The sequence below is a fragment of the Limimaricola soesokkakensis genome (assembly GCF_900172345.1).
Taxonomy (GTDB): Bacteria; Pseudomonadota; Alphaproteobacteria; order Rhodobacterales; family Rhodobacteraceae; genus Limimaricola; species Limimaricola soesokkakensis.
This window is the reverse complement of the sequence record NZ_FWFY01000008.1, coordinates 1-56,150: the sequence shown is the minus strand read 5'-3', so window position 1 is coordinate 56,150 and position 56,150 is coordinate 1. Positions and strand designations below refer to the sequence as shown.

General features: G+C 63.6%; 50 protein-coding genes and 6 pseudogenes (1 of these 56 running past the window's edge). 29 read left to right on the top strand and 27 right to left on the bottom strand.

Annotation, left to right across the window (positions count from 1 at the left end; genetic code table 11):
- The 4 genes in view from LOS8367_RS12945 to LOS8367_RS12930 are tightly spaced (at most 1 nt apart) and all read right to left on the bottom strand, a layout consistent with a single transcriptional unit that may run on beyond the window.
- Positions 1–6 carry the beginning of a hypothetical protein gene (locus LOS8367_RS12945; protein WP_085896944.1) on the bottom strand. It extends 288 nt beyond the left edge of the window, so the window shows 6 of its 294 coding nt (coding positions 1–6); it begins with the start codon at positions 4–6; the stop codon falls past the left edge of the window.
- Between the two features lies 1 nt (position 7).
- Positions 8–739, bottom strand: a complete 732-nt coding sequence (locus LOS8367_RS12940; RefSeq protein ID WP_085896943.1) for an ABC transporter ATP-binding protein — start codon at positions 737–739, stop codon at positions 8–10.
- Entirely contained in the window at positions 724–1,494 is a 771-nt protein-coding gene (locus tag LOS8367_RS12935) for an ABC transporter permease (protein ID WP_207569264.1), read from the bottom strand. The genes LOS8367_RS12940 and LOS8367_RS12935 overlap by 16 nt, the downstream gene beginning before the upstream one ends.
- The gene (locus tag LOS8367_RS12930) at positions 1,491–2,492 is read right to left on the bottom strand and encodes an ABC transporter substrate-binding protein (protein ID WP_085896941.1); all 1,002 of its coding nucleotides are present in this window, start codon (positions 2,490–2,492) and stop codon (positions 1,491–1,493) included. The genes LOS8367_RS12935 and LOS8367_RS12930 overlap by 4 nt, the downstream gene beginning before the upstream one ends.
- A gap of 246 nt (positions 2,493–2,738) precedes the next feature.
- On the opposite strand from LOS8367_RS12930, the gene LOS8367_RS12925 reads away from it, so the two are divergent.
- A complete protein-coding gene (locus LOS8367_RS12925) occupies positions 2,739–3,449 on the top strand; it encodes a DUF1194 domain-containing protein (protein ID WP_085896940.1) in 711 nt (236 codons plus the stop codon).
- A 20-nt stretch (positions 3,450–3,469) separates the two neighbouring features.
- Here the strand turns inward: LOS8367_RS12925 and LOS8367_RS12920 are convergent, their stop codons facing one another.
- The 6 genes from LOS8367_RS12920 to LOS8367_RS12895 all read right to left on the bottom strand — a co-directional run bounded on the left by LOS8367_RS12920 (position 3,470) and on the right by LOS8367_RS12895 (position 8,889).
- The gene (locus LOS8367_RS12920) at positions 3,470–4,072 is read right to left on the bottom strand and encodes a DedA family protein (protein ID WP_085896939.1); all 603 of its coding nucleotides are present in this window, start codon (positions 4,070–4,072) and stop codon (positions 3,470–3,472) included.
- Positions 4,069–4,434: a hypothetical protein gene (locus LOS8367_RS12915; protein WP_085896938.1), complete on the bottom strand. Its 366-nt coding sequence runs from the start codon at positions 4,432–4,434 to the stop codon at positions 4,069–4,071. Before LOS8367_RS12915 ends, LOS8367_RS12920 begins: the two co-directional genes overlap by 4 nt.
- Positions 4,435–4,477: 43 nt before the next feature.
- Entirely contained in the window at positions 4,478–5,011 is a 534-nt protein-coding gene (locus LOS8367_RS19310) for an EF-hand domain-containing protein (RefSeq protein WP_085896937.1), read from the bottom strand.
- A 168-nt stretch (positions 5,012–5,179) separates the two neighbouring features.
- Entirely contained in the window at positions 5,180–6,439 is a 1,260-nt protein-coding gene (locus tag LOS8367_RS12905) for an extracellular catalytic domain type 1 short-chain-length polyhydroxyalkanoate depolymerase (RefSeq protein WP_085896936.1), read from the bottom strand.
- 32 nt (positions 6,440–6,471) lie between these two features.
- Positions 6,472–6,876 carry a ribbon-helix-helix domain-containing protein gene (locus LOS8367_RS12900; RefSeq protein WP_085896935.1) on the bottom strand — a complete coding sequence of 135 codons (405 nt, stop codon included), beginning with the start codon at positions 6,874–6,876 and terminating at the stop codon, positions 6,472–6,474.
- A gap of 534 nt (positions 6,877–7,410) precedes the next feature.
- Positions 7,411–8,889: a fused MFS/spermidine synthase gene (locus tag LOS8367_RS12895; protein WP_242665588.1), complete on the bottom strand. Its 1,479-nt coding sequence runs from the start codon at positions 8,887–8,889 to the stop codon at positions 7,411–7,413.
- Between the two features lie 190 nt (positions 8,890–9,079).
- On the opposite strand from LOS8367_RS12895, the pseudogene LOS8367_RS19400 reads away from it, so the two are divergent.
- Positions 9,080–9,445 (top strand): annotated as a pseudogene (locus LOS8367_RS19400) (class II aldolase/adducin family protein); the annotation flags it as partial.
- On the opposite strand, the gene LOS8367_RS12885 reads toward LOS8367_RS19400, so the two are convergent.
- A complete protein-coding gene (locus LOS8367_RS12885; protein WP_085896933.1) occupies positions 9,355–10,272 on the bottom strand; it encodes a hydrogen peroxide-inducible genes activator in 918 nt (305 codons plus the stop codon). The pseudogene LOS8367_RS19400 and the gene LOS8367_RS12885 sit on opposite strands and share 91 nt — an antisense overlap.
- 92 nt (positions 10,273–10,364) lie before the next feature.
- Between LOS8367_RS12885 and LOS8367_RS12880 the strand changes: the two genes are divergently transcribed.
- The gene (locus LOS8367_RS12880; RefSeq protein WP_085896932.1) at positions 10,365–11,339 is read left to right on the top strand and encodes a sodium-dependent bicarbonate transport family permease; all 975 of its coding nucleotides are present in this window, start codon (positions 10,365–10,367) and stop codon (positions 11,337–11,339) included.
- A 241-nt stretch (positions 11,340–11,580) separates the two neighbouring features.
- On the opposite strand, the gene LOS8367_RS12875 is transcribed toward LOS8367_RS12880, so the two are convergent.
- Positions 11,581–13,557 carry a PhoX family protein gene (locus tag LOS8367_RS12875; RefSeq protein ID WP_085896931.1) on the bottom strand — a complete coding sequence of 659 codons (1,977 nt, stop codon included), beginning with the start codon at positions 13,555–13,557 and terminating at the stop codon, positions 11,581–11,583.
- 469 nt (positions 13,558–14,026) lie between these two features.
- On the opposite strand from LOS8367_RS12875, the gene LOS8367_RS18850 reads away from it, so the two are divergent.
- The gene (locus tag LOS8367_RS18850) at positions 14,027–14,716 is read left to right on the top strand and encodes a hypothetical protein (RefSeq protein WP_133056331.1); all 690 of its coding nucleotides are present in this window, start codon (positions 14,027–14,029) and stop codon (positions 14,714–14,716) included.
- 61 nt (positions 14,717–14,777) lie between these two features.
- On the top strand, positions 14,778–16,571 hold the full coding sequence (locus tag LOS8367_RS12865; protein ID WP_133056330.1) for an ABC transporter ATP-binding protein: 1,794 nt from the start codon (positions 14,778–14,780) through the stop codon (positions 16,569–16,571).
- Here LOS8367_RS12865 and LOS8367_RS19300 read toward each other — a convergent pair.
- The gene (locus tag LOS8367_RS19300; protein ID WP_242665596.1) at positions 16,555–16,791 is read right to left on the bottom strand and encodes a hypothetical protein; all 237 of its coding nucleotides are present in this window, start codon (positions 16,789–16,791) and stop codon (positions 16,555–16,557) included. The genes LOS8367_RS12865 and LOS8367_RS19300 overlap by 17 nt on opposite strands.
- On the opposite strand from LOS8367_RS19300, the gene LOS8367_RS12860 reads away from it, so the two are divergent.
- The 3 genes from LOS8367_RS12860 to LOS8367_RS18845 all read left to right on the top strand — a co-directional run bounded on the left by LOS8367_RS12860 (position 16,705) and on the right by LOS8367_RS18845 (position 20,057).
- Complete coding sequence (locus LOS8367_RS12860; protein WP_242665594.1) at positions 16,705–17,769, top strand: glycosyltransferase family 4 protein; 1,065 nt, start codon at positions 16,705–16,707, stop codon at positions 17,767–17,769. The two genes, LOS8367_RS19300 and LOS8367_RS12860, sit on opposite strands and share 87 nt — an antisense overlap.
- Before the next feature lie 30 nt (positions 17,770–17,799).
- Positions 17,800–18,933: a radical SAM protein gene (locus tag LOS8367_RS12855; protein WP_085896927.1), complete on the top strand. Its 1,134-nt coding sequence runs from the start codon at positions 17,800–17,802 to the stop codon at positions 18,931–18,933.
- Positions 18,934–19,415: 482 nt separating this feature from the next.
- Entirely contained in the window at positions 19,416–20,057 is a 642-nt protein-coding gene (locus tag LOS8367_RS18845) for a PepSY domain-containing protein (protein ID WP_133056328.1), read from the top strand.
- Between the two features lie 195 nt (positions 20,058–20,252).
- Here the strand turns inward: LOS8367_RS18845 and LOS8367_RS12845 are convergent, their stop codons facing one another.
- Entirely contained in the window at positions 20,253–21,182 is a 930-nt protein-coding gene (locus LOS8367_RS12845; RefSeq protein WP_085897053.1) for a sulfotransferase family protein, read from the bottom strand.
- 84 nt (positions 21,183–21,266) lie between these two features.
- Between LOS8367_RS12845 and LOS8367_RS12840 the strand changes: the two genes are divergently transcribed.
- The 3 genes and pseudogenes from LOS8367_RS12840 to LOS8367_RS19485 all read left to right on the top strand — a co-directional run.
- Positions 21,267–25,448: a choice-of-anchor Q domain-containing protein gene (locus tag LOS8367_RS12840; protein WP_085896925.1), complete on the top strand. Its 4,182-nt coding sequence runs from the start codon at positions 21,267–21,269 to the stop codon at positions 25,446–25,448.
- A 58-nt stretch (positions 25,449–25,506) separates the two neighbouring features.
- Positions 25,507–25,752: pseudogene (locus LOS8367_RS12835) on the top strand (transposase); the annotation flags it as partial.
- Positions 25,737–25,868: pseudogene (locus LOS8367_RS19485) on the top strand (IS110 family transposase); the annotation flags it as partial. The pseudogenes LOS8367_RS12835 and LOS8367_RS19485, both read left to right, overlap by 16 nt.
- Positions 25,869–26,299: 431 nt before the next feature.
- On the opposite strand, the gene LOS8367_RS12830 reads toward LOS8367_RS19485, so the two are convergent.
- Positions 26,300–26,536: a hypothetical protein gene (locus LOS8367_RS12830; RefSeq protein ID WP_085896924.1), complete on the bottom strand. Its 237-nt coding sequence runs from the start codon at positions 26,534–26,536 to the stop codon at positions 26,300–26,302.
- Positions 26,537–26,687: 151 nt separating this feature from the next.
- Here LOS8367_RS12830 and LOS8367_RS12825 point away from each other — a divergent pair, with 151 nt between their 5' ends.
- Positions 26,688–27,422 (top strand): Crp/Fnr family transcriptional regulator, encoded by a 735-nt coding sequence (locus LOS8367_RS12825; protein WP_085896923.1) that lies wholly within the window; start codon positions 26,688–26,690, stop codon positions 27,420–27,422.
- Between the two features lie 53 nt (positions 27,423–27,475).
- On the opposite strand, the gene LOS8367_RS12820 is transcribed toward LOS8367_RS12825, so the two are convergent.
- Complete coding sequence (locus tag LOS8367_RS12820; protein WP_133056327.1) at positions 27,476–27,880, bottom strand: hypothetical protein; 405 nt, start codon at positions 27,878–27,880, stop codon at positions 27,476–27,478.
- Complete coding sequence (locus LOS8367_RS12815; protein WP_085896921.1) at positions 27,877–28,302, bottom strand: hypothetical protein; 426 nt, start codon at positions 28,300–28,302, stop codon at positions 27,877–27,879. The genes LOS8367_RS12820 and LOS8367_RS12815 overlap by 4 nt, the downstream gene beginning before the upstream one ends.
- On the opposite strand from LOS8367_RS12815, the gene LOS8367_RS18840 reads away from it, so the two are divergent.
- The 6 genes from LOS8367_RS18840 to LOS8367_RS12800 all read left to right on the top strand — a co-directional run bounded on the left by LOS8367_RS18840 (position 28,301) and on the right by LOS8367_RS12800 (position 38,823).
- On the top strand, positions 28,301–28,525 hold the full coding sequence (locus LOS8367_RS18840) for a hypothetical protein (RefSeq protein WP_133056326.1): 225 nt from the start codon (positions 28,301–28,303) through the stop codon (positions 28,523–28,525). The genes LOS8367_RS12815 and LOS8367_RS18840 overlap by 2 nt on opposite strands.
- Before the next feature lie 67 nt (positions 28,526–28,592).
- Complete coding sequence (locus tag LOS8367_RS12810; RefSeq protein WP_242665587.1) at positions 28,593–28,946, top strand: hypothetical protein; 354 nt, start codon at positions 28,593–28,595, stop codon at positions 28,944–28,946.
- Between the two features lie 231 nt (positions 28,947–29,177).
- Complete coding sequence (locus LOS8367_RS12805) at positions 29,178–29,684, top strand: hypothetical protein (RefSeq protein ID WP_085896919.1); 507 nt, start codon at positions 29,178–29,180, stop codon at positions 29,682–29,684.
- A gap of 75 nt (positions 29,685–29,759) precedes the next feature.
- A complete protein-coding gene (locus LOS8367_RS19395; RefSeq protein WP_278247970.1) occupies positions 29,760–29,894 on the top strand; it encodes a hypothetical protein in 135 nt (44 codons plus the stop codon).
- A gap of 123 nt (positions 29,895–30,017) precedes the next feature.
- Positions 30,018–30,155, top strand: a complete 138-nt coding sequence (locus tag LOS8367_RS19065) for a hypothetical protein (protein WP_165761468.1) — start codon at positions 30,018–30,020, stop codon at positions 30,153–30,155.
- 151 nt (positions 30,156–30,306) lie between these two features.
- Positions 30,307–38,823: a glycoside hydrolase family 94 protein gene (locus LOS8367_RS12800; RefSeq protein ID WP_085896918.1), complete on the top strand. Its 8,517-nt coding sequence runs from the start codon at positions 30,307–30,309 to the stop codon at positions 38,821–38,823.
- An 850-nt stretch (positions 38,824–39,673) separates the two neighbouring features.
- Here LOS8367_RS12800 and LOS8367_RS12795 read toward each other — a convergent pair.
- Entirely contained in the window at positions 39,674–41,074 is a 1,401-nt protein-coding gene (locus LOS8367_RS12795; protein ID WP_165761467.1) for an ATP-binding protein, read from the bottom strand.
- Entirely contained in the window at positions 41,071–41,790 is a 720-nt protein-coding gene (locus LOS8367_RS12790) for a response regulator (protein ID WP_085896916.1), read from the bottom strand. The genes LOS8367_RS12795 and LOS8367_RS12790 overlap by 4 nt, the downstream gene beginning before the upstream one ends.
- Positions 41,791–42,094: 304 nt before the next feature.
- Between LOS8367_RS12790 and LOS8367_RS12785 the strand changes: the two genes are divergently transcribed.
- The 3 genes from LOS8367_RS12785 (at position 42,095) to LOS8367_RS12775 (ending at position 44,114) form a co-directional block, all read left to right on the top strand.
- Positions 42,095–42,337: a hypothetical protein gene (locus LOS8367_RS12785; protein WP_085896915.1), complete on the top strand. Its 243-nt coding sequence runs from the start codon at positions 42,095–42,097 to the stop codon at positions 42,335–42,337.
- Between the two features lie 857 nt (positions 42,338–43,194).
- Positions 43,195–43,797, top strand: a complete 603-nt coding sequence (locus tag LOS8367_RS12780; protein ID WP_085896914.1) for a hypothetical protein — start codon at positions 43,195–43,197, stop codon at positions 43,795–43,797.
- Between the two features lie 95 nt (positions 43,798–43,892).
- Positions 43,893–44,114 carry a hypothetical protein gene (locus tag LOS8367_RS12775; protein ID WP_133056325.1) on the top strand — a complete coding sequence of 74 codons (222 nt, stop codon included), beginning with the start codon at positions 43,893–43,895 and terminating at the stop codon, positions 44,112–44,114.
- A gap of 450 nt (positions 44,115–44,564) precedes the next feature.
- Here the strand turns inward: LOS8367_RS12775 and LOS8367_RS12770 are convergent.
- A pseudogene (locus LOS8367_RS12770) lies at positions 44,565–44,806 on the bottom strand (transposase); the annotation flags it as partial.
- Positions 44,807–45,125: 319 nt separating this feature from the next.
- Between LOS8367_RS12770 and LOS8367_RS12765 the strand changes: the two are divergent.
- The 4 genes and pseudogenes from LOS8367_RS12765 to LOS8367_RS12750 all read left to right on the top strand — a co-directional run.
- Positions 45,126–45,704: a DUF8692 domain-containing protein gene (locus LOS8367_RS12765; protein ID WP_133056324.1), complete on the top strand. Its 579-nt coding sequence runs from the start codon at positions 45,126–45,128 to the stop codon at positions 45,702–45,704.
- On the top strand, positions 45,697–46,446 hold the full coding sequence (locus LOS8367_RS12760) for a DUF8692 domain-containing protein (protein WP_133056323.1): 750 nt from the start codon (positions 45,697–45,699) through the stop codon (positions 46,444–46,446). The genes LOS8367_RS12765 and LOS8367_RS12760 overlap by 8 nt, the downstream gene beginning before the upstream one ends.
- A 625-nt stretch (positions 46,447–47,071) precedes the next feature.
- Positions 47,072–47,719, top strand: coding sequence for a transposase (locus tag LOS8367_RS19445; RefSeq protein ID WP_306456263.1), 648 nt, complete (start codon positions 47,072–47,074; stop codon positions 47,717–47,719).
- A gap of 109 nt (positions 47,720–47,828) precedes the next feature.
- Positions 47,829–48,763, top strand: a pseudogene (locus tag LOS8367_RS12750) (IS3 family transposase); the annotation flags it as partial.
- Between the two features lie 52 nt (positions 48,764–48,815).
- Here the strand turns inward: LOS8367_RS12750 and LOS8367_RS12745 are convergent.
- On the bottom strand, positions 48,816–49,172 hold the full coding sequence (locus tag LOS8367_RS12745) for an antibiotic biosynthesis monooxygenase family protein (protein WP_085896910.1): 357 nt from the start codon (positions 49,170–49,172) through the stop codon (positions 48,816–48,818).
- Positions 49,169–49,498 carry an NIPSNAP family protein gene (locus LOS8367_RS12740; RefSeq protein WP_085896909.1) on the bottom strand — a complete coding sequence of 110 codons (330 nt, stop codon included), beginning with the start codon at positions 49,496–49,498 and terminating at the stop codon, positions 49,169–49,171. Before LOS8367_RS12740 ends, LOS8367_RS12745 begins: the two co-directional genes overlap by 4 nt.
- 78 nt (positions 49,499–49,576) lie before the next feature.
- Here LOS8367_RS12740 and LOS8367_RS12735 point away from each other — a divergent pair, with 78 nt between their 5' ends.
- Complete coding sequence (locus LOS8367_RS12735; RefSeq protein WP_085896908.1) at positions 49,577–50,260, top strand: ArsR/SmtB family transcription factor; 684 nt, start codon at positions 49,577–49,579, stop codon at positions 50,258–50,260.
- A gap of 38 nt (positions 50,261–50,298) precedes the next feature.
- On the opposite strand, the gene LOS8367_RS12730 is transcribed toward LOS8367_RS12735, so the two are convergent.
- From LOS8367_RS12730 to LOS8367_RS12720, 3 genes are all read right to left on the bottom strand, one after another.
- Positions 50,299–51,054 (bottom strand): isocitrate lyase/PEP mutase family protein, encoded by a 756-nt coding sequence (locus LOS8367_RS12730; RefSeq protein ID WP_085896907.1) that lies wholly within the window; start codon positions 51,052–51,054, stop codon positions 50,299–50,301.
- Positions 51,041–52,126, bottom strand: a complete 1,086-nt coding sequence (locus LOS8367_RS12725) for a bifunctional transcriptional activator/DNA repair enzyme AdaA (protein ID WP_085896906.1) — start codon at positions 52,124–52,126, stop codon at positions 51,041–51,043. The genes LOS8367_RS12730 and LOS8367_RS12725 overlap by 14 nt, the downstream gene beginning before the upstream one ends.
- Positions 52,127–52,340: 214 nt before the next feature.
- A complete protein-coding gene (locus LOS8367_RS12720; RefSeq protein WP_242665586.1) occupies positions 52,341–53,051 on the bottom strand; it encodes an alpha/beta fold hydrolase in 711 nt (236 codons plus the stop codon).
- 372 nt (positions 53,052–53,423) lie between these two features.
- On the opposite strand from LOS8367_RS12720, the gene LOS8367_RS12715 reads away from it, so the two are divergent.
- Positions 53,424–54,350 (top strand): DMT family transporter, encoded by a 927-nt coding sequence (locus LOS8367_RS12715; RefSeq protein WP_165761466.1) that lies wholly within the window; start codon positions 53,424–53,426, stop codon positions 54,348–54,350.
- A 795-nt stretch (positions 54,351–55,145) separates the two neighbouring features.
- On the opposite strand, the pseudogene LOS8367_RS19480 reads toward LOS8367_RS12715, so the two are convergent.
- Together LOS8367_RS19480 and LOS8367_RS19060 are read right to left on the bottom strand one after the other, a co-directional pair.
- A pseudogene (locus tag LOS8367_RS19480) lies at positions 55,146–55,220 on the bottom strand (H-NS family nucleoid-associated regulatory protein); the annotation flags it as partial.
- A gap of 105 nt (positions 55,221–55,325) precedes the next feature.
- On the bottom strand, positions 55,326–55,472 hold the full coding sequence (locus LOS8367_RS19060) for a hypothetical protein (RefSeq protein ID WP_165761465.1): 147 nt from the start codon (positions 55,470–55,472) through the stop codon (positions 55,326–55,328).
- 47 nt (positions 55,473–55,519) lie between these two features.
- Here LOS8367_RS19060 and LOS8367_RS18705 point away from each other — a divergent pair, with 47 nt between their 5' ends.
- Together LOS8367_RS18705 and LOS8367_RS12710 are read left to right on the top strand one after the other, a co-directional pair.
- A complete protein-coding gene (locus tag LOS8367_RS18705) occupies positions 55,520–55,675 on the top strand; it encodes a sugar phosphate isomerase family (protein WP_106535064.1) in 156 nt (51 codons plus the stop codon).
- A 194-nt stretch (positions 55,676–55,869) separates the two neighbouring features.
- Positions 55,870–56,150: helix-turn-helix domain-containing protein (locus tag LOS8367_RS12710; protein WP_133056322.1), on the top strand; the 281-nt coding region annotated here is incomplete at its 3' end.

The following is a 56,150-nucleotide window of genomic DNA, read 5'->3' as shown; positions in this document are numbered from 1 at the left end:
AGCCATGTCACAAGGCCTCCTGGATGTCGGTGACGAGTGGGGCGAAGCCCGGATCCTCGCGGCGGCCCTCGAGCGGCAGCGCGACGCGGCGGTCGAGGCCGATGCGGGCGGGCTGGCCCGAGAGCACGATGACGCGCTCGCTGAGCAGCGCCGCCTCGGCGATGTCATGCGTCACGAAGAGGATCGCCGCGCCCGAGGCCGACCAGATCCTGAGCAGCTCGTCCTGCAGCGCCCCGCGCGTCAGCGCGTCGACCGCCGAGAAGGGCTCGTCCATCAGCAGCACGTCGGGCCGCACTACCAGCGCCCGGGCGATGCCGCCGCGCTGGACCTGCCCGCCGGAGAGCTGGTGCGGATAGCGATCGGCGAGATGCTCCATCCGGGTCAGGCGCAGCACCTCGTCGACCCGCTCGCGCCGCTCGCTGGCGCTGAGCGACAGCCCCTCGAGACCGTATTCGACGTTGCGCCTGAGCGTGCGCCACGGCAGCAGGCGGCCGTCCTGGAACACGATGGCGCGGCGGCGCTGGCCCGGCCGCACCGGGCTGGTGAGGTCGATGGTGCCGGCATCGGGCGGCAGCAGACCGGCGATGGCGCGCAGCAGCGTCGACTTGCCGACGCCCGAGCCGCCGACCAGCGCCACGAAGCCGCCCGCCTCGATGTCGAGGTCGAAATCCTGGAGCGTCGGGCGCTCGGCTCCGGGGAAGCGCAGGCTCAGCCCGCGCGCGGTCAGGACGGGCGCCATGCGAGAAGCCTCCCCTCGATCAGCGAGAACAGCGCGTCGGAGAGCGTGTAGACCACCGAGATCGCCAGCATGTAGACCACCACCGCCTCGTAGGCGCCGACGCCGGCGGCGGCGTTCATCTCCTGGCCCATGCCGGGCACGCCCAGAAGCTCGGCCGCGATCAGCGTCATCCAGGCCTGGCCGACCCCGGTGCGCAGCCCCGACAGGATACCGGGCGAGGCGGCGGGCAGGGTCACCGAGCGGTGCCGCTTGAAATAGGCGCCTTGGCCGAAGGCGCGGGCCAGCTCGTGGTAGCGCGGATCGACGTTGCGCACGGCCGCGTAGGTGGCGAAGTAATTCACCCAGAACACGCCGATCGAAATCACGAAGGCTGCGCCCGCATGGCTCACCTTGAACCAGGCGATGGCGAAGACCACCCAGGCCAGCGGCGGGATCGGCCGCAGGATCCGCGCGAGCCAGGCATGCGTCGCGTCAAGCCGCGGCAGCGTCGCGGTGGCGAGGCCCACCGCGATGCCCAACACCGAGCCGAGGCCGAGCCCCCAGACGTAATGGACGAGCGAGGAGCCGATGGCCGGCAGCAGCCGGCCCGAGACGATCTCGTCGCGGATCGCGGCCGGCACCAGGAACGGGTCGGGCATGGTGCCGGGCGTGGTCCAGCCGAAGCTCCCGGCTGCCTTCCACAGCGCGACGAAGGCCACGAGACCGGCGGCGCCGAACGCGGCCCGCCGCATCCCGCGCGGTGCGGCGGCGCTCATCGTGCGGCTGCGCGCTCGAAGACGTCGAGGTCGAACAGCGCGTCGAGATCGACCGGCTGCGCCAGCGTACCAAGCTCGATCTGGAAGTCGTGCATGGCGCGGGTGCCCTCGGTGATGCGGTTCGGATCGGCGACGAACTGCGCCGACGACCGCGCGATCGCGGCCTCGACCACCGCCGGGTCGAGACGGCCGCCGCCGACATGCTTGGCGACCATCGGCGCGGCGGTGGCGGCGTCGCTGGCGAGCAGATCGGTCGCGGCGATATGGGCCGCGACCAGCGCCTCGACGGTTTCGGGCGACCGCTCCAGCAGCCCCTCGCGGACCGCGAGCACCGCGCCGGGCTGATCGGGGAACATCTCCGCCCCTGCGGCCACCACCTCGGCGCCCTCGACGCGGGCGAGCGTCGTCGAGACGACCGGCTCGAGGATCGCCGCGCCGTCGACCGCGCCGGTCAGCAGCGCCTGCTGCACCTGCGCCGTGCCCTGATGGATGATCTCGATCAGGTCGGGATCGATGCCGGCCTCCTCGCGCATCCAGTATTGCAGCACGGTTTCCGGCACCGAGCCGGTGGGGAAGGTCGAGATGACGGGTCTACGGCCCTCGCGCGCGGCGAAGGCCGCGAAGGCGGTGGCGGCGTCGGCGCCCTCGAAATCCGCCGCCAGCGGCGGCAGCGCGACGAGCGAGATCTGCTCGACGATGTTGGAGGCCACGACCTTGATGTCGGCGCCGCGGCCGCGCGCCACCATGGCCGGGCCGATGCCGAGATAGGCGACGTCGAGCTGACCGGCCAGCAGCGCCTGCACCATGGCCGGGCCGTTCTGGAACTCGACCAGATCGGCGTCGATCCCGGCCTCGTCGAGCGCGCCGTTCTCGAGCGCCACGAAGAGCTGCGACACCGGCAGGATCGGCATGTAGCCGATCTCGATCTCGGTATCCTGTGCCAGCACCGGCGCGGCGGCCAGTCCGGCGGCGAACAGGGTGGTGAATGCGGTCTTCATGTCGGAGCCTCGCGCTGGGTTTGTCGTCACTTAACGCGGTCATGGCGTGGGCGGGAGGTGAGGCGGCGCGAAAGGGAAACCCGTCCTTTCGGACCTGTCCGGCTGGTCCGGGCGTTCCGCGCGATGCCCGGCCATAGGAACGGCGATCCCCCGAGGCGGCGCGCGAATGGGCAAGGCACCGCTCGTTCGGGGCCCCGCGGGAAATTTGCGCGCCGGTCGGGCCGGAATCGCGCTAGGCTGGAGCGCATGAAACGATGGGTTCTCATCGCCTTGCTGGTCCTCGCGGGGCCGGCGCTCGCGCAGGAGCGGCGCGAGACCGGGCTGGAGCTTGTGCTGCTGGCCGATGCCTCGGGGTCGATCGACACCGAGGAGCTGGCGTTCCAGCGACAGGGCTATGCCATGGCGCTCACCGATCCGCGGGTCGTCGCGGCGATCGAGGACAGCACCTACGGCACCATCGCCGTCACCTACGTGGAATGGGCGACGAACACGGCGATGGTGGCGGATTGGACGATCATCGACGGGCCGGAGGCGGCGCGCGGTTTCGCCGACGCGCTGCTCGGGCCGCCGCGCCGCGCCGTGGGGCGCAACGCGATCGGCGGCGCGCTGCTCGAAGGCAAGCGGCTGATCGAGAGCAATGACATCGACGCGCCGCGCGCGGTGATAGACTTTTCGGGCGATAGCATCGGCAATTCCTCGGGGCCCTCGATCGCGGCTGCGCGCGACGAGGTGCTGGCGGCGGGGATCACGATCAACGCGCTGCCGATCCTGCGGCCCGAGGACGGGCGCCGGGCCGGAGCCGATCTCGAGGCGGAATATGCCCGCCGGATCATCGGCGGGCCCGGCGCCTTCATGGTTACAGCCGAGAGCCGCGCGACCTTCGCCGAGACGCTGCGCCGCAAGCTGGTGCTGGAGATCGCGGGACCGGATGCGGCGCGGCGGCACGCGGCGCGATAGGCCCGCACCAAGCGGCGGGGTTAGGCGGCCTGGTGCTGTGCCCGCCAGCCGCGCCGCAACCACCATGTCAGGCCACAGGCGGCCGCCATGGCAAGGATCAGCCCGACCGAATTGGCGATCAGCGTCGCGATCTCGGCGATCCTCTCGGCGAAGGCGTAGCCGAGCCAGCTATAGGCCAGGCACCATGTCACCGCGCCCGCAGCCGCCGCCGCGCTGAAGCGCGACCGGTCGAGCCGGAGCGCGCCGGAAAGGTAGCCGACATAGGGGCCGAGCGGGCTCAGCACGGTGCGGCTGAGGAACACCGCCAGCAGGCCGCGCCGTTCCAGCAGGTCCTGCGCGCCGCCCAGCACGGCGGCGGGGCCGGGTCGGCGCCCGAGCCGCGCGATCAGCGGCGCGCCGCCCGCGCGGGCGAGGTGATAGGCGATCTGGTCGCCCGCCACGAAGCCCGCCAGCGCCGCCAGCAGCAGCTGCCAGTAGACCAGGTCGCCCGCCGCCGCGAAGCCGCCGGCGGCCATCACCAGCATCGAGGACGGGATCGGCAGCGCCAGGCAGGACAGTGCCACCGAGGCCATGACCAACCAGTTGCCATAGACCGGTACCAGTGCGAGCAGGGTATCGGTCATTGCGAGGCGCCCTCCATCTCGGCGCGGGCGGCCTCGATCCGATGCCGGAACTGTTCCAGTTCGGGCCCGTCCCCGAGCACATCCGAAAGGGTCATCGGGCCTTCATGGGGCCGCGCATGCGGGTCGGCGGGCAGGAGATTGAAGACGATTGACGGCGGCAGGCCATAGCTGCGGGCGACATAGCGCGGCGTCATCCACGGCTCGATCGGCCGTTCGGCATGGGTCGGGGCGAAAAGCCGGGTGGTGGCGGTGCCGACCTGCCATCCGAAGCCGAGCCCCGCCGCGACCGCGAGGGCCAGCAGCAGGGCCGCCACGGGATGCCGTCGCGACAGGAAGCGAAACAGACGGCGTGCTCCGGTCATGATCCTCGATCCCGTCACGGTTGCTGCGGCCCCGCCCACTTGCTCAGCGGCGGCTGCGATCGGCCGGGCCGATGGCGCCGTCGCCGTCGCGGTCCAGCCGCGAGACGAGGCGGTCGATCCGGCTTTCCATCTCCGCCTCGGAGATCCGACCGTCGCCATCGGCGTCGAGCGCCTGGAACGCATCGACCATCCGCTCGCGCGTGAAGGCGTTGTAGAGCGTTTCGAACTCGGCGATCTCCAGCGCGCCGTCGCCGGAGGCGTCCGCGCTTTCGACCTGTGCGGCGCGGAAGGCGTCGATCTCGGCCCGGGTCAGCGCCCCATCCTCGTTCGTGTCGGCCTGTTCGATGATCTGCTGCAGCATCATCGGGCCGCCGCGACGGCCGTGATGGCGAGGCCCGCCCTTGCCGCCGAAGCCGGCGCGAATGCGCTTGATGACGCCGGGCCGCTCCGGGGACTGGGTCGTGGCGCTTTCGGGGGCTTCGGCGGCAGGCTGACTCTGGGCCGTGGCGATGGCGGCGCCGGCGCCGAGCAGCGCGGTCACGAGGAAGGCGGCGGGAAGCAGTGTCTTGGGGGTCATGGCGATCGGTCCTCGGGTCTGGTCCGGGCTGCGATGCCCGGGCCTTGGTCGAGAACCGTCCTGCCAGCCATGGCGGATCGGCGCCACGCGGGCTTTGTCGCCATGTATCGCAAGGCGGGCGGGGGATACATTTCGCGACAATATCCCCCGGCCGCCGGTGTCTTGCGCTCAGCCGTCCTGCAGGAAGAACCGGATCATGCCCTTTGAGGCGTCGGGCCCTGCCGGGTCGGTATAGCTGCCCTCGGGGCGGCCGCCGGACCATGCGTGGCCCGCGCCAGACACGATCCAGCTTTCGGCGCGGACCCGCCCCTGCGCGTCCTTGTGAAGCCTACGGCGATAGGGCCGGGCCGCCTCGTCCTCGGCGGGGGCGGCGTCCTCGCCCCGCGAGCCCAGTATCCTTTCGGCGTTGGAGATATCGACCGTGCGGTCGGAATCGCCGTGGATGACGATCAGCCGCGGGCCGGTGGCGGCGGCGGCGCGACCGGCGCCCTGGCCACGCATCGCGGAAAAGGCCGAGACCATGTCCTGCGCGGCACCCGCCGGCAGGCCCGAATGCACCCCGATCGCGCCGAAGATGTCGGGATGCGTCTCGCCCAGGATCGCCGCCATCGCGCCGCCCGCCGAGAGCCCCGCCACGAAGCAGCGCTCGCGCCCGAGACCGAACTCGGCGCAGAGCGCCGAAGTCAGGCCGGCCAGGATCGCCGGTTCGCCCCGCGCGGCCTGCTGGTGACCGGCCTCGAACCAGTTCCAGCACGACATCATGTTGTGGTCGCGGGTCTGTTCGGGCCAAGCCACGGCGAGGTCAGCGGCCTCGGCGGCGGCGTTCATCCCGGTGCCGCGTGCGAAATCCTCGGGCGTCTGGGTGCAGCCATGCAGCATCACCACGAGGCCCTGCACCCGCGCGGCACCGCAGGAGGGGATGTAGAGCCGGTAGTTCCGCGCGCCCTCGGGGCCGGAATGACTGCGCGACAGGAATTGCGCCCCCTCGGGCATCTCGGGCACCGTGGCGTCGCCCGGCACGACGCCGCGCCCGGCGGGGCGGAGCTGCCCCGGCAGCCCGGCGAAGGCGCCGGCCAGCGCGTTGGGCAATGCACCGGACAGCGAATTGGTCGCGGGGCCGCAATCGACGCAGCCGCTCATCTGCGCCTTCAGGCGCTCGAACAGGGAGAGGGGCTCGGCGGTGTCGGCGGCGTCGCTGCCCTGGCCTGCCTTCTCGTCGAGGATCTCGGCATCCTCGACCTGTGGATCGCGGCGCCATTTCGAGGCGCGGGGCAGGGCGGCGGGCGGGGTCGTCGCCGCCGGCTCGGGTTGGTCGGGCCGCGCGCCGCCACCAAGCGCGGCCTGGATCTCGCGGGTGGCGCCCATCGGGTCCTGCGCCCGCACGGCAGCCAGTGCCCGCCGCATCGCGGCGGTCATGTCGATACTCATCTCGCTCGTCCTTTCGCAGCCCGCTCGGGGCGTCACTTGATCCGGTCCGCCAAGGCGGATTTGAGGGCCGGGCTCGCCTGGAGCGCGCCCAGAACGGTCAGCGAGGCGATGGTCTGCCGCGCCAGATCGGGGTCGATGTCGGGGGCGAAGCGGGCAAGGCCGACAACGCGGACATGCAGCACCTCGCCCTTGTCGCGCAGCTCCTCGAGATCGGCACGCAGGAAGTCATAAAGCCCCACTTCGAGCCGGTGCCGCGCCACCGAGCGGTCGATCTCGCCCGCCTGCGCCGCAAGCTGGGTGCGGATCGCGGTGCGGATGAAGTCGGTCCGGTTGCTGAAGAAGCCTTCCTGCACCAGCAGATCGATCCGACCCAGATCGACCGGGCCGAGATTGATGGTGATCTTCTCGCTCTCCGCCGTTTTCTCGCGCTTGGCCACAAACCATCCTTATACCATCCATATGGATGGTGATATGGCGAGTCTGCTGCGCATTGCAATCCCCTTGAAGCGTCCGGGTGGTCACGACCATGCGAACGGATGGGGCGAGGGATGGATGCGGAGAGGGGGAAGGGGGATGCCTTTAAGATGCCCATTGCCTATGGAAAGGGCGACTTGCGGCGGCCTTGTCGTTGGATCCGGCAGTTCCTGCATAGTCGCCGCGATCGGCGAACGAACCTCGTGCCTCGAGCCATCGAGTTGATCCAAGTCTTGGCAAGGAGGCTGGTTTTGAGCCAGGCCACTAAAATTCTGGGCATGTCACGCTTGCGACCGCGTTGAAGCAGGATCTCCACCGGACCGGTCCGGTCTATTTCATGAGAGCTACGAAGGCTTGGACCGGCGGGTGTGGCGAGCGGTAGGGGTTTCCCGATTTCGGCGATCCAGCTTTGAAGGTAGCTTTTCTTACTGGAAAAGGCGGCGTCCAAAGTTGAGGGGTGCATGCGAACTGGAAAGGCGCATGCCGATGCTGACGGCCTAGCGATGGCCGACCCATCCCCGGTCGTCTGTGAAGGCACGACCAGGCGATATGGACACCGTCTCGTAGCCGTCCGGCAGCGCCGGCAAAGCCGCGAGGGGTGCCGCCGACGCGGCGAGCACGACGTTGGCCCGTCCGCGTGAGCTTACCGGGCCCTGAACGGCAGCGACGTGGGGATAGAGGTCTCTCAGGATCGCGTGCAGTCCGCGCACGAGCGGGCCATCGGGCGCATCGATGAGGTTCACGTAAACGGGGCCGTCGACGATTTCTCGCAGACGCTCATAGGTCTCGAGTGTCGCGAGATGAGCGGGAACCGATTCAGAGGAGAACGCGTCCATGACCGCGGCGTCGAAACGTCGATCCGTCTCGTTGATGTAGACACGGCCATCTTCGTGCACGATGCCGAGCCTGCCTGCATCCGCCGCGTCGCCGGATCCCGCGCGGGTCGCGTCGAAGCTCGTCCGCGCGATCATCCTGCCGGCCGCAGGAAGATGCGCCCTGACGACGGAGGTAACGAGCGGGTCGATTTCCACCGCGACGGCTCGGGCCGCCGGTCGCGAGGCCAGCAACTTGGTGGGCAGCGTGTAGCCGCCGCCGCCGATGAAGAGCACCGCTGGTTCCGCACCGAGATCGCGGTCCATGCGGGCCCAAAGCCATTGCGCGTAGGACAGCACCAGCTCCGGCGAGCCTTCGGTGCCGACGCTTCTTTCCGCCGCCTGCGACGTGCGGTCGGCCTGGAGATAGACCGTGTCGCCGCGGCGCAGGATGTCGATGCAGGACAGGCCGGATTCGTACTGGCAGACGGGGCCGCTCATCAGGCCCGCGGCCATGAGGAGGGCGGCGAGTGCCATGGAGACCGGCGTGACCGGCTCGGGCGGGGCCGGGGTCGTCGCGACGGCTCCGTCCTCGGCGCCGGATGCCCCGCCGCGCACGAAGGGAACGCAGAGCAGAGCCACGGCGCCGCATGCGGCGAAGGTGGCCGCCGAACCGAAATGCGGCAGAGTGACGAAGCCGGCCAGCAGGGCGCCCGCGATGGCGCCGATCGAGCCTGCCGCCAGCACGAGGCCCAGCGACGAGCCTTCCCGCCCGGGCCGGGCCTCGACGGCCATCTTCGCGAGGAAAGGGGATGGAAAGCTGACGAGCACCGAGGCGGGAAAGAACGCCACCCAGACGGTGAACAGCATCCCTCCTGTCCCGCGCGCCCCCATGGCGTAGAGCGCGGCGAGCACCGTCGGCGAAAGCGCCATCAGCACGGCCGTGGCGAGCAGCGCCCTGCGCACGTGCCGAATGGCGACCCGGCGCGGGCGCTCTGCCGCGAACCCGCCGATGGCGTTGCCGACCGAGAACCCGGCGAGCACCGTGGCGATGACGGTCGTCCATGTCACCAGGGAGGTTCCGAAGAATGGGGCGAGGACACGTCCGGCGGCGATTTCGTAAGTGAGCCCGACGACGGACAGGACGAGGATCAGGCCGATCATGGTCCAAAAGCGCATATCGGTCTCTCCGTGGTCAGGTAGACGGGGCCCGCTCGCCCGAGAGAGCGTAGTGGCCCCTTGCCTGAAGGGAAGGCGGTCGGTGTGCGCGATACTCGAACCGCGCCTCTGTGAGGTCGCAGGGTAGGGCGCTCACCGCCTCTTCTCCAGCTTCTTGACCCTCGGGCGGGCCCGGCTCCTCGTGACGTCCATCGGATCGTCTTTCCGCGCTCTCGATGCGGCCATGGCCTATGTCGAGGGTGATCGGCCCACAAAGGAATGGCCGTTACACCGGGCCTTCGACGACACCCGAAGCGGCGCGGGCGCGATCGTCCATCTGCATTCCTGCCACTCCGTGGCGCTATCGATGATGCCCGGATCCAGAAAATGGTTTGTCGGAAGAAGGGGAGTAAACGGACATTCGCTGCGCCCGACCGGAATGTCAGCCATGACGCGAGCCGAACATGCAATTCACGACGGTTCGGACACGGCCAAGTCGAGCAACCTCGCCGCGTCTCGGATGGCGCCGATCAGCTGGTCACGGCTGTCATCGGTTGGCTGATCCGCCGAGAACAAGAGGCTGATCCCCCGGTTCGCGTCTGGCATGACCAGCGGCCTGACGACGACTTCCTTTCGGTGGATCGCCTGGCGACGGGCGAACAGATCGGGCAGCACCGCGACACCGGCGCCGGTCGCAGCCATCAGCATGATGGAGTCGAGGCTCGTGCCTTCGTAGTCGTCCGACACGATGCCCCCGCTGAGCCCTGCGAGGCCATAGACGATCCGCGCCAGCCGGTGTCCCGTATCCAGCGTCAGGAGGCGCTGGCCGGTCAGATCGGCGCCGCCGACACGGTCGAGCGTGGCGATGGGGTGATCCGGGGTCACGGCCACCCAGAGGGTCTCGGTGAACAGCGGATGCTGCCGGGTGTTCGGGTGGTCCTCGGGCGTCGAGATGATGGCATCGAAGCGCCCGTTGCGGATGCCTTCGTCGAGGCTCAGGGTGTTCTCCTCGCGCACGATGACGCGCAGATCGGGCTGGTCGCGATGCAGCGAGTGCATCACCTGCGGCAGCAGGTAAGGCCCGATCGACGGCAGGACGCCGAGCCGCAACCGCCCGCCGAAGGGCAGCGTAGAGGTCATGACGCTGCGCAGGTTCTCGACCTCCGCCAAGATGCGCCGCGCCCGGTGGACGCATTCGAGCCCCTTTGCCGTCGCCTGCGTTCCGCCGCGCCCTCGCTTGAACAGCCGCACGCCGAGATCGGCCTCCACCGCTGCGATCTGGCTGGAGAGGCTCGGCTGGCTGACATGCAGCGTATCCGCGGCCAAGCTGAAGCTGCCGAGCTGATGCACCGCGACAATGTATTCCAACTGGCGAAGTGTCGGCCTCATGCATAGGTCCAAGCTATAGATGGCGCTGATAGAATGTATTTAAGCTATGCGGATTTCTGCGGCAATGGAGGCGAAACCGAAAGGAGTTCGCCGTGTCTGCCGTTCTCGACACCCTCACGGGCAACCTCATGGTGCCCACAATCCTGTTCTTCGTGCTTGGCCTGATGGCCGCCTTCGTTCGCAGCGACCTATCCATTCCCGAAGGGGCGGCGAAGTTCATGTCGCTCTACCTGCTTCTGGCCATCGGCTTCAAAGGCGGCCATAGCCTGGCGGAGCATGGTTTGCGCAGCGAGCTGCTGGTCGCCATCCTGGCCGGTCTGCTCCTGTCCTTCCTGATCCCCTTTCTGGCCTTCGTGCTGCTTCGGGCCATGGCCCGGTTGGATGCGATGAACGCCGCCGCTGTGGCCGGACATTACGGATCGATCTCGATCGTCACCTTCGTCGCCGCCACCAGTCTGCTCGAACTGTCCGGCGTCGCGTTCGACGGCTACATGGTGGCGGTCGCCGCCAGCATGGAGGTGCCGGCGATCCTCTCGGCGCTGTGGATCGCGCACCGGTATTCCGGCGACCGGGAAGCGACCAGCAGCGTTCCGGCCCGCGAACTCTTCGCCAACGGTTCGGTGCTGCTGCTCACCGGCGCATTCGTGATCGGCGCCGTCACGCAAGACAAGGGCATGCAGATGATCGCTCCCTTCGTCGTCACGCCCTTTGTCGGCATCCTCTGCCTGTTCCTGCTCGACATGGGGATCTCCGCCGGCCGGAGCCTCTCGGCCAATCGGCACATGCTGAACCCGGGACTGTTCTCCTTCGGTCTGGTCATGCCGATCACCGGCGCACTGCTGGGCTGGGCCGCCGGATCGATGATCGGGTTGCAGACCGGGAGCCTGTTCCTGCTGATGGTCCTGGCTGCTTCCGCCTCCTACATCGCGGTTCCTGCCGCGATGCGCATCGCACTGCCCAAGGCCGAGGCCGGCATTTACCTCACGCTTTCCTTGGGTGTGACGTTTCCCTTCAACATCACGGTAGGTTTGCCGCTGTATCTATGGTTGGCAGGTTTCGGCGCATGATGCCCGCGAATTGGCCGGTCAGTGCTGAAGCTGACCTTCGTCGCGGAGCGTCTTGACGGCGATCATCGGTGACCGAGGTCAGCCACCTTCAGTGGCGAGATAATTTGGCAGCGCTGAACCTGTAGCCAATCGAACTCGACTGCCTATCGGTGTCATCTCCCTGCCGGCGTGTGGGGAGGTGCGCCTCGGGCGGCGCACCTGTTTGTTACGGAAGAGTAGGCGAGTGCCAGTCGCCCGGACCCTACCCGATCCGGCCGCCACCCTGCTTCTGGATCACGACCACGGCGGGCCGGGGTGGCATGCCATCCGTGAAGTCGGGCCAGCGGGTCGAGGGGCTGTCGAAGGTCGAGCCATCGCCCGGATGCTGGACCGCGAGGAACAGGGACTGGTCATCGTTGACGAACCACGGGCCGCACATCTCCGCCCCCACCGGCACGCGGAAGAAATGCTTCGACGTGCCTCGCATCTCGCCCTCGGTTTCCATCGCCCAGAGGCCGTCAGCCCTCCCGGTGTCCTCGGCCGAGTTGCCGTCGGTCGCGATCCAGAGCCGACCCGCCGCGTCGACCGCGCAGTTGTCGGGCATGCCGAACCAGCCATGTTCGCTCGTCGCCGGGGAGAAGGTCGCGCCTACTGCCTCGACCGAGGGGTCGCCGCACTTGACGAGGATCTCCCACGGCATGGTGTCCGCCGCGAAATCGCCCTCCGGCGCGGTGATCTCGATGATGTGGCCGAAGGCGTTCTCGGCGCGCGGGTTGGCCGCGTTCTCGTCGCCCGGCTTGCGGCGCGTGTTGTTGGTCAGCATCACGTAGATCTTGCCGGTCTGCTCGTTCGGCTCGACATCCTCGGGACGGTCCATCGGCGTCGCCTCGAGGAAGTCGGCGGCCCGCCGGGTCTGGATCAACACGTCGCCTTGATCGGCAAAGCCGTTCTCGGCGGTCAGCGGTCCCTCGCCATGGATCAGCGGCAGCCAGGTCACGGTGCCGTCCGCGTCGAAACGCGCGACCGAGAGCGTGCCGCGGTCGAGGATGTCGGGGTCCGGGTTTTCCGGGTCATGCGCGGCCTCGGTGACGAAGCGATAGACGTAGTCGAACCGCTCGTCGTCACCCATGAACAGCGCGATCCGGCCATCGCCATTGACCGCCGGCATGGCGCCCTCGTGCTTCATGCGCCCCAGCGCCGTGCGCTTGACCGGCGTCGAGTTCGGATCGGCCGGGTTAACCTCGACGATCCAGCCGTGCCGGTTGGGCTCGTTCGGCTCCTTGTCGATGTTGAAGCGGTCGTCGAACTTGCCCCAGGCATACCACTTGCCCGGCACGCCGTAGCGGGCGTTGAGGATCGTTGCCGGATCGTCCGAGGTTTCGGTCGAAGGCGGCTCTTGGGCGTCGCTCCAGAAGTAGCCGTTGAAGTTCTCCTCGGCCATCAGCCAGGTGCCCCAGGGCGTGATGCCGCCGGCGCAGTTGTTGAAGGTGCCAAGCACGTCGGTCCCGGCCGGGTCGGCCCCGGTCTGCATCTTCGCGTGACCGGCCGCGGGACCGGAGATCTTCATCGGCGTTTCGGCGGTGATCCGGCGGTTGTAGGTCGAATCGCGCACCACCGACCACTTGCCGTCCTCGCCGCGCCGGATCTCGATGACGCTGCCGCCATGCGCGGCCTTCTCGATATTGACCAGTTCCTCGGTCATCTGCGCGAACTCGGCGTCGTCCTGGATGCCGAGGCCCGGGAACATCAGTTCCTCGTTGGTATATTCGTGGTGGTTCACGAGCAGCAGCCGGTCCGGATCGTCCGGCGCTTCGGGATGCGGCACCGTCCCGATGAAGTCCGAGTTGTAACCGAACTGCTGGTTCTGCGCCTCGGCGGTCTGGTTGTCGACGTCGAACTCTGGCGCGCCGGGCAGGACCGGATCGCCCCAACGGATCAGCACGTCGGCGTTGTAGCCCTCGGCAACGACCATGTCCTCGCTAACGCCGGCTTCGATCTCCGTGAAATCGAAGCTGCCCTCGCCCGCCTGCGCGTAGGCCCGGCTGGCGGCCAGCGCCATCGGGCTGACCGTGGCGGCGATGGCGGTGAACCCCAACGCGCCCTTCATCAGGTCCCGTCGCCCCATGCGGGCGGCGATCACGTCGCCGATCGTCGGGGCGCTGGACGTGTTGACGCCCTTGTCATCGGCCGCGTCGAAGCGCTGTGACCGGTTCAGTGGATCGAAAATGGTGAATTTCATGTTCTTTCCTCCCTCGCCTGGCCGCGTCGCCAGGCGAGGCCGATCTTGGCACCGAAGCTTCGAGTTGTAACCTGAGGAATGCGCCGGCGGGTTTGTCCCTCGATAACCCCGGACCGGCTCGAGCCCCGTCGCGACGGGGAAGCGCTATCGACCGTATCCGTCAGACTGATTCCTGAACCTAGGACTGACGGATACAGTTGCTGAGAAATGTGGTTCCATTCATACCCCATTTATTATCCAGCATGAAATGCGGTCGTATTAATGCGATGGTACTATTACCGCCAGCACTTAGAAGTGAGACCGGGCGAAGACAACGTTTTTTTGTTCTTGAATTTGCAGCAAAAGCAGAACTCGAAACACGAAGGCGACTAGAGCCCGATAATAAAGTAGGATGCGGATGATCAAAATTGGAGATTGACGGCTCAAGCTTTGTCGACCTATGCTTGAAAAGCACCATCGCGGGGGTCGCATGCAGATTGCAAACCTCGAACTTTCTGATATAGATGTCGCTTCTTTAAGGTTGCACAAGGTCGTGCGACGGCACATCGGCGGTCAGGATCATTCGCGCTGGGTCCTGTCTGGTCCAGATGAAGCCAATGCAAAAGGTCGCCTGTACTACAAGATCTGGAACCCGAGCTATATTCGTCGAGACAACATAATGGGCGCTCTGAATAGCGGCTTTTATGATGCCCGGACGGTCCCCGCCTTGCGCGCATTGATATTCGCTCGTGGCGTTTGTCGCGGTTATGTCATGAAGGAATGCCGCCCTCTCAAAAGCCTCGATCCTTCGTTCTTTCGGCTGGTCCTCGACAGAACGGCGGGCACCAACTATTTCGCCGTCCAGTTCGGCCATGCGCACAGCATGCTCTGTGAGGGCGAGATTAGCATGATCGATCTCGAAGGCGTCTACCCTATCAAGGAATTGGACCTGATCAGGCGCCATCACAGTGCCTTTGCCAGCGCGAGATACGCCAAATTTGTTGCGGCACTGTATCGGGACCTGGTCGGTTCCGAGGGTGGAACGCTACCCAAACCGCCGCTGGAGCGGCACCTAGCTTGGAGACAACATCCGTTACAAAAGACCTTGGTCGTGGCATCAAAGCACGTCGGACGCGTCTCGGCCCGGTGCGCTCCGAGATTAAGGCAGTTAGAGGTATAATTAGGCGGACCACAAATTTTGGACGCGGGGGGAGTTGCCTAATCCTCGGATAGGAGCGAGTTTGTTCAAATTGTTAGGCAAGATACCAGAGCTGCTCGACCAGCATGAACGACGCCGATTGTGGATGGCTCTCGCGATTGGCCTTGCAATTGGCGTAGGTGATATGATCGGGGTCATGTCTGTGATCCCTTTCCTGATAGTGGCTGCAGATCCGAGTTCAATCGAAGAGAAGCCCAGTTTCGCGAAGGTTTACGATATATTTGGGTTCTCGGACGATGCTCTATTTCTGATCGCACTAGCAGTATGCTCCTTGATAACCATTTCTGTGGTTACATCTCTTAGAATTTTTGGTCTCTTTTACATGAGGAGGTTTGCAAGAGGCCAAAGCGTGAGTTTCGCGTCCCGACTGTTTGCGCAATATATGCAAAAGTCCCTGGACCGAACTCATACCCGGCATTCCGCCAGTCTAATCTCCAACATTCAGTCAGAGGTCGAGAGAGTTGTGAACGGGGTGATGATGAACTCCGTACGCCTTTTTGCCAATGGTAGCACCGCGATCTTCCTCGTCCTGTTACTGATCGTGGTCGAGCCGGTGGCGGCAATCACCATGGGTCTACTGCTGGGGTGCGGATATGGAACGGTATTTGCCGCAGTGAGCGGCCGCATCCGTCACCTTGGTGCCGAGCGGGTTCATGCTAACGCCCAGGCGGCGAAGACCCTTGGCGAAGCCCTGGCAGGTTCTCGTGAAATCTGGCTGTACGGCATGCAGGGCTTTTATCGATCGAGATTTGAGGAGGCCTATCGGCGCAAGAACGAGGCGCAGACGATGGCGGAGCTATTGCGGGATGTTCCCAAGTCTGTCCTCGAATTATTGACATTTGGCACGATGATCCTGTTGGTGATCTGGTCTCTGAGCGAAGGAGCACAGTCGAGCGGCGCTCTCCCGCTAGTGGTCCTTTATGCCTTCGCGGCGGCCCGGCTTATACCGGCGTTGCAGCGCGTTTACGCCGCCGCCACGGCCTTGCGCACGGATCTGCCATCCCTCGATGCCCTATGGGCTGATCTTACTAAAGCAGAGCTCGAGGGATCGCTGGCAGCCGATGCGGGTACCGCGCCACGGCTGGAGAGAACACTCGAGTTGAAAGGGATCTCTTACCGGTACCCTGGCTCGAGGCAGTTCGCAATTCGAGACCTGAGCCTGACCGTCCCAGCAGGGTCCCTCGTGGGAATCGTGGGTGCGACGGGCGCGGGCAAGAGCACCATTCTTGACCTGATGGCTGGCCTGCTGACTCCGGAATCGGGGAGCATTTCGGTGGATGGCACATCAATCGACGACCGAAACAGGAGCCAGTGGCGAAAACGCGTAGCTTACGTCCCGCAGGAAATCTCACTGATCCAAGGGTCGATCAGGGAGAATATTGAGTTCGGATTTCATGATGCTCACCATGCGAAATATTGCATTTGGCGGGCGGGGGCATTTGCGGGACTTGATCCACTCATCGCGGATCTGCAAGACGGATACGACACAAAGTTGCATGAGCGGGGGATCAATCTTTCCGTTGGCCAGCGCCAGCGCATCGGCATTGCTCGCGCCGTGTATCGTGAACCGGATCTATTGGTTATGGACGAATCCACAAGCGCGCTCGATGCGCTGAGCGAAGCCGAGCTGAATGCGGCGGTTGCGTCTCTACGCGGAAAAACGACGGTCGTAATTGCCGCCCATAGGTTGAGTTCCGTTAGAAAATGTGACATGATCTTCGTAATTGCCGACGGTCATGAAATTGAAGCTGGTAGTTATAGCGAGCTGATAGCAGGTGGTTCGCATTTCCGATCTCTCGTTAATGCCGATATGTGATCTTGTTGCGATTGCAGGGAAAGTGTTTTGGACCATGACGTCTTTGCATGTGGCGCAGGTGATTGGGAATCTGAAATGCGGTGGCACGCAGGAGCTTTTGGTCCAGCTCGCCGGTCAGCAGCGCCAAGCCGGGTTGCGGCTGCGAGTAGTTGTTCTCTCTTCCCCAGCTGGCACCGGGTATTGCGATCGCTTGCGCGCGGCAGGCGTATGTGTCGCTCATCTGTCTCCTGGGCGGGGCGGCGTAGGGATGCAGATCTGGCGGCTGGCTCGCGAGCTGCGGGCCTCCAAGGTCGACCTCGTTCACACCCATTTGAGACGCGCGAACACGCTTGCCCCGATCGCGGGCGCCATCGCCGGCGTTCCGGTGATAGGCGGGCTGCATTTGCCAAGCCCCAGCCGCCGCGGCGTCGATGGTCTGCGCGACTTGACCGAGAGCATAGCGCTCCGGGCCGGTAGCCGGGGCGCGACGGCTTGCTCCGACAGCGTTGCCCGCGACAATCGTGTTCGGCTGGGATCACTGCCGATCGCGACGCTTGCCAATCCGGCCCCACCTGCCCCTCCTCTCGCCATGATCGAGACGGGCCGCGCTGCCGGTCGCGATGCCTCCGATCCGGTGGCCTTCCTCGTGGTCGGCCGCCTGGCTCCGGAGAAACGTGTTGAGATCGCGTTGTCCGCCGCTAGGCACCTGTTGGATCGCGGCATCAGGTTTCGTCTTTCGATCGCGGGCGAGGGTAGCGAAGCCTCTCGCCTACGGGCGTTCAGCCGCGATCTAGGGCTGGATTCCGTGGTTCGCTTTTTGGGCCCGCGCTCCGATATTTCCCGGCTTATGATCACGCATGACGTCTACCTGAGTGCATCGCGCGAAGAAGGCCTGTCCATCGCTCTGCTAGAGGCGATGGCTCATGCGATGCCGGTCATCGTTACCCCTGCAGGCTCCGCTGAAACGCTGGTCGACCGGCATGTCGGTTACTGCGTCGGAATGGAGGACACGGAGGCCTTGGCATCGGCCATGGATGAACTGGCTACGGATCCAGCCAAGCGTTGCAATTTGGGACGAGCCGCCCGCCTCAAGGTGGAGCAGCATCACCGTCTCGACGATTGGAGCCGAGATCTTGTCAGGCTTTACGAACGGGCGCTGGCCGGTCGCTTGCCCTCGTCCATACCGGGGGGCCTGCGCCCAGACAGAGCGATTTTTTGACAGGTGTGTTTTTTTGTGGGGGACGGTTTGATGGTCAACAGCAACAGGATCGAGAGGCAGGTAAAGAAGGCCCTGCGCGGATCACCACTTTACGCCCCGGTCAAACTGCTAAAGGAGCAGATGCGCATCGCACATTTCTCGCTGGCGCAGGTGACGGATAAGGTGGTGCGACCGGCCCCGCACGAGGTCTTCCTCAGCCTGACTGCGAACTGCAACTTGCGCTGCGGAGCCTGCAGCTACGGCCGGGATTTCATGCCAAGCCATCAGCTCCCTTGGGAGGTTGGCGCCAAGCTTATCGACGACTGCAAGGAACTCGGCATCGGGACTATCCGGCTCTATGGTGGCGAGCCGCTCCTGCACCGCGACCTCGACAAATATGTCGAGCGGATCGCACATCACGGGCTGAACATGTATGTCACGACAAATGGCCTACTGCTCGACAAGAAGATCGATCGGCTCGTCGAGGCTGGTCTCAAGCGGGTCTCGATTGGCTTTTACGGGCTGGAGGAGGATTACGACGCCTATGTCCAGAGGCCCGGGGCCTTCGAGGCCCTGAGCAGATCGCTGGCCGCGACACGGTCGAGGCATGGGGCCGACACATTACCGATGGGACTGGATTGGCTGCTAATGCGCAGCACTGGACGACCCGACAGCGTCAGGCGGACATTGCAGTTCGCGCGTGACCACGAGATGCAGGTCTACATAAACCTTATCCATTACTCCCTCCCCTATTTCGTGAGACCCGAGCACGAAAGCGAACAGCGCTTCTGGTTTGAAGAGGAGGACCGCCCGATCCTGGAGGAGGTCGCTTCGATCCTGCTCGAGGAAAAACAGCGCGACCCCGGGCTCATCCGAAATACGGAACGCGGTATCCGATCGATTCCCGATTGGTTAATCCGCAAATCCGCAATGCGGCTGCCATGCACCAGCCATGATATGCTCTGGATCGGACCAGACGGGACGGTTCAGATGTGTTTCGTCACTTTCAAGCTCGGCTCTCTACACGAGCACAGGCTATCGGAGCTGCTGTTCAACGAACGTCACCGGAGCTTTGCGCGGCATGCCTTTAACTTGAAATGCCCGAACTGCAATTGCGGCTATGACAAGCGGGTGAACTTACACCGTCCATCGCGTACTGCCTACGCGACTGGGATGAACGGCTGACCCGCAAAACCACCTGGCGCCGCGCTGTCGATTATGAGTTCTGACTTTAGAGAGGCGTTGGTGATGTGACCGCTGCCAACGGCATCGTTGTGTCAAGCTGGAAGAGCGTTGTCGCGCCATTGGGCAGGACCGGTCGGAGCCCGGCAAGGGATCGTCTCAAATTGCTTCGTCGAGCAGGGCCGGGGCGGTCCGTTCCCTGAACTCCGCCTGCATCGCCTCGGTATCGACTCGTGGACCGATGATCATGCATCCACTCCTCGGTGGTTACGATGAGCCGGAAACCCTCCGTTAAAAAATCAACTCAGATGTCCCAGAGGCGCTGACGAGGGACATGCAATTCGCATTCTTATGCCGCTCTGGCAGGTGCCCTATCTGATCCAAGCTTATTGCGTCATTTGCCCCAGGAAGGAGGTGTCGGGGGTCTCTGCGGGTTGCCACGGGCTGCTATCATGGGCGGGTGACTTTCATGAAGGGTTGGTAACATGCGCAAGGTATTCATGGCTGCGACAGCTTTCGTCGCTCTTGGAGCGACGCCCGCCCTCGCTTCGCCGAAGGGGGAGATACTCATGCAGAAGTATCGAGCCGCTGAGTATACCCGAGTCCAGATCAAGGAGGGTCCCACCCAATACAAGGTGGAGGCAGTCAAAAACGGCAGAAAGGTTGAGGTCGTCTACGATAGGAAGCTCAGGATCATAAAAAAGGAGTATGAAAAGGCGGACGCGGACGACGACCGGCCCCGCTATCGAATTCGCAGCAGGCCCAAGGATTTCGTTCGGATTCGCGATCATGCCGAGAAGCATGATGATGATCACAAGGGCGACGGGAAGTGGTCCGGCAAAGGTCACGGTAACGGCGGCGACAAAGCCGATGATGACGATGACGACGACAAGAAGAGCCGTGGCAGGGGTCGCGGCAAGGGTCGCGACAAAGCCGACTATGATAGCGACGATGACAAGAAAGGTCGTGGCCGGGGCCGAGGTCGGGGTGGTCACGAAACCGACTATGAAGACGACGATGATGATGACGACAAGAAAGGCCGGGTCCGCGGCCGGGACGGCGATGAATCCTACTACAAGCATGGCGACAAGGGCAAAAGTAGGAAAGGCAAGCGGTCGTCCGACTGACGCCGTACAAGTCATGGCCGGGTGGCGATTGCGCGGCTCGACGCCCGGTCGAACGAGCGCAAATCAGTGAGATTGGACTGTGTCCTCTGTCAGCTGGCCCGCGTCGAAGAGATCTGCCGGGGCATCATGTGGGCGTTGATGATGTGACCGCCCCCCGACGGCATCGGCGTTCTTGATAAATCGGCTTTACCCTGATCAGCGCGTCTCCGTGGTCGAATGGTTCTGCTGATCCTCGACGATGCGCCAGGACGCCGATTTCTGGGGATTGGTCCAGAATGCGAGCTTGTCGAAACGCTCGAACAGATCGGGGGGCAATATCGTTTGCCGAGGATTGAGGCGAACCGGCCCGCTTATCTTGTGCAAACCCCGGGCGCCGAGATGGCGGTCGAATTCGGGCTCATCATATTCAACCCGTTCGAAGTCATGCTCGAACCATGCCTCATCGAGGAAATCATAGATGAGACGCAGGCAAGCCTCCGGCCTGCTGGCCAGAATGGTGTAATCGATCAAGAGGATCTGTGAGGAATGTTCGCCATAATAGGCCTCTTTCATCGCTGAATAGGAAAATCCCACCACGCGGTCACGGTTTGCCAAGGCTTCCACTCGGCTGTAAACGGTGGCTCGTTCCTCTGCGGTAAAGAACAACTTCGAAGGCTCGAAGGCATTTCGTCTGACAAGGCGTTCGAAGCTGTCCATAATCCATGCGACGTTTCTCACGCAACATAGGATCTTCGCCTGCGGGAAAAGTGCATGGACAAGCGGAAGCTGTGCGCACCATATCCGGTTGGTATCGAAGATCACGCCCTGCGTGCTTGGCTCGTCGTAGTGGGCCTGTACCACCGCGCGCAAGATACGACTCCGTTTCGCATCGTCGAGAAACACCGATGTTTCGTTTTGCGGCCCCATGGCGTTCAGGAGGGTTGTCACCAGCCCTCCGACCGGTCCGGTCATCGCCGCCGTAAATCTTGGATTCTGCCGAAGAATTCCCGCCAGCAGCGTCGATCCCGATCGCGGCAGGCCGGAAATGAAATGAATTGCATCCACAGGCGCAACCTCCAGTATCTCTCGATGAAAACCATAGGCAGATTTCGCGGCCTTATGAACCTCCGTGAGAGGCCTGCGCATTATGGCCCCCTTCTGCAACCATATCGAGATCGGCGCTCGTCTTGCGCGGTGTAAAGTGGTAGAGTTCGCCATCAAGACGCTGAAATGCATGCCGCGCTTTTCAGCGCCAATCTTTTTTATTGTCGCAAGATTCCACTGCAGAAGCCGGGAGTCATGGTCATGGTTGCGTTTCGGATCGAGGCGGAAAGTTTCAACATTATTAGTGGCTTCAAGATCGAATCCTTGAGCACGTCTTCCGGCGGCCAGAATCTCAAGGCCATGAACAAGGCTGCCGAATCCCGGGCCGAGATCGTTTTTTCCGGGGCAGCGGGAGTCTACGATCTCGATATCGGCCATTACGACGAGAATGACGGTGCGGCCGGGTTGACGCTGTTCGTGAACGGTGTCGAAGCCGGTGGTTTCACGCTGGACCAGGATCTGGGCAACCACCTCGCCTCCGAAGAAACTCACCTTGTGCGTCGGATCGGAGATGTCGCGCTGCAGCCCGGAGACGTGATCGAGTTGCGGGGTGCGCGCGATGGGGGCGAACCCGTACGCCTCGATTATGTCGATTTCAGCCCTGTCCGGCCCGCGCAGGATGTGCCGAGCCTGACGGTGACCACCCTGGAAGACGTCGTCGACGGCAGCGACGGACAGACCTCGCTGCGCGAAGCGATCGGCTATATCAACGACGGCATCTTTGCGCCTGGCTCGACGATCCGGTTCGCCGACGGCCCGGGGGAGGCCTTCGAGGCGGGGGGCACGATCACCTACGCTCAAGGGTCGGGGCCGCTGACGCTCACCCAATCGATGATCATCGATGGTGATCTGGACGACGACGGCATGCCGGACGTCACGATCGATGCGCAGCGGGGATCGCGGGTCTTCCGTGTGGATGATGGAAACGCCGCCACGAGGCTGCCCGTCGTTCTGGACGGGTTGATCCTCACGAACGGGGCGGCGCCGGATGACGAGGCGGGCGGTGGCGTGGAGAATCTGGAGGATCTGTCCCTCCTGAACAGCGCCGTCACCGGCAGCAGTGCCTATCGTGGGGGCGGAATTTCGAACGCCGGGACGTTCCTGGGACAGGGGATCATGGTGTCCGGCAACCGGATCGACGGCCGCTACGGCACTGGCGGAGGTCTGTTCAATACGGGCACGATGACGCTCGCAGCGAGCGAGATCCGGGAGAATTCCGGCAGTTACGCTTACGGGGCAGGGGTCTTCAACCGCGGCGACCTGACCGTCACGGACTCCACGATAAGCAACAACCGCATCGGAACCGTCGATTTCGGGGCTGGCGGAGGCCTATACCATGCGGCAGGCCATCTGCTGATCAGCCGCAGCACCATCTCCGGGAACGAGGTGACTTACGGAGGCGACGGTCAGGATCTGTTTCTCGGCGGGTATTACGGATCGAATCCGACCGCACGGATAGAGAACAGCACCATCAGCGGTCCCGGCACCCGCCCGCTGGTCTCGGCCTACCGCGCCAGTCTCGATCTCGTCAACAGTACCCTGGCAGGCAGCATCGAGTCGCATGAGGCCGTGGTCCGGATCGGCTCGACGATCGTCGAGAACGCTTCCGGCGATGGCTTCCTGAGCCTCGGCAACAACCTGATCGCGAATGGCGACGGGGCCGGTGGCGCGTTCCAGGACGGCGTTCTGGGGGATATCGTGGGAACCTCCACGACCCCGGTCGATCCGAAGCTCTTGCCGCTGAGGATGAACGGCGGGCCGACCGCCACGCATGAACCGCTCGCCGACAGCCCGGTGCTGGATGCTGGCGCCAACCCGGACGGATTGAGGACGGACCAGCGTGGAAAGCCACGAGACACCGACCTTCCCGGGATCGGCGGCACGACCGACATCGGCGCGGTAGAACTGGATGCGGCCGAGTACGGGGCCCCGCCCCCCGCGAGCACTCTTACGGTCGATACCACGCTCGACGTCGTGGATCCGGGTGATGGCCTCACCTCGTTGCGCGAGGCGATCGAGGCCGTCAACCGGGGCGCCTTCGCGCCCGGTTCGACCATCGGCTTCGCCGACGGCCCGGGCGAGGCCTTCGCGGGCGGCGGGACGATCGTGCTGGGCGGAACGGCACTCGACATCGCGCAATCGATGGTCATCGATGGCGATCTCGACGATGACGGCACGGCGGACGTGGTGATCGACGCCGACGGCCTGTCTCGCGTCGCAACGATCGTCCGCGGCTCGGGCGAAGAGGTCCGGGAGGTTGTTCTGGACGGTTTGGTGCTGACGAATGGCGGCGCCGACAGCGCCATCTACAACCAGGAAAAACTGACCATGCGCCATTCCGAGGTCCGCGATAGCGTGGATAGCGGCGTGTGGAACAGGGGTGATCTGTCCCTCCTTGGTACCACCGTCGATGGTCATCAGGTGGCCGGCATCTTCAACGACGAGGGATCGCTGGATGTCCGGGACAGCACGATCAGCAACAACCTGCTCTGGGGTCTCTTCAACTCGACCGGCGGCGCCCTCAGGGACGTGACTGTCGTGAACTCGACCTTTTCCGGCAATGGCTATGGCGGACACATCTTTCAGGACCCCGGCGGGATCTACAACCGCTCGGGGGAGATCGGCATTTCCAACAGCACGGTCACGGAGAACGTCGTCGGCATCTTTCTCGGCAGATCTTTTGAAGAGACACCGCTCAGCGACGGCGTGACGAGGATCGCGTCCAGCATCATTGCCGGGAACGGGGCTGCCGACGTTACCGAAAGCGGTGGCGCGGCAATCAGCCTTGGCAACAACCTGATCGGGGATGGCAGCATCTTCAGCGACGGCATCAACGGCGACATCGTCGGAACGATTGCCTTGCCCGTGGCGCCTTTCCTTGGCCCGCTCGCCGACAATGGCGGCCCGACGCTGACGCATCTGCCACGCAGTCTCAGCCCGGCTCTCGACGCAGGCGCCAACCCGCTGGGACTGGCGACCGACCAGCGGGGCGAGGCGCGCGATACCGATCTGCCCGGCGTGAGCGGCACGCCGGATATTGGCGCGGTGGAGCTGAGGATCGACGAATTTGCAAGCATGCCCCCGCCCGAGCCGTTCAGGGTCGAGGCAGAAGATTTCACGCGTGACGTGGCGCTCAAGGTCAAGGCCCTCGCAGTCGCCTCGGCCGGCAAGGTCCTGCAAGCGGACGGGCCCGGCGAGCAACGAGCAAGCTATCTGTTCGACCGGCCCGGCGGGGTCTATGACCTCACGCTTGGCTATTTCGACGAGACCGACGGGGTCTCGAACCTTGCGATCCTGGTCGATGGCATCGCGATCGACAGCTGGCTGTGGGACCAAGACCTCGGCAGTCCTCTGGCGAACGCGGCCACGGCGACGAGCCGGCATATCTCCGGCGTGACGATCGACGATGGTTCCAGGATCGAACTGGTCGGGCGGCAGGACGGCAGCGAGCCGCTGCGCGTTGACTACATCGATTTCCGCCCCGCAAGACCGGATACCGTGCCGCCCAAGATCGACGCTGTCCTTGCTCCCGACATAGGCGCCGCACAGGCGGGAGCGCCGGATGCGATACTGCGCGTGACCTATTCCGACAATGTCGCGATCGACGTCTCGAGCATCGATGTAGGCGATATCCAGATCAGCGGGCCGGGTTCCCGGCTGGTCGTATCGGGCTTCAACGTCGATCAAGACTCCGATGGCACACCACGGAGTGTGGATTACATCGTGAATGCGCCGGGCGGAAGCTGGGATGCCGCGGACAACGGCTTCTACAGCGTCACCTTGAATGCCCTCGAGGTCCGAGACACAAGTGGTAACCCGGTGCCCGTCCAGCACGCCCTGGCGATATTCGTGGTGAATGTTTCGGCGCCACCACCCGCCGCTTTCCGGATCGAAGCCGAAGATCTCGCTCGCGACGTCGCATTCAAGGTCAAACCGCTCGGAGCCGCCTCGGCGGGAGCGGTACTTCAGGCGGATGGTTCGGGCGAGCAGCGTGCTTCCTACATGTTCGACCGGCCGGAGGGTTTCTACGACCTCACCATCGGGTATTTTGACGAAACGGACGGGGTGTCCAACCTTTCGGTCCTGGTGAACGGGCGGGAGGTCGAGAACTGGTTCTGGGACCAGGATCTCGGCGATCCGCTGGCCAATAGATCCACGGCAACGAGCCGCCTGATTTCCAACGTGGCGATCGGCACCGGCGAAAAGGTCGAACTCGTCGGACAGATGAACGGCAGCGAACCGCTCCGCATCGATTACATCGATTTTTCGGCCACGGCGCCGGATGCCTTCACGCTGGATCTTCTCTAGGCTCGGGATCCATTGATCTTGATGAGGCTGCGTACTTCAGGCTCCCCGAGCATGATCAATGAGCAATCTTTTCTGGCTGACGACCGAGCAGATGGCCCGGCTGCAGCCGTATGTCGGGAAAACAGTCCCCCGGACTGTTTTCTGATCCTCCAAACTTCCAAAGAGCCATGGCAAGCCACGTGTCGATGATCGGCGGGTCCTGAGCGGCATCATCTTCGTCAACCGCAACGGCCTGCGGTGGCGCTGTGCCCCGAAGGAGTATGGCCCGACAGAGACCCTCTACAGCCGTTGGAAACGCTGGAGCGCCGGGGACGCCAGCGCGCCGTGGTCACTTTGGCGCGTCGTATCGCGGTCATCCTAGATCGGATCTGGGTCGACGGCACAACCTTCCAGACAGAGGCCGCTCCGAAGATGACCTGATCAACCGAGGCTCTACCCGTTGCCTGCGTGGTTGCAGGCCTTCGAGGTCCCGCAGGGACGTGGTTTCGATGATGCCGTGCTCGGGACAGTTGCTGGTAATGACCAAGCACGCTAATGAGATGGGCACATCGGAATTGCAGCGAACCAGCATCTTGTTGGCAGCCCCCGCGCTGACCCCGGACCGAAGCATGTGCCCCCGAGGACCTCAGGCGAAGGCCACGTCAATGCTGAAAGCGATATGGACCGTGCTTCATGCCCCGCCGCTGCGGGACCGCCGCCGTTGCGCAATGCTCCTTGACTGAGACGCCCCCGTTACAAAAATCCTGACCCTAAGAAGTCGGGAGGGGGCCATATAACGAAAAAGGTAGTAGCGGGCATGGTCTAATGTGAGGAAGTTCGCTTCCCCGACGCGCGAGAGTTTCAGCCAACGCTCAGCGGTGCCGAACCGAGTTTTCACTGACTCTGATCTCTCGGATGAGGTCAGCAACTGCACGGTGCGTCTGAACGTCGACTCCCACCCCAATCGCATTTTCATGCGTTGTCGCAGCATCCTGTAGGACACCCTGAATCTCGCTTTCTGATAGTAATTGGCCATCACCGAGCGCGAGAAGGAGTGCTTCGCAGATCGAGAGTGCGGCCATGCCGGAAAGAGTGTTCTGATCGGTCATTCGAAAAACCCTCTCTGATCGAAACGCCGTCGGAGAATTCCGAAAGTCGCACGATCGTCGCTATGCTGGCATGAACCACCGTATGGAGTACTGATCGAAAGCAGCCATCGCGTTCGAAGTTCCTGCTATTCCGGCACATGGAGGAGAGCATTTGGCCACCAACATATCCGACGCCTTTGCGCGAAAGCTTGGTGCTTTCGTCGCCCTGTCGGCGACGGAGCTCGATGTGCTGTCACGGCTGCACCGGCGCCGCAGGACCTTCGTGGCAGGGCATGATCTCGTGCATCAAGGGCAATCGGAACAGGCCGCCTACATCCTGTCTTCTGGTTGGGTCTGCTCTTACAAATCGCAGCCCGACGGTTCCCGACAAATCATCGATTTTCAGATCCCGGGTGATTTTCTCGGCTTGCGGAGCATCCTTCTGCATACTTCTGACCATGGCATCGAACCTATTGTGGAGATCGAGGCTGCTGAAGTTCTGAGACAGGATCTTTTGGACGCGTTTGCGCGTACTCCCCGCTTGGCGACAGCGGTCCTCTGGGCGGCGTCGCGGGACGAGGCGATGGTCGTGGAGCATCTGGTGGGGCTGGGACGGCGCAATGCGTCGGAACGTATGGCCCACATGCTGCTTGAGCTGGGGGCCCGGCTGGCGCTGGTCGGCATGGGGGACAAGTCAGGCTATGATTGTCCGCTGACCCAATACCATCTCGCGGATGCACTGGGATTGAGTGCGGTGCATGTCAATCGCGTGCTCCGGCAATTGCGTGAGGAGAGATTGGTGACCTTCCGGGGCGGCCATGTCACTTTCGACGATTACCCACGCCTCGTCGCCTTGGCCGACTTTGACCCGGCCTACCTCGACCAGATGGGCCCTATGCTCCGTTGACGAAGCCGATAGAGAAACTTGGGGACACGCCACCCAAGACCGCGCTTCGGCCTTCAGGCCAATAGAGTTTGTTGGTGCGAGACCCGCAGCCAATCCCCCTCCCGCAGGTGAAACGAAGACATGCAGAGCGCCTCGAATATCGCGCTATCCGCCTGGTTCGCTGACACGCGGTAGGCAAGCAGGATCGTGCCGCCGCTGCGCGTGAAGAGCCTGTCGAGCAACGAGACAGAGGACCAGTCCGAGGCTTGCAGCCATCCGGTCCAGATGTCGACCCCTCGAAGGGGACAACTCTGATCAGGAAGAATGAACACGGCATCCGCCGCCGTCGAGGCGCGCGCCTCTGATAGGCGACCGCCCCAGAGGGTCCTTTCGATCTTCCAAAGCAAGGCCTCTTGCGGCGGAATGGATTTCCGTGCGGACCCTGGAAAGGGTCGGAGGTTGGGAAACGGCAGGATCATTCTCCGGTGCCTGACAGGCTAAAGTACAGGATCTGAACAAGCGCTAGCAGGATCATGAGCAGCCAGAAGACAGGCAATTCGGGCTTTGTGCGAACTCCTCCGGGCGTCCCATCGTCACGAAGGGTGGCTCCGGACCGCATCTGTTCGGGCAGCAGCGAAGCCAGACGTTCGGCCGTGAGCCAATGCCCCTGCCTGAGCGCTGGCACATCGAGAAATCCAGCAAGCAGCCGGTCGAGCCGTTCGCGCGCGGCCGGTCGCGACAACCCCGCGAGATCCGAGGCCTCTTTTCTTGGATCGAGGCCGAGCCTTGCGAAGGCCGACAGGACGGTCACGACATAGCCGTTCTTGTCCTCACCCACCGGGGCAAAGAGAAATCGATCGCAATCGCTCGGGGCGGAATGAAGCTGGTCTGTCTCAATCATGCCGATAGCCTTTCGTGAGCACACCGGCTCAAGGTCTGCGCTGCCCGTGGAAGAAGCAGGTATTTCTGGATGCTTCTCCAAGCAGTCGGGTGTGGAATGGCTCATTCTCGCACAAATGGCGCAAGGACGCGCTGATGCAGATCAGTCGCTTGAGCTGGCGCAACATCCGTTAATGAAGGGGCGTCCATGTCATATATTTTCCGAGATTTTCGGCCAACGCTAACATCGATCAGCCTCTCCCTCAGGGCTGGAGCGTAAGGTCCCTCTGTCAGTCGGTAGGGGCAGGGCCCTTGACCGACGACTGGCGCGAGCCGTGCCTGTCAGCAGTTCGGGAGAACTTCGAGATGACCGTGCGATCCTCCAAGTCGGTGGTGACGTTTATCCATCCGTTCCGCATCTCCGGCTATCCGGACGAGCTGCCCGAAGGCGAGTACGTGGTGGTCGTCGAAGAAGAGCTTCTCCAGGGGCTGAGCTTCGAAGCCTATCGGAGAACCGGCACCTACTTGGCCGTGGAGGGCAGGGGGCGCCGAGCCGACATTTCGGAGATGCGCCAGATTACCCAGAAGGCGCTGGAGGCTGCTCTCGATCGCGACCAGACACTTGCGGCCAAAGCCTCCAGGAGAGCTAAAAGCTTTCCGGTCTGAATAACGCGAGCCGGACCACTGGCCCGTCCACCCTGTAGCGCAGAAAAGGAGACGCATAATGTCCTTCAAAGACCTGTCAAAGAAAGCGACACAGGCGCCGAAATCGCCTGAGGCCAATAGCCCGCAACAGAGTCCTGCCACGAAAGAGTCTGCCCCGGTACAGGACCATGCGGCCCATTCGCCAAAAAAGTCCTGAACTCTGAAACCGTGCCCAGGGCGACGTCGGGCGACATGGTCAGCAGGACAACGGCAACCTTCTCGCGCGCGTTCACGCTCCCTGGCTTCGACGAAATGCTGCCGGCAGGAGAGTACGACCTCGAGACCGAGCTGGCGGCTCCTCTCGATCATCTGGACCCGGAGGGCTGGAAGGCCTCAGTCCGAGTGTACCTGCACCCGCGGGGCTCGCATCCCGGACTGTCGCGCAGCCTGACCGTGTCGCTGGCCGATTTGGAGTTGGCCCTCATAAAGGACGGCCTCTCGGACACGGACCTGAGGCATGCCTTTCTCGAGGGCATGCTGGCCGACCCACTCGTGCGCCTGCTGATGCAGGCCGATCAGGTTTCGGCGGCGGAACTTCGACGCCTTCATGCAAGCCCGCCACCTCGTGAGGCGCGTCGTGTCAAGACGGCTGAGCTCTCTTCCATGGCCAAGGCACTCAGGACATTTGCCGACAGGCTCGCCATCCAGTCGGCCGAGAACGAGGGCATGCCGATACGGAACCGTCATAGGTCGAGCTGATCGTTCGAAGCGGCAGCACGATGCATATCCGGCGCTTCTCAAGCCCGGGTCGATCCACAAGGGGGAGCAGAAGGCATGTCCAAGGGACAGCAGCGAAGCAACACAGAAGTGAAGAAGCCAAAGCAGAAGAAGGCCCCGCCGGTCGCACCGTCGAGCGTCGTGCGGGTCTTCAGTGAAGCGGCAGCGCCGAAACTCAAGATGAAGCGCTGAGCCATTTTCCTATCGTGGCGGAGCGCATCCCGCTCCGATCACTGCCGCGCGTAAGGCGAGTTTCTAGGCGCAACCGCGCCACCCACACCGCAAGCAGCTTCGAGATCGAAGCAGGAGATCAACATGGCCAACATGAACGTGACGCAATCCCGCAAGAGCATGGGCATCATCGCTGCCGTCCTCATCGGTATAGTCGTAATCGCCGCCTATCTCTTCGGGTGGTATGGCGGCGATCCCACGGTGGCGATTCCGGCGAACTGAGACAGCGCGAAGCCGTTCGGATGATCGGGTGGGGGTCCCGCGCAGAAGCGGACCCCCACGGTTGGATTACCGGCAAGCGGGGACAGCCAGCCGATCGTTTTGTCCGCTCTCGCCGATCGCCTGAACAAGATCTCCAGCAAGGCGGGCCGCCATGACGTTTCACGCATCCCATGCGCCGCGCGCACGTCATGACGGCGAATACCTGTCCGACCTGCAACTCGTGGAGCTCGGGTGTCACCTTGCTGGGCAATCCTTTATCGAGGTTCCGGTGGACTTCGGAGCGGTCATGCCGCGCCGTGCACGGCAGCTTCGGGACCGGACCGCCAAAATCTATCGCAGAGTGTTTCGTGCCTCGCAGGGCGAGCAGCTCATCGGTCCGGCCGAGGAGTGGCTGCTCGACAACTTCCACTTGGTCGACGAAAATATCCGGCAGGTCGAACAGGCGCTGCCACCCCGCTACGTCCGGCAGTTGCCGCAGGTCGCAATCTCGGAAGAGCTCGCTGCCCCGCGCGTGGTGGCCTTCGCGTGGAAATTCGCCTCACATTCGTCATTCGAATTTGAAGCCGCCCGTCTGACCGCGATGGTCAAAGGCTACCAGAAAATCCACCCCCTCCTGATCGGTGAGCTCTGGGCCCTGCCGTCCATGTTGCGATTCATTCTGGTTGAGGAGTTCGCCGGTCTCGCGCAGCGTATCGACCGGGCCAGGTCCATGCGCGACCGCGCCAACGGTCTGGCGGACCGGATCGTCGCGCTGAATGACGCCCCGGAGCAGGGCCTCCTCAAGGCCGAGATCTCGGCCTGCGAGGACGACAGCTTCGCGAGCCAGCTGCTCTACCGGTTGCGCGACGCCCCCGAGCGGACCCATGCAGCGATCGATTGGCTGGACGAGGCACTGATCCGCCGCGGCAGCAATGCCGAGGAGGTGCTGATCGCAGAGGAAACGCATCAGTCTGCGGAAACGGTGCTGATCGCCAGCATCATCCGCAGCCTGCGTGCCATCGACGATCTGGACTGGATGAAGTGGTTTTCTTCGGTCAGCCGGGTCGATGCAGCGCTTGCCGAACGATCGAATTTCGCGTCGCTCGATTTCAAGTCCCGCGATCAGTATCGCAATGCGGTCGAGGAACTGGCCCGGCAGTCGGGTCATAGCGAGCTTGAAGTGGTAGAGCGGGCGTTGCGGCTGTTCGAGGCCGAAGCGCGGGGCCGAAACGGCGCAGGGGCCTGCGGGCCGCGCCCGGAGCAGCCCGATATCGGGTTCTGGCTGGTTGGCCCGTGCCGTCCCGGTCTCGAGCGGGATCTCGGGGCACGCCTGCCGCTGAAGAGGCGGGCCGAGCGCGGCTACCGCCGGCTGGGCTGGCTGGCCGTGGCGGGACCGATCCTGCTTCTGACCGTGCTCATCGTCGCGGCCGGGATCGTGACGCTGAGCCTCGCGGGACTCTCCGCATGGCAGGTGCTCTTGCTGTGCCTCCTCGCCGCCATGCCCGCCAGCGAGGCAGCGAGTGGGCTGTTCAACTTCGCCGCATCGATGCTCAAGGGGCCGGTTCGGCTTGTCGGCTTTGCGTTTTCCCGCGGCGTCCCCCAGACGGCAGCGACCCTCCTCGTGATACCCTGCCTGCTGTCCTCCCGCGACGCGATTGATGACCTATGTCGGCATCTCGAAGTGCATTACCTCGCCAACCCGACGGGGCATGTGACCTTCGCCCTGGTTAGCGACTGGTCCGACAGCCCGACCGAAACGGCGCCCGACGACGTCGATCTTCTGGATCACGCGCGCGATCGGATCGACCGGCTGGCCCGGCTCTACGCGCATGATGGTCGCAGGCGGTTCCACTTGCTGCACCGAGTCCGGCAATACAATGCGTCGGAGGGCGTGTGGATGGGGTGGGAGCGCAAGCGCGGCAAGCTTACCGAGCTGAACCTGCTATTGCGCGGCGATGCCGATACGTCGTTTCTGCCCACCGATACGGCGCTGCCGGAGGGCATCCAATACGTGATGACGCTCGATTCCGATACGCGTCTCACCCGCGACGCGGTGACCAAGCTGGTCGGCAAGATGGCGCATCCGCTCAATCACCCTGTGCTCGATCACGATACGGGGCGGGTCACGCGCGGTTGGTCGATCATGCAGCCACGGGTGACGCCGTCGCTCACCACCGGGGCCGAGGCGTCGATGTTCCAGCGGGTATTCTCACGCGACCGCGGGCTCGATCCATATGTCTTTACCGTCTCGGATACCTATCAGGACCTGCTGGGCGAAGGCTCCTTCACCGGCAAGGGGCTTTACCACGTCGATACGGTGCGGAGGGTGCTGACCAATGCCTTCGGCGAGAACGCGATCCTGAGCCATGATCTGGCTGAGGGGGCGATCGCTCGCTGCGCGTTGGTGACGGATATCGAGTTGATCGAGGATTTCCCAACCCGTTACGAGGTCGAGGCGGCGCGTCAGCACCGCTGGGCGCGCGGCGACGTGCAGCTGTTGCCGCTGATCCTGAGCCGGTCGGGCATCGGTGCGCTCGGGCGCTGGAAGATGGTCGACAATTTGCGGCGAATCCTCGTGCCGATCTTCTGGATCGCGGCCTCTGTTAGCGGTTGGCTCCTGCTGGAGCCGGTCTCGGCTTTGGTATGGCAGTCATTCCTGACCCTCAGCCTGTTCGTTGCGCCGACCTTGCAGCTGATCAGGTCGGGCCTGCCACCCGCCGTCGACATGGTCACACGGACGCATTTGCGCTCGCTTGCGGTCGACGTGGCCGCGGCGACGGCGCAGGTCGGCCTGCGGATCCTGTTCATTCCACATGCGGCGGCCCTGATGTCGGATGCAGCGATCCGCAGCCTCTACCGCGTCCTCATCAGCCGCAGGAACTTGCTGGAATGGCGCAGCGCCGGGGCTTCCGGTCTCCCAAGAGCCCCGGGTCTCCTTTCCTATTACCGGATCATGCTGTGGCCGGCACTCGCGCTGTTGACCGGACTGCCGCTGCTCTACCAGCTTTCGGCCCCTGGGCTGCCGATCGCGCTTGGTTTCGGGTTGGCCTGGAGTCTTGCGCCCGCTGTCGCGTGGTATGTGAGCCGCTCGGCTGAGACCGAGGACCGGCTCGATATCGACCCGGCGGACCGAGCAGCGCTGCGCCGGATCGCGCGGCGCACCTGGGAATACTTCGACCGCTTCGTGACCGAAGAGCACAACTGGCTGCCGCCGGACAACTTCCAGGAGGACCCGGAGCCGGTCGTGGCCGGGCGTACCTCGCCCACCAATATCGGCCTCTACCTGCTGGCCACGGTCTCGGCGCGCGATTTCGGCTGGATCGCGCTGCGCGATTGCATCGAGCGGATCGAGCATACCCTCGCGACGATTGAGTCCATGGAGACCCTGCACGGGCATCTCTACAACTGGTACGACACGCGAAGCCTCGCGCCGCTTTTGCCGCAATACGTCTCCACCGTCGACAGCGGCAATCTCGCGGGACACCTCGTGACGCTGTCGGCGGCGCTTCGCGACTGGGGGGCGGCACCTTATGTCCACCTGTGGACCGGCGTCGAGGGGATCGGCGACATCGCCTCGATCCTGCGTGAGGAGCTTGCGGACGTGCCGGATGACCGCCGCACGATCCGACCCCTGCGCCAGCGGCTGGAGGAGCGTCTGGCGGGGTTCGAGCGGGCGCTCGAAACGGTGCGCCGCGCGCCCGAGGCGGACTCGGTCCGCACTCACACGTTGCTGGCGATCGCCGAAGACATTGACAACCTCGCTCTTGGTTTCAGCACGGAGTACGGTGAGCGGGCCGTGGCCGTGCGGCACTGGGCCATGCGGCTGAAGACCGTCTGCGAGGCCGGTCTGGCGGGTGCCCCGCTGGGCCTGCCCGCGACCGAGGCGCTGCGCGAGCGGCTCGAGCGTACCGCCGAGCAGGCACGCCGGCTGGCTTTCTCGATGGACTTCACCTTCCTGATGCAGCCCGATCAGCGGCTGCTGTCGATCGGCTACAACCCCGCCGAGGGCAAGCTCGACACCTCCTGCTACGATCTTCTCGCCTCCGAGGCGCGGCTGACCAGCCTGTTCGCGGTGGCCAAGGGTGATCTTCCCAATGAGCACTGGTTCCGGCTGGGCCGACAACTGGTGAGCGTCGGCGCGCGCGGCGCACTGATGTCGTGGTCGGGCTCGATGTTCGAATACCTGATGCCGCCGCTTGTCATGCAAGAGCGGACGGGGGGGCTTTTGAACCAGTCCAACATGCTTTCGGTCAAGGCGCAGATCGACTATGGCCGGCGCCGCCGGGTGCCGTGGGGGGTCTCCGAAGCCGCCTACAACGCGCGCGACCGCGAGATGACCTACCAGTATTCTAACTTCGGAGTACCGCTGCTGGGGCTGAAGCGCGGCCTCGCCAGCGATCTAGTGGTCGCCCCCTATGCCAGCCTTCTGGCAAGCCAGTACCGCCCGCGCGCGGCGGTGGCCAATCTCGAGCGACTGCGCGGCATAGGCGCGCGCGGCGATTACGGCTTCTACGATGCGGTTGATTTCACACCTGCGCGGCTGCCCGAGGGCGCACGTCATGCGGTGGTCCGGACTTACATGGCGCATCACCAAGGCATGTCGATCGTCGCTGTGGCGAACGTCGTGTCGCAGGGGCTTATGCGGACGCGGTTCCACAGCGATCCCGTGATCGAGGCGGCCGAACTCTTGTTGCAGGAGCGCTCGCCGCATGAGGTCCCGGTGATCGTCGCCTTGACCGAAGAGAACGCGCGCCTCACCGGGTCGGCGCAGCTGACCAGCGCGGCGCTGCGCGAGATCGACGATCCGGCCCGGGCCGGGCGGGCGGTGAACCTGCTGTCGAACGGGCACTATTCCGTCATGCTGACCGCCACGGGTGCCGGATCGGCGGCCTGGAACGGCCTGGCTGTTACTCGGTTTCGTCCGGACCCGGTCGAGCAGGTCTGGGGCAGCTTCCTGTTCCTGCGCGATCTCGAGACCGGTGACTGGTGGTCAGCCACGGCCGCACCGCGCGCCGCCCCGGACGAGAAGGCGCATGCCGTGTTTTCCGACAGCAAGGCCGAATTCTACAAGACGGTCGGCACGCTGCGCAGCCGTGTCGACGTCATTGTCGCCTCCGAGGTTGATGCGGAAGGCCGCGCCCTGACCTTGTGCAACGACGGCGAGACCGATCGGATAATCGAGGTGACCTCCTATGCCGAGCCGGTAATTGCTTCGGCGCAGTCCGACGCCGCGCATCCCGTCTTCTCCAAGATGTTCATCCGCACCGAGATCGCCGAGGCAGGCGCAGTGATTCACGCCTGGCGTAACAAGCGCAGTCCTGACGAGCCGGACATGCACGTGGCGCATCTGCTCGCCGGTCTCGGTGGCGGCCGGGTCACCAGTGCCGAGACCGACCGCCGCCGCTTCATCGGGCGGGGCCGCACCCTGCGCACCGCCATGGCCTTCGACCCCGGCGCTTCGCGCTTTGGCGGGGCGGAGCCGTCCGATGGCTACACGCTGGACCCGATCCTGTCGCTGCGCCGTAAGGTACGGGTCCCGGCGGGCAAGGAGATCCGGCTTGTCTTCTGGACCCTGGCAGCCCCTGGCCGAGCCGAGGCGGAAGCCTCCATCGCCCGCTACATGCATCCCGAGGCGTTCGACCGCGAAGCCATGCACGCTTGGACCCGGTCGCAGATCCACCTGCATCATGTCGGCGTCGATCCCGCCGAGGCGGCGATCTTCCAGGTCCTCGCGGCATCTTTCGTGCTGCCTGACCGGTCGCTTGGGGCCGCGCCGGATGCGCGGCGCCTCGGCGCGCAGTCGATGCTGTGGCGCCTGTCGATCTCGGGCGACGCGCCGATCCTCACAATCCGCATTGACGCCGAGGCGGATATTGAGGTGCTGCGCGAAGCGCTCAGGGCGCATGAATACCTGCGCAGTCGGGGCCTGCTGATCGACCTCGTGATCCTCAACGAGCACGCGACCTCCTATGCGCAGGATCTCCAGATGGCGATCGAGGCGATCTGCGCCAGTTCGCGGCACCGCGCGCTGATGGGTGGCGGTCTGGCGCATGTCTTCGCGCTCCGGCGGGACCTGATGGACGAAGCGACCTGCGAGACTCTGCTCGGCGCGAGCCGCGCTGTGTTCCACGCCCGCAACGGGCGGCTTTCGGTCCAGCTCGGACGCGCGGCCCGTCTGGCCGGGCGCGGACGACCCGATGCGGGGGCGCGGCCCGATCACGAATCTCGGACGGGATGGCCCACTCGCCGCGAGGTCGTCCTCCCGGACCGTGAGCAAAAATCGCCCGAGTTCCGAGGCGGGGAGGGTCTGGAGTTCTGGAACGGGATCGGCGGTTTCGACGTCCGGCGGCGCGAATACGTTATTTACCCGGAAGCGGGCGTCCCCACGCCGCATCCTTGGATCAACGTGATCGCCAACACGCGGTTCGGCATCCAGGTCTCTGCCGATGGTGCCGTGTCAAGCTGGAGCGTCAATTCCCGTGATCACCAGCTTACGCCGTGGTCAAATGATCCGGTCATCGACCGGCCCGGTGAGGCGATCTATGTGGTCGACCGCGACACGGGCACGATGTTCAACCCCCTGCCGCGCCTTGATACCACGGACGGCGCGCGCTTCGAGGCCCGGCACGGCATGGGCTACAGCCAGTTCCGGCGCGAGGGCGGTGATCTCGCGATGACGCTCACGCATCGCGTTGCAGCAGAAGATCCGGTGCGCCTGTCGCGGCTGGAGCTGGAGAACACGGGGGAGCGACGCCTGCGGCTGCGGATCACCGGCTATGCCGAATGGGTGCTCGGCCATGACCGAGCCCGCACAGCGCCCTTCGTCACGGTCCGGGCCGATCCGGTTGCGGGCCTGATGACGGCCTTCAACCCTTTTGATACCGAGTTCCCTGGCCGTGTCGCCTTCCTCGCCTGCTCGGAGCCGGTGGCCGCCTTTACCGCGGATCGGAGCCGCGTTCTCGGTAGGGGCGATGTCTGGCGCCCCGAGGCAGTGATGCGCGGCCAGCATTTAGGCAATGATACGGAGACCCATGGCGACCCTTGCGCCGCCATTGCCACTGATGTGGTGCTTGAAGCCGGCCAACGGGCGCGGCTGAGCTTCCTGCTTGGCGACGGGGCGGATGCGGGGGAGGTGCAGGCTCTTGCCCGCCGCCATCTCGCGGCCGAGCGGGACTCGCAGGCCGATCCCTGTGACATGGCGGCGGCGGAGTGGGCACCGCTTCTCGACACGCTGCAGATCGAAACGCCGGACCCGGCGATGGACCTGATGGTCAATGCTTGGCTGCCCTATCAGGGCATCGTCTGTCGCCTGCGCGCCCGTTCGGCGTTCTACCAGGCCAGCGGCGCCTTCGGCTTTCGCGACCAGCTGCAGGATACGCTGGCCTTCCTGTGGCAGGATGCCGGATTGGCCCGGCGGCAGATCCTGAACGCTGCGGGGCGGCAGTTCATCGAAGGAGATTTTCAGCACTGGTGGCTGCCGCAGAACGGCGCCGGAGTGCGAACCACGATATCGGACGACTGCGTCTGGCTGGCTTATGGCCTGTGCCACTACGTCGAGGTGACGGGCGACGTTACCTTGCTGGACGAAGACCTGCCATTCCTGTCGGGGCCGCCTCTCCCCGAGGGCGCGCATGACGCCTATTTCCAGCCGGATCCCGCGCAGGAAAGCGCTTCGGTCTACGAGCACGCGGCGCTTGGTCTCGACCTGGCGATCAGCCGTACCGGCAGCCACGGCCTACCCTTGATACTGGGCGGCGACTGGAATGACGGCATGAATCGTGTCGGCGAGGCGGGCCGCGGCGAAAGCGTTTGGCTCGGGTGGTTCTTGGCGCACGCGCTGGACCGGTTGGGAGCGATCGCATCGCAGCGGGGCGACGATGCCCGTGCCGCCGCTTGGGCCGCGCACTCATTATCGCTACGCGAGGCGCTCGACAGCGCGGGCTGGGACGGGGCGTGGTACCGGCGGGGCTATTATGACAACGGCACGCCGCTGGGCTCCGCAACATCCGAGGAATGCCGTATCGACTCCATCGCCCAGTCCTGGAGCGTGATGTCGGGCCTCGTTGATCCGGTTCGGGGCGCGCAGGCGATGGCGAGCGTGCTCGCGCATCTTCCGGACAGAGAGGCCGGGCTGATCCGCCTGTTCACACCGCCTTTCACCCGGACCCCACAGGAGCCGGGCTACATCAAGGGCTACCCGCCCGGTGTGCGGGAGAACGGTGGTCAGTACACCCACGCCGCGGCTTGGGTGGTCTATGCGCTGGCGGAGATGGGGCAGGGCGAGGCGGCGCATGAGTGCTTCTCCATGCTCAACCCGATCCGGCACACGCTGGACCCGGACGCTGTCGCGACCTACCGGACCGAGCCCTACGCGGTCGCAGCTGACATCTATTCGGAAGGTGAGCGCAGGGGGCGTGGCGGCTGGACTTGGTACACGGGCTCCGCCGGCTGGCTCTATCGTGCGGCGGTCGAGGGCATCTTGGGTATTCGCAAGTCTGGGGACCGGATCACCGTGCGCCCCAACCTGCCTGCGGCGTGGCCGGGATTTGTAGCGCGATTGAAGATCGAAGGAGCGGTGCGAGAAATCAATGTGACCCGCAGCGATGACGGTAGCCTCGTTGTTAAGGTCGATGGGACGAAGCTGCATAAGACCGATTCATTCCCGTTCAAACCCAATGATGCGCCGTGACGCGACTGAGGTGGTGGCCTCTCTGGCAGCATTCTTTGTGCGAGGATTGGCTAAGTCTGCTTGAAAATTGCTGAGAAGAGGGAGATCGCGGATGAGGCGGCGCTTCCTGTATCTGGTCCCTGTGAGCAAGGCGGAGGCCTTCGTCACCGCAGTCGTCGCTTGTGAGATGGTCGGTTTCGACTGAGCCTCCGCAAGAGCGAGGACGGCCGCACCGATCTGATCCGGCGACACCCCGACCAGAAGGCGGAGCCGTCCCCTTTCATGCGGATGCGAAGATCTGGCAGTGCAGTCGGCGTGCACCACTAAAAGACAAGGGTCGACCTCAAGAAACAGACAACGGAAACTGTGGCGCATGCTAAGCAAGAGGGGTGGTGGGCGCGCGCTTGACCAAAGGTTCTGCGACCCGGTCAACTCGTAGCGTGCTGTGTGCCACTTGTTTTCAACGAGTTGAATGGTTTGCGAAAGCGGCCCGCCATGGTTTGGCGGGTCGTTTCTTGAGATGAAGGCTGACTATCTTCCGCTAGACCGAAGCATCTATCAGATGCCCTTGCTCTAAGCGCGGAGAGAACTGCTGCGCCGAGGGATCGTTTCCTGACGTAATCCTCGAAATCGTTCGGGCGACCCAATGGCCGCTCTGACCGAATGTTAGAGTTCGGCTCTCTATTGATCGATTAACATGCCGTTTCACTTGAAACTCACTACCGCGGTACGGATCTCGGGACCGAGATCTGATTTCAGGAGTTAGCCGTAGGCATGAGCGACGACCGAAGCTAGACTCGTGGCGACGTGCGCCAGTGACGCAAGGCCCATTCGCGGATGATCGGAGCTTGCGCGACGAAGGGTTGCCGCCTCATGTGGGCGTCGTCGCGACCGGCATTATGAGCTGGACGCGAAGCCCCCCGCCCTCGCGGTTGCGGAAGCAAAGTTCCCCGCCATGGTCCTCTACGACTGCCTGTGCGATCGCCAGGCCAAGGCCGTAGCCGGAGGACGCGGCACCACCACTCCCCCCGGCGTCGTCGCGCTTGAACGGCAGCAGAAGCCGCGGAAGGTCGCTCTCGGGAATGCCCGGGCCACGATCGTCGATCGTCACCTCGACCATGTCACCCTTCTGCGACACAGCCACCTGAGCCGAATGACCGTATTTCATCGCGTTCTCGATGAGGTTGAGAAGAGCGCGCTTCATCGCCACGCGCTTGCAAGTAACAATAAGGCCCTCGGTGCTGTCGCACTCCACCGGGCCGCCGCAGTCCGCGAGATCGTCGCAGATCGTGCAGACCAGCGCCCCGAGATCCACCTTCGAGCGCTGCTCGCTTTCATGTGTTGCCCTCGCATAGGCGAGAAAGCTGCCGATCAGGGTGTTCATGTCCTCGATCGTGCCAAGAATTCTGCCCTGCTCCTCGCTGGGAGGCATCGCTTCCACCCTCAGCTGGATCTGGGTCAGGGGCGTGCGCAGGTCATGCGAGATCGCGGCCAACATCTCGGTTCGGCCCTGAACCATGTTGCGCAACCGCGCCTGCATCCGGTTGAAGGCATGGGCCGCCCGCACGACCTCCTGCGGCCCCGTGGCCGGGAGAGGCGAGGTGAACAGGTCCCTTCCGAGCGCCTCGGCGGCCTCGGCAAAGCGCGCGAGCGGGCCCGTGACGCGCCCAACGAGCCAGAAAGCGACGAGGGCGATCCCGATCAGGGCCGAGATGAGGTTGGCCACGAGCAGATCAGGCAGGAGCGGGGCAGGCGTATTGAAGGCCCCGGAGAAATTGATCCAGTCGTCTGGGCCGTGCTTGATCGAGATGACCAGGCCGGGGCCGTCCGCCGGAAGATCGAACGCTGTGGCAGGCGAGCCCTTTCGACTGGCCGCGTCGAACTCCGGCAGTTCGACTTGGCTCGCAGGCCTCTCCAGGATGCGCGCATGCATTTCGTTGCTGGCTATTCGCGGAACCTGCGAGCGCAGATAGGCGAGGATCTCCTGCTCCGCCTCGCTGAGGCGCTCGGGCTCCAGCGGCGAGGTGCTGCTGGTCCAGACGCGGAAGGCCCGGCTGTCGGAGAACTTTACCACCTCATTGCGCCAAGCCAGGGGGAGGTCGCGCACCAGGCGGCTGATCCCGGCGGCGCGCTCGGCCAAGTCGACGGCCTCGGTCATCTCCACCGCTTCGCGGCGATCGAAATGATAGAACGCATAACCCACCAAGTGGGACAGCACGAAGCTCGCCACGATGATGGCCGTGGTCCGCGCGCGCATGCTGCGCCAGTTCACGCCAGCACGTCCGGCGTGAATATGTAGCCGTCGCCCCATATCGTCTTGATGATCCGGGGGGATTTCGGATCGTCGCCCAGCTTCTTGCGGAGCCGGCTAACCTGAATGTCGATGCTGCGATCCGAGATGATCGCCGAACGTCCGCGTGTGGCATCGAGCAGTTTCTCGCGGGAGAGCGTTGCCTGCGGCCATGTCAGAAAGGCCAGGAGCAGTTCGTATTCCGCACCGCTCAGCAGGACGATCACGTCATCATCCGAGACGAGTTCCCGCTTTGCCGTGTCCAGCGCCCAACCTTCGAAGCGGATGAAACGGTCGGAGCGCGGGGGAGCGGCGCCCGCCACGGCGGAACGCCGCAGCACCGCCTTGATTCGCGCCAGCAGTTCTCGTCCGTGGAAGGGCTTGGGCAGGTAGTCGTCGGCCCCCATCTCCAGCCCCAGCACCCGGTCGAAATCGTCCCCCTTGGCCGTGAGCATGATGATCGGCGTCAGGTCTCCACCGCCGCGCAGGGAGCGGCAGAAACTCAGCCCGTCCTCGCCCGGCAGCATCAGGTCGAGCACGATGAGGGAGACGGACCCTTCCGCCAGCAGCGATCTGGCCCGCTTGGCATCGGGCGCCCTGCTGACCCGGTACCCGTCCCGGCTTAGGACCTGTTCCACGAGCTGGCCGATCTCGACATCGTCATCCACGATCAGGATATGCGCTGGCGCGGTGGTCATGGCACGAAAAACCTCGAGCGAACGTTCTCACCCGAAAATCATTAGCAGCAATCTTCGGCATACCAATCGGAAACGGCTGTGGCGCTGCAGGCGCCTGCCGCCGACACAGCTTGTCACAGATGGACAAAAAGTTCGGAAATCTTCGCGCCTGGTCTGCGCTACTGACATCGTGTCCGTTTCAGAAGGAAGGGCACGCAATGCATCGCACCGACAGGCCCCTCTGCATTTTAGCGAAGGGCATTCGAATGCATTGCCGGAATTTCCGACGCGTATTGAACGAATGCATTTATGAAGGCGCGAAATCATGAAGCACTACAACTTGGCAAGCGATGCCCTTCCGCAACCGGATGTCCGGCAGGTCCGCACCGAGCGGGACCGACCGTTGCTCCGCGGCGTCGTGCTGGTGCTGTCCTGCCTCCTGACGGCGGTGTTCTACACCTGGATCGGCACCTTCCTGCTCGGCGGGCATGCCTCTCTCACGGCCTACCTCGTCGCATCAGCGATCGGCGCGATGGCTGGCGCGGTTCTGAGCGCGGCCCTGCGTTGAGGATACCGGGTGACTTGACTGCCCCGCTCCACCCCAGGTGTCCAGCTGTCCTGGGGCCGAGACCAAACCGTGGTGGAGAGTACGCTTGGCCCCTTCGAACCTGCGTAACGCGGTGGCCGCCCCGGCCGATGGCGTAGCCCAGGGCGGATAACGCCGATACCTGCTGCCTGCCTATATCGACTGCTACTCTTGAGCGCTTTTCCCACTCGACGGACCAAGGCCTGTCACGCCTTGGTCCGCTATTTCTTGGCCGGCTCGTTGGAGGTCGACACATCTTGTCACAAATCGCCACGATCACGCGGAAGGTTTCAGGCGGGCATGACCCATGCTGCTCCCACCGCTTCGGAAACGAAAGGCAGGACCATGCAGCATGTGAAAGGCAGCTCGGGCCCCAAGGTGTCCCCCACCCGGCGTTGCCCATCAGCGCGATCATTTCCCTCGGCCCCCTCGAATTTGTCTCCCCAGAAGGTCTTGAAAGACGGCGGCGTGGCTCACTCTCGAACCACGACGCACGTGTCGCAGACGGGCAATGAACTCTCGCCTGCTGCAACCGGCGGTCCCGGTCTGCGACCCCGCCCGAGGGCAGCGGCGGATCTTGCCGCCCGCCTGTACCGCGTTCAGCAGCGCCAGCAGGCCCGCTTTGCGGCGCTGCCCCCATCGATGAAGGAGGACTTCCACATACTTATGTGGCACCAGCACCGGCTCCGGGCCAATCAGACCGCGCATGACGCGGCCCTTGCCCGGCTGCAGGGAACCACCGTGTCACGAAACTGAAAAGCCACTGTCCATCGCCCACCACTCATGGCGGGCCAAGGTCTGTCCCTCCTTGGTCCGCCTGTCTTTTCGAGATTCCCCCAATGACACTCGCCTTCCACGCCACGCAGAAACGTCACCCGTCCCATGTCTCGTGGGCCAAAGGTCTGATCGGTAGGGTTCGCGCCCTCAGCGAACGGGAGGAGGACGGGGCGCTGGACGCCCAACTGCACCCGCGCACGGCCGAGATCATTGCGGCGCTTGGCACCGGTGCATCGCTGTTCCAGCGATTTCGACACTTCGGCACCGAGGACCTGCCCTGCTACCGGGTATGGATCGACACCTCGGCGCCCATCACGCGTTTCCGCATGCTCGAGGCCAGTCCCGCCCTGCTGAAATGGGTGGAGAGAAACGACACGGATTTCGACATCCTGCAACTGCCGATCTCGGGCTTCCAGTATCACTGGCGCAGCGATCTCGCCCGCGCGCAGGAGGCGCGGGCGGGACTGGTCAGCCATATCCATCTCGTACGCAGCAACGGCGACCTGGTGGTCGACCACATCGCTTCCGCCCCGCGGAGGGGCGAGACGGGGCCGGTAATCGAGGGGTGCATGGTTCTGCCGCGCGCCGCCGCAGAGCCGCCGTTTCCGATTTGGGAGAAGGTGCTGATTGCGCGCAGACTGACGCCGTCCCGGATGCTTGAATAGAACAGGCATGGAACCCGCGGGGTCCTCCTTCCCTCGTGCTTTGCAGGCATCCGTCACGGTGGCAATATGTCAGGGAGCCACTGATGGAGGCCGACATGGAACGCGCGTTCGAACACCGCGGCGATGTCTGCACGATCGAGGCCCGGCTGGAAGCAGGGGTCTGGCATGTGGAGGCGCGGCGCGGGGTAAAGCTGCTTTGCGAGGCCGGCCAGCTCCGGGATGCCGAGCGTTTCGAGGCCGAGGCCTGCGGCCTCGCCGACCCGCTCCGTGCTCTTCTCGACGCTTACGAGGACCGGATCCGCTCTGGAGATCTCTGAGCCGGCAACTGGAGCGCATTTGCGGGTGTGGCAACCAAGCAAATTGTCCCCGGCTGCTGCAAAGCAGAAGGGTCGTAAACCCGGCATATCTCCCACAGCCAATGTGGTAGAATTTTCCCCTGACCCAAACCCACCTTGGCACACCGATGCCGTCGGGGGGCGGTCACAACATCAACGCCGGCTGGATGGCAAGATGGATGCCAGAAAAGCGACTTGACGCTCTGGAGTCCTTTCACCGCTTCCTGTGGGGAAGCAAGCGCCCGACGTAGTAATGGCGAAACGACGCCGGGCTACGTTCTACCAACTAGGGTCGAACCATCAGGGTAGTGTCCTGGTAGAGCGCAGGAAGATTATAGCACTAAGAGTAGATCTATCCGAGTGCTCATCAACGGCTGTGCATCCTTGTCACACTATCGTGCCTGTTTGTGTGATCGCGAGTGAGGATGAATTAGTCCCATCTCCTAGGAGGTTGCGCTCCTCCGAGAGCCGCGCCAGTTCCTTTTTCAGGCGGCAAATCTCGGTGTTCTTCTCCGCCTCCCTCGGCGAACTCTTCGCGAACTTCTGCCAAGCGTAGCGCGAATACGGGCTAACCCAAGTCGCTGCGACACCTCCCTGACCGGGTAGCCCTGCTCGGTGATCTGCGCGACCGTGTCCCGCTTGAACTCGCCGCTGAACTTGTTGCTCCTCATCAGGACCTCATTGCCTCAAAGTCAGCGGAGAAGGCGACCACAAGATGCGGGGCCATTCAGATCGGAAAGAAAAGATCCGCGGCAGATCAAACAGGTCACAAGAAAAGGTCAACTTTCGGGTGACTTGTTAGAACCTCATGAAAGCTTCAGTGTAGATGTGGGAGCAAGCTTGCCGGCCGAGTTTAGGTTAGCAGGAAGGCCTACCAGCCGGACGGGGCCGCCGATGAGTAGAATACCGGATACCGTGAAGCCGCACTTGCGCACTTTTGATGGTGGCAGGTGCCGGCTTCTGACGGCTTACCTCCCGAGTATCACGCTCTGTATGTCCGTTGCCGCCGTACTGCTGATCGTGCCGGCGGCGGCCCATATCAGTAGGGATTATGGGTTCTTTACTCGGGATCCTACTCAAATCGGGAACATCCCTCGCTATGCCGGATTCCTCTCAAGCCTTGGAGTGATGGCTTGGACGGTCGGCGCCGCCGTTTCACTCTTTACGTCGGCAGTGCTCGTATCTAGGTCAAGAGACGATGCCGACCCACGGTTCTTTCTATTCTTCGGTGGCTTCACCGCCCTGCTTGGCTGGGATGACTTGTTTCTCATTCATGAGAATTTTATCCTGGGAGAAAAGTCGCTCTTTCTCGTCTATGGAGCGATCGCCCTGACAGGAGTTGTGCTGTTCAGGGGGGTATTTCGGAACGAGGCCACGGGTTTCGCGCAGGCTGCCGCGGCTGCTTTCCTATTGTCTTTGTCCGTCGACGCGGGTCAGCGTCTAATAGAGAGACAGATTGGCGATATCCGCATCCTGATCGAAGATGGCGCGAAATTCATTGGTGCGGTTTGCTGGGCAATCTTTCTATGCAAGATTGGTGCCGCATCGATTTCGAGATGTACTCATGAGTGATCTGGCTGAAAGTGACGTCAGACATTCCGAACCTGATGAGCATCCGAAAGCTTGCGCGTTGCAGCTTTCACCTCGGTGGATGCGGTATTTTATAGTTTTTGGCATTCCTGCACTTGCACTTCTCTCCGTCGCAATGTCGGCTATTAAGGTGGAAGGTGGCAACTTCATTGTCAACGAGCTTGCTGACCGGTTTATACTGAACAACGAATTCAGTATCCCGACACTAATCAGCATCGTTCTCATGTTTGTTGCATCGCAGCTCTGCGCGCTAAACTACTTATATTATAGGAGGTTAATGAGGGCACCGATCAACACATACTGGGTCTTGAGTTCGCTTATTCTTTTAGCCATGGCCTATGACGAAAGCGCCCAAATTCATGAGAGTTTGCGCTGGTCCCTGTTCGACAATATCCTAAACGGGCAAAGTTGGATCTTCGTTGGTGTTCCCATAGTTGTCGTCCTTGGCCTGCTGTCCATTCCGTTCCTTCTATCCCCACCACGGCGCCTGAAAGTAGAATTGCTAAAGGGAGCAACGATCTTTGTTTTTGGAGCGCTCGTTATCGAAGGGGTAGGTGGCTTGTACAAGGTCGGGTTCGGGATGGACTTTGTCTATGTTCTTATTTCGGTCGCTGAAGAAGCCACGGAGTTGACTGGAATTTCGTATGTAAACCTCGCTTTATTAAACCATGCCGCGCAGAAGGGTCTCTCTGTCACATTTTGCGATCCGGCCGGACGCGAATGAACTACTTGTCTGTGAACCCCCGCGACCGGGTGGTTAGAGCCCGATGAGCGGCCGGGCCGTGCCTCCCATTCATAGCGAAACGGCCCATTGTAGTGATTTTTTGTTCGGCATACCCGATTACTGCCCAGTGAAGTTCGTAACCTCACGTTTCTTGCTGCAGGAGATGCCGGTTTCGCCATCCGGCTCGCGTGCTACGCACCAACCGAAGAGCGTTTTTCCGGTGAATGTCGTGGTCGAGACATTGGGCGTCTCCCGCTCAAATCTGAAGGCCCGGCGGAGCCGGAGCATGAAGCTGCGTTACGCTATCACAAAGCGCGGCGGTCCTATCGCTGATTTCTGCGCTGGTGGTGGCGCGGCCTATCTACGGCTTCGAACTAAGGGCTGTCAAAGCGCCGGCATGATATGACAATATTGCACCTATCCAGTGAATAGCCCCGTGTCTTGTGGACGCCTTCTTCGCTAATTTTAAGGCAAGGAGGCCATGATGAGCAGCAGCAAGTTCAGCGATGAGTTCAAGCGGGATGCAGTTGCGCTGGTGGCCGGCGAGCGCGACCCTGACATCCTGACATCCTGACATCCTGACATCCTGACATCCTGACATCCTGGCATCCTGCCGGGACGTGCGGTGCCATGCCTCCCTCGAGACGATCCGGGCGGCGCTGGTCGGCAACGACCGCGCGGGGCACATCTTCGCGCTGGAGCAGTCGCTGGATCTCTACGACGTGTATCAACGAAGATCGCGGACTGCGATGCGAGGCTGAAACAGGCGGTGAGCGAGCTTAGGGTCCGCTCCGAGAGCACGACACCATCGCCCAAGCCGCGCTTTCGTCCGAGGCCGGCAGGGGCACCGGCGTTCGATGTGCGAGCTGCGCTGCATGGCGTGCTCGGGGTGGACCTGCCCCAGATCCACGGCATCGGACCCGGTCTCGCGCTCAAGCTGGTGGCGGAGTGCGGCACCGACCTGACGGCCTGGCCGAGCGCCAAGCATTTCACCTCGTGGCTCTGCCACGCGCCGGGCAACAAGATCCCAGGGGGCCAAGCTGCTGACCTCGCGTACTCGGCGTTCCTCGAGCCGTGCGGCCGCACTCCTGCGGTTGGCCGCGACGACCGTAGGGCGCAGCGACACCGCTCTCGGCGCATTCTATTGCCGTCTGTCATCCCGTGTCGGCAAGCAGAAGGCCGTGACCGCCACGGCGCGCATGATCGCCGTCCTGTTCTACAACACCCTCCGGTTCGGGAGAGCCTACCGCGATCCCGGCGCGGCGACTTATGACGAGCGGCACCGAAGCCGCGTCCTCGCCAATCTCCAGCGCCGCGCCAAGACCCTTGGCTATCACTTGGTGCCCACGACCGAGCCAGCCGGTGTTTCTTGGGATGGCCACCGCGTACTTCGCCAGGGATGCAAATTGATACGCGTTCGTGGCCGAGCATCGCGGGCAGTTCTCCGTCCGGGCGATGTGTCGGTGCCTGCGCATCCAGCCGAGCGGCTTCTATGCGTGGCTGAAGGCGCCGTTGAGCAAACCCGCTCGGGAGGACGCGCGGCAGACCGAGCTTCTGAAGGAGGCGTGGGTCGAGAGCGCCAAGGTCTATGGGCAGCGGAAGCTGCACGATGATTTGGTTGAACAGGGCGAAAGCATCTGCCTGAACCGCGTCTCCCGCCTGACCAAGCTGGCCGGGATCACGGCGCAGATCGGCTACAAGCGTCGCCCTGGAAAGTATGGCGGCAAGCCGTCGGTCGTGGTCGACAACACCATGGATCGGCAATTTGATGTCGAGGATCCGGATACGGTTTGGGACGAGGCCTTGTTCGCCATTGGTTCAAGAACAATGGCTGAGTGACATCACCTACATCCGGACGCAGGCAGGCTTTGCTTACCTCGCTGTGGTGATCGATCTCTTCTCTCGGCGCACGGTCGGATGGTCCATGCAGTCGCGCCAGACGACTGACGTCGTGCTCCAGGCTTTGCTCATGGCCATATGGCGAAGGAAGCCGAAGGACAAAGTGCTGATCCACTCCGATCAGGGAAGCCACTTCACCAGCATGGACTGGGCTGCTTTCCTGAAAGCCCACAATCGGGAGCATTCCATGAGCCGCCGTGGCAACTGCCATGACAATGCCGTCGCCGAGAGCTTCTTCAACCTGCTCAAGCGCGAACGGATCAGGCGCCGGACCTACCGGACGCGCGAGGAAGCCCGGCGGGACGTGTTCGACGACATCGAGACGTTCTATACCCCGAAGCGCAAGCACGCGGGGAACGGAATGCTGTCGCCCGTCGACTTCGAGTGGCAGCAGAAACTGGTGCACGAGGGCGTCTAAGAAACGCGGGGCTATTCAACGGGCCTTCGCAGCAGGGCGGCGAACGTCGGCCTCAACGCGAATGTTCGACATGCACCGCCCTGCTGTCTGGCGGGGCTTCGTCCCGATCGAACATGCCGTAATCTCGAACGACGCTCGCGATGCGCAGGCGGTAGTCGGCAAAGATGCCGCCCCGGCCCTTCGCCTGCGCGCCGCGGTGCGCCTCCAGCGTTCGCCAGCGCGCGATGGCTGCCTCGTCCTCGAAGAAGGACAGCGACAGGATCTTCCGTGGATCGGTCAGGCTCTGGAACCGCTCGACAGAGATGAACCCCTCGACCTGATCCAGAAGCGGGCGCATCTTTGCGGCCAGTGCGAGATAGTCGTCGGTCCGCCCATCCGCCGGCTCGACCTCAAAGATCACCGCGATCATGCCGATGCCCCGGGGGTGTGCGGGTCCGAGACGCGCTTCAGAAAGGTCCGGTCCTCGCGCAGCAGAAACTTCTCGGCCTGGGCGAATTCGTAGTTCTCGCGGCCAAGCGGATCGTCGGCCAGCCGCGCGCGATAAGCCTCGTAATCGGCGAGGCTGGCAACGTTGTAGATCCCGTAAGCGAGCGTGCTGGAGCCTTCGTGCGGGGCGTAGTAGCCGATCAGATCCGCGCCGCAGCGCGGGATCGCCTGCCCCCAGTTGCGGGCATATTGCGCGAACTGGGCCTTCTTTGTCGGGTCAATGTGGTAGCGGATCACACAGGTGAGCATGGAGGACTCCTTTGATCGAGGCTTGTTCGACTAGAGTATGCCATTGTGAGGCACAGATGGTTCGATTACGCTCGAACCATGAAGGAAGGTCCGGACATCGCCCGTATCGCCGCGCTGATCGGTGACCCCGCACGCGCCAACATGCTGACCGCCTTGATGAGCGGTAAGGCCCTGACCGTCAGCGAGCTGGCCGAAGAGGGCGGGGTCACGATCCAGACGGCCAGTTCCCACCTGTCGAAGCTGGACGAGGGCGGACTGCTGCGCCCCCGCAAACAGGGTCGGCACAAGTACTTCTCTCTGGCCGGTGACGAGGTGGCGCAGGTGCTCGAAGGGCTGATGGGGCTGGCGGCGGGGGCCGGTCATCTGCGCAGACGCACCGGCCCGAAGGACATCGAACTGCGCCGGGCGCGGGTCTGCTACAACCATCTCGCAGGCGACATGGGCACCCAGCTGTTCGACAGCCTGATCGCCCGGGGGTTTCTGACCGCCGAGGCCGAGGAGTTGCTCCTCACCGATGCGGGCGCGGATTTTGTGGCCCGGTTCGAGATCGATCTCGATGACCTGCGCCTCAAACGCACGCCGCTGTGCCGCGAATGCCTGGACTGGAGCGAACGACGATCGCATCTGGCAGGCAGTCTTGGGCGCGCCTTCCTGGCCCGCTTCGAGGAGCTGTCATGGGCGACGCGAGACCCCAAGACCCGGGTCGTGGTCTTCTCTCGCACCGGGGTGAAGGAATTCGAGCAGCTGTTCGGCGGGGTCTGACGCGCGCGCTTTCGCCCGCTGCCTTGGCGGCGGCAACCTCAGATCGCGGCGAACCGGGTGGTCAGATCTTCGAGCGCCGCAATATAGGGGGCGGGGCCGAAGCTGATCCGGGACACGCCCAGCCCCGCCACATCCCGAACCGCGCGCAGGTCGCCCCTCATCAGGACGTTGACCGGTTGCGAGGCCCGCGCGCAGATATCCCGGATGAGCGTCGGGTCGGTCAGCCCGGGCACGAAGAAGCCGTCGGCTCCGGCCTCTGCATAGGCCGCTTGCCGCGCCAAGGCCGCATCTACGAGACCGGCGTGATCCTTTGCCTCCGATTGCAGAAACAGATCGGTCCGCGCGTTGATGAACAGCGGCACCCCCGCCTCCCGCGCCGCCCCGCGAATGGCGGCGATCCGGGCGACTTGTGCCTCGACGTGATGAAGCCTCTCCCCGCCCACGACCCGATCCTCGAAATTGAGGCCTACCGCACCGGTCTGGATCACCCTGCGCGCGTTGACCGCGACCTGTTCGGGCGCTTCGGCATAGCCGCCCTCGAAGTCCACGGTCAGGGGCAGATCGGTGCTTTGCGCGATCCGCTCGACGATCCTCAGCGCGAAGTCGAAGGGCATCGCCTCGCCATCCTCAAAGCCATGCGCCGCCGCGACCGACCAGCTTCCCGTGGCGATGGCGGCGGCGCCAGCCTCGGCAAGAGCAGTCGCGCCACCTGCGTCCCAGATGTTGTAGAGCACGAGCGGATCATCCGCGACGTGAAGCGCTTTGAGCGCGCGAGCCTTGTCAGCCTGAGACATGAAAGGGGGTATCCTGTGTATCCGCCTTGAATTTACGTTCGATCTCGATCAGGCGCTGCTTGCGCCACAGCCCGCCGCCATAGCCTGTCAGGCTGCCGTCGGCGCCGATCACCCGATGGCAGGGCACCATGAGCGCGATCTGGTTGGCACCATTCGCCCGCGCCACGGCGCGGGTAGCCGCGGGGTTGCCGATGTCGCGCGCGATCTCGGAATAGCTGCGGGTCTCGCCCGGAGGGATGCGGCGCAGCGCGCGCCAGACGTCTCGGCTGAACGCCGAGCCCTGAAACGCCAGCGGCGTCTCGAACCGCGCGCTCTGGCCCGCAAAATAGGCCGACAGCTCGGCCTCGGCCTGTTCGGTCGGTGCGAACCGCCCGAGGCCGATGCCTGGCGGCGTCAATGCTTGCAGCTTTTTTAGCTCGGAGGCGAGCGCTTTGCGGTCGATGAACTCCAACAGGTGCAGATGCGTGGCGCTGCTCACCGCGACCATGTCGCCCAGCGGCGTCGCGATCCAACTGGCGCGCAGCATCGCGTCGCGGCTCAGCGCGCCGGGCGCGCAACCCAAGAGCCGCGCGAAAGCGGATCGAAACGCGCTCGCGGACTCGAAGCTGGCCTCGTGCTGCGCGGTGATGACCTTGCCGCCGCCCGAGAGGGTCTCGAAGCCTTCGCGCAGCCGCCTTTGCCGGGCCATCTCCAGGAAGGTCATGCCGAACTGGCGCTTGAAGCTGCGGCGCACCGTGGAGAGGTCGTAGCCGAGCTGTTCGACATGGCGCTCCGACCAGCGGATGTCGGGCCGTTCGTCAAGCGCCGCCAGAAGCGCACCGATGGTCGGGTCGGCGAGGGCGGCGGCGCGCAGCGGATGGCACCGCTTGCATGCACGGAACCCGGCCTCGATGCAGGCGCCGATCGTCTCGCGAAACGTGCAGTTCTCTGGCTTGGGCTTGCGGGCGGGGCAGGTCAATCGACAGAAGATGCCGGTGGTTGTGACGCAGACATAGGCCTGCCCGTCATAACGGTCATCCCGGTCAAGGAGGGCGCGGTACAGCGCGTCGTGATCTGGCAAGTCAAACAGCATGACGAAACCGTATCACTGGCCAGACCCCCGGTCCGCCGGAAATCGGGCGTCTATTTCTTCGGCGAAGGGCAAGGTGAACCGGCAGGCTGCGCGGGTCACGTCGGCTGTTAGGCGCTGCCAAGCTGCTTCAGGACCGCCGCGACGATCGCTTCCGGTCGATCCTCCTGAACGAGATGCCCCGCGCCTTCGACCGGGACGCAAGGGTGATCCGAGATCAACGCCGCCAGGGCCTCCCCCTGTTCATAAAGGAGCCAGTCGTCCTTCTCCCCCACAGCACCGTGACGGGACAATCCATCTTCTCATAAAGCCCTTGAACTTCGTCGGTATGGCGTTGATCCATTTGGGCGATCTGCCGGTAGAATGCGGGCTGGCCGACCAGACCGACCCAGGGGGCGCTGTAGATCTCGACCGCTTCATCCGAGAGGGGGTCGTGCGCCGCCGTCTGCAAATATGCCTTCAGAAGTGCTCGGTGCATGTAGGCGGGCATTCCCGAGAACGCGGCCTCGTGTCGTCGGACATGCTGGACGAAAGGTGAGCCCCAAGGTGCCAGAGCAACAGCGTCGAAGATCGTCAGGGAGCCGTAGCGCAGGCCGTCGAGATAGTAGGCCCGTAGGGCGGTGGCCCCTCCGAAATCATGTGCCACGACATCGGGTCGCTGAAGACCCCATTCCTTGAACAACGCGGACAGTACCCGGTTCTGCACCGCCAATGACACATCCTGACCATCGCGCATTTCCGACTGCCCATAGCCCACGAGATCGAAGTAGTAGACCGTCCTTAGATCGCAGAGCTGCGGCACGATCCTGCGCCAGACCTGTGACGAGAACGGTGTGCCGTGGATGGCGACCAACGGTGGGCCATCGCCGCAGGTCCCCCACCTGACCGCATTTCCCTCGATGATGGAGGTGTTTGGAAGATCCAACATGGGCGCCTCGCAGTATCACTCGGACGTTCGATGATACGATGCACCTGTGAGAAGAGCGATGGGAGGCCTCGCCGAAGAGTTTTCGGACGTGGAGCGTGGCTTGGTCAGGGGTTGCACCCTGAGCAGCAAATGCTCTTTGCCATCGGACCGAGTGCCGCCCCTCAGCTATCCCAAGCGACAAAGGGAGTACGGAATCGAAACCGGCAAGCCATTGCGATGGCTGACCTGGCAGATCTTTGGACAGGTCCCCGGCTCAGCGCCCTCGTTGGTTGCTTGTTGACCTCAACCGAGGTTGAGGCCGTATTAAAGAACGATCAATCAGCCGAATTCAGACATCGCAGCGGCAGAGCCGCCTTGAAATGCAGAGGAATTATGGCCCTGAAGCTGGGACTTCTCGTTCTACTCGGATTGCTGTGGAGTGTCCGGCTGTCGGCTATCAAGGCGGCTGGCCTTGCAGGTATTCCGGTACATGTGCTCGTCGTCGTCGCCGCATTTGGCATCGCGGCCTTCTATTCGATACGCGCGGTTTGGAGCCGCGATTGGCCACCGATCGACCGCGGAGTTCTTGGGTTCTATGCCCTCAGCGGAACACTCGGCTTTTTGGCGCCCTTCGCACTCGAGAGTGCGGTCGCGCCAAACCTGCCTGTTTTTCTGTTCGTGGTGATCATCGCAACGATGCCCATTGTGACGTTGGGCATTTCAATCCTAATCGGTATCGAACGTCTTCGTGCGCTCCCGATTCTCGCGGTGATGTTGGGATTCGTGGGTGCGATTGCGATCCTATGGGATACCGGCCGTGCGGACCTGTCGGAACAATCGAACGCATGGTGGGTTGCCGCAGGTTTCGGGGTGCCAATGCTCTACGCCATCAACACCGTATTCGTTGCCGCGCGCTGGCCATCCCGCGCCGGACCCGTGCACGTCGCCCATGCTCAAGCCCTGATCGTGGCTGCCACTGTTCTTGTTGGTAGCTCTGCCTCTGGCGCTATCACGGACTGGCGGCTTGCCGGGCTCGATTTACCCGCCCTGGGGTTGATCGTTTTCGGTGAGGGTTTGGCACTCTTGGTCTACCTGCGGATCGCGCGAGATTACGGGGCGACCTATGTGTCCTTGGCGAACTACGTCTCGATGATTTTCGCCGCCATGCTCGGCGCGGTCTGGTTCGGCGATCGCCTGACGCCGCTCTCGATCTGTGCGGCCATTGTCATCGTCGTGGCCGTCGCGCTTTATCAACGGTATGGGCAGAAGGCTTATGTGGATCGTGAGCCGGTGGAGCTGGCGATTAAATTGCCGAAATGAAATCGCCTCGCTACGCCAATGTCCCACTGCGCGACACAAGCCAACCGGGCGGCGTCGTCGCCTATCAGGCTGGCTCCGAAGTGAGGTATGTGACCGGGATCAACCTGCCAGTCGCGGGCGGGGTCCCGCCAGACGGCTAACGCGTGAAGCGGTCTTCCGATCCGGCGTAGCGAAAGGTCACTTTCGCCTGCGGAGCTGACACTGGCCCAGAATACAGCAAAGGTCGACTGTGAGCCCAAACTGTCCCTTTTGGCGAAGGAGACCTTCGTCTCCCGCCCGGATGATCGCCCGGGCCTCATGCCGATCATCCAAATCGTCGAGAACGCGCAAACCGGTTTCCATATCGAAGGTCCGGAGCCAGCGGTCGAATGCCCTCCCGCCCTATACACCGCACTGCGTGAGCGCCTATCCCCTGCACGGGTTCTCCGTCGCCATGAAGATTCTTGGGCACTCACATCATCCGGCCCGGCTGCCGAGCCCTGCTTCGATCTCATGGACCTGGGAAAGGGCCGAGCGGCGCCAATCGTATGTTCTTGTCGGCACCGCCCCCATCCAGTCCGCAATCGGCCTGCCGTCAGGGATACCACATGAATTCCCTCGACCCACCCAATTCCCTCGAGGACAAGATCAGTCTGACCATCTGGTATGCGCGATGCCCGCTGGCGACATGCACTATATCGCTATTGCGGTTCTCGAGGAAGAAATCGGGGCTCAAAGCCGAAAGCGGGAGAGGATGGAAAGCCATCAAGGCCAAAAGATCCGCCGATCCCAAAAACGGATCGCCGGCCGCTGAGCCTACCCGGCGATCAGGAAATCATCGAGTGACTGGTTGGCCGCCAGTGCATTCCTGATCCACTGGGGCTGGCGGCGACGCCCGGTCTAGGTCTGGGTTTCATCGGCGGGGTTGCGATATTTGGGGGGATTGATCGACTTGGACGGTTTTCCGACCGATGCCCCGACGAGATCCTTCAACGATTAGCCTGCGGATTTTGCTGCGACTTCCGTGGCCGCAAGTACTTCCTGCCGGCGCCGCGCCTCGTAGCTTTGAATGGCGGCCGCGGTTTCGATTTGAAGCTTTTTCACCTCGGCAAGAACCAGATCGCTCAGGTCTAAGTCGCTCATGGGGGGATTTTCCGACCAGTACCACTGTGCCGGAATGCGCCGTCACGATGGGAATTGGCACCATCCTCGAAGCATGGGAAACTCTGCTCATGGCCATCGGAACCAAGAAGGCAGAGGCATTGGCGGCCGCGCTGCAAGGGCCGGTATCAGAAGCGATCCCTGCATCGGCGCTGAAACGGCATTCCCGAGTTACCGTGTTGTGAGATACGGCGGCGGCGAAGCTTTTGCCCTGTCGGGCCGCTCGAAGCCACTACGGAAGCAGCATTCCTAAAACTGGCTCTAGTTATGATAGAATCATACATAATGTTTATTACACGCATATTATCTGTGTAACGGTGGATTCACGTTCGAAGTGCAACTTCTGTATGGAAACAGATGGTTACATGGAGAGCAATCGATGGGCACCTGCTACGCACATTTGGATCTCGAAGAGCGCCAGAAACTCGCGCGGTGGCGCGAGGCAAAATTGCCGATGAAAGAGATAGCACTGCGGCTCGGCCGCGCGCCCTCCACGCTTTACCGGGAGATGCGGCGCAATCGCTTCGTAGATGATGAGATACCCCATCTGAGCGGTTACTACGGCATGACCGCGCAACGCGCTTACGAGAAGCGACGCGCCGTCCATCGCAAGCTGATCCGGCACCCGGCCGTGAAAGCTGCCGTGGTCGATCGTCTCAA

Coding starts and splice junctions, on each gene's coding strand:
- LOS8367_RS12940 (WP_085896943.1), bottom strand. CDS start 739: ATGGCGCCCGTCCTGACCGCGCGCGGGCTGAGCCTGCGCTTCCCCGGA.
- LOS8367_RS12935 (WP_207569264.1), bottom strand. CDS start 1,494: ATGAGCGCCGCCGCACCGCGCGGGATGCGGCGGGCCGCGTTCGGCGCC.
- LOS8367_RS12930 (WP_085896941.1), bottom strand. CDS start 2,492: ATGAAGACCGCATTCACCACCCTGTTCGCCGCCGGACTGGCCGCCGCG.
- LOS8367_RS12925 (WP_085896940.1), top strand. CDS start 2,739: ATGAAACGATGGGTTCTCATCGCCTTGCTGGTCCTCGCGGGGCCGGCG.
- LOS8367_RS12920 (WP_085896939.1), bottom strand. CDS start 4,072: ATGACCGATACCCTGCTCGCACTGGTACCGGTCTATGGCAACTGGTTG.
- LOS8367_RS12915 (WP_085896938.1), bottom strand. CDS start 4,434: ATGACCGGAGCACGCCGTCTGTTTCGCTTCCTGTCGCGACGGCATCCC.
- LOS8367_RS19310 (WP_085896937.1), bottom strand. CDS start 5,011: ATGACCCCCAAGACACTGCTTCCCGCCGCCTTCCTCGTGACCGCGCTG.
- LOS8367_RS12905 (WP_085896936.1), bottom strand. CDS start 6,439: ATGAGTATCGACATGACCGCCGCGATGCGGCGGGCACTGGCTGCCGTG.
- LOS8367_RS12895 (WP_242665588.1), bottom strand. CDS start 8,889: ATGATCGGCCTGATCCTCGTCCTGTCCGTCGTCGGGCTCACTTACGAA.
- LOS8367_RS12885 (WP_085896933.1), bottom strand. CDS start 10,272: ATGAGGCCGACACTTCGCCAGTTGGAATACATTGTCGCGGTGCATCAG.
- LOS8367_RS12875 (WP_085896931.1), bottom strand. CDS start 13,557: ATGAAATTCACCATTTTCGATCCACTGAACCGGTCACAGCGCTTCGAC.
- LOS8367_RS18850 (WP_133056331.1), top strand. CDS start 14,027: ATGCAGATTGCAAACCTCGAACTTTCTGATATAGATGTCGCTTCTTTA.
- LOS8367_RS19300 (WP_242665596.1), bottom strand. CDS start 16,791: ATGAGCGACACATACGCCTGCCGCGCGCAAGCGATCGCAATACCCGGT.
- LOS8367_RS12855 (WP_085896927.1), top strand. CDS start 17,800: ATGGTCAACAGCAACAGGATCGAGAGGCAGGTAAAGAAGGCCCTGCGC.
- LOS8367_RS18845 (WP_133056328.1), top strand. CDS start 19,416: ATGCGCAAGGTATTCATGGCTGCGACAGCTTTCGTCGCTCTTGGAGCG.
- LOS8367_RS12845 (WP_085897053.1), bottom strand. CDS start 21,182: ATGCGCAGGCCTCTCACGGAGGTTCATAAGGCCGCGAAATCTGCCTAT.
- LOS8367_RS12840 (WP_085896925.1), top strand. CDS start 21,267: ATGCATGCCGCGCTTTTCAGCGCCAATCTTTTTTATTGTCGCAAGATT.
- LOS8367_RS12830 (WP_085896924.1), bottom strand. CDS start 26,536: ATGACCGATCAGAACACTCTTTCCGGCATGGCCGCACTCTCGATCTGC.
- LOS8367_RS12820 (WP_133056327.1), bottom strand. CDS start 27,880: ATGATCCTGCCGTTTCCCAACCTCCGACCCTTTCCAGGGTCCGCACGG.
- LOS8367_RS18840 (WP_133056326.1), top strand. CDS start 28,301: ATGCCGATAGCCTTTCGTGAGCACACCGGCTCAAGGTCTGCGCTGCCC.
- LOS8367_RS12815 (WP_085896921.1), bottom strand. CDS start 28,302: ATGATTGAGACAGACCAGCTTCATTCCGCCCCGAGCGATTGCGATCGA.
- LOS8367_RS12805 (WP_085896919.1), top strand. CDS start 29,178: ATGGTCAGCAGGACAACGGCAACCTTCTCGCGCGCGTTCACGCTCCCT.
- LOS8367_RS19395 (WP_278247970.1), top strand. CDS start 29,760: ATGTCCAAGGGACAGCAGCGAAGCAACACAGAAGTGAAGAAGCCAAAG.
- LOS8367_RS19065 (WP_165761468.1), top strand. CDS start 30,018: ATGGCCAACATGAACGTGACGCAATCCCGCAAGAGCATGGGCATCATC.
- LOS8367_RS12800 (WP_085896918.1), top strand. CDS start 30,307: ATGACGTTTCACGCATCCCATGCGCCGCGCGCACGTCATGACGGCGAA.
- LOS8367_RS12790 (WP_085896916.1), bottom strand. CDS start 41,790: ATGACCACCGCGCCAGCGCATATCCTGATCGTGGATGACGATGTCGAG.
- LOS8367_RS12785 (WP_085896915.1), top strand. CDS start 42,095: ATGAAGCACTACAACTTGGCAAGCGATGCCCTTCCGCAACCGGATGTC.
- LOS8367_RS12780 (WP_085896914.1), top strand. CDS start 43,195: ATGACACTCGCCTTCCACGCCACGCAGAAACGTCACCCGTCCCATGTC.
- LOS8367_RS12775 (WP_133056325.1), top strand. CDS start 43,893: ATGGAACGCGCGTTCGAACACCGCGGCGATGTCTGCACGATCGAGGCC.
- LOS8367_RS12765 (WP_133056324.1), top strand. CDS start 45,126: ATGTCCGTTGCCGCCGTACTGCTGATCGTGCCGGCGGCGGCCCATATC.
- LOS8367_RS12760 (WP_133056323.1), top strand. CDS start 45,697: ATGAGTGATCTGGCTGAAAGTGACGTCAGACATTCCGAACCTGATGAG.
- LOS8367_RS12745 (WP_085896910.1), bottom strand. CDS start 49,172: ATGATCGCGGTGATCTTTGAGGTCGAGCCGGCGGATGGGCGGACCGAC.
- LOS8367_RS12740 (WP_085896909.1), bottom strand. CDS start 49,498: ATGCTCACCTGTGTGATCCGCTACCACATTGACCCGACAAAGAAGGCC.
- LOS8367_RS12735 (WP_085896908.1), top strand. CDS start 49,577: ATGAAGGAAGGTCCGGACATCGCCCGTATCGCCGCGCTGATCGGTGAC.
- LOS8367_RS12730 (WP_085896907.1), bottom strand. CDS start 51,054: ATGTCTCAGGCTGACAAGGCTCGCGCGCTCAAAGCGCTTCACGTCGCG.
- LOS8367_RS12725 (WP_085896906.1), bottom strand. CDS start 52,126: ATGCTGTTTGACTTGCCAGATCACGACGCGCTGTACCGCGCCCTCCTT.
- LOS8367_RS12720 (WP_242665586.1), bottom strand. CDS start 53,051: ATGTTGGATCTTCCAAACACCTCCATCATCGAGGGAAATGCGGTCAGG.
- LOS8367_RS12715 (WP_165761466.1), top strand. CDS start 53,424: ATGGCCCTGAAGCTGGGACTTCTCGTTCTACTCGGATTGCTGTGGAGT.
- LOS8367_RS19060 (WP_165761465.1), bottom strand. CDS start 55,472: ATGAGCGACTTAGACCTGAGCGATCTGGTTCTTGCCGAGGTGAAAAAG.
- LOS8367_RS18705 (WP_106535064.1), top strand. CDS start 55,520: ATGGGAATTGGCACCATCCTCGAAGCATGGGAAACTCTGCTCATGGCC.